General features: G+C 64.4%; 52 protein-coding genes, 2 tRNA genes and 1 pseudogene (1 of these 55 only partly in view). 29 read left to right on the plus strand and 26 right to left on the minus strand.

Annotation, left to right across the window (positions count from 1 at the left end; translation table 11 throughout):
• Together PEP31012_RS21980 and PEP31012_RS21985 are read right to left on the minus strand one after the other, a co-directional pair.
• Positions 1–240, minus strand: a pseudogene (locus tag PEP31012_RS21980) (hypothetical protein); the annotation flags it as partial.
• A gap of 133 nt (positions 241–373) precedes the next feature.
• Positions 374–1300, minus strand: a complete 927-nt coding sequence (locus PEP31012_RS21985; protein ID WP_150591394.1) for a LysR family transcriptional regulator — start codon at positions 1298–1300, stop codon at positions 374–376.
• Between the two features lie 301 nt (positions 1301–1601).
• Between PEP31012_RS21985 and tcuC the strand changes: the two genes are divergently transcribed.
• The 3 genes from tcuC (at position 1602) to PEP31012_RS22000 (ending at position 5545) form a co-directional block, all read left to right on the plus strand.
• Positions 1602–2921 carry an MFS transporter gene (gene tcuC / locus PEP31012_RS21990; RefSeq protein ID WP_150591395.1) on the plus strand — a complete coding sequence of 440 codons (1320 nt, stop codon included), beginning with the start codon at positions 1602–1604 and terminating at the stop codon, positions 2919–2921.
• A gap of 109 nt (positions 2922–3030) precedes the next feature.
• On the plus strand, positions 3031–3846 hold the full coding sequence (locus tag PEP31012_RS21995; protein ID WP_246171425.1) for a substrate-binding domain-containing protein: 816 nt from the start codon (positions 3031–3033) through the stop codon (positions 3844–3846).
• 151 nt (positions 3847–3997) lie between these two features.
• The gene (locus PEP31012_RS22000) at positions 3998–5545 is read left to right on the plus strand and encodes an amidase (protein WP_246171426.1); all 1548 of its coding nucleotides are present in this window, start codon (positions 3998–4000) and stop codon (positions 5543–5545) included.
• Positions 5546–5578: 33 nt separating this feature from the next.
• Here PEP31012_RS22000 and PEP31012_RS22005 read toward each other — a convergent pair whose 3' ends face one another.
• The gene (locus PEP31012_RS22005) at positions 5579–5821 is read right to left on the minus strand and encodes a DUF3820 family protein (RefSeq protein WP_150591396.1); all 243 of its coding nucleotides are present in this window, start codon (positions 5819–5821) and stop codon (positions 5579–5581) included.
• Positions 5822–5927: 106 nt separating this feature from the next.
• Here PEP31012_RS22005 and PEP31012_RS22010 point away from each other — a divergent pair, with 106 nt between their 5' ends.
• From PEP31012_RS22010 to PEP31012_RS22020, 3 genes are all read left to right on the plus strand, one after another.
• Positions 5928–6584: a cysteine dioxygenase family protein gene (locus PEP31012_RS22010; protein WP_150591397.1), complete on the plus strand. Its 657-nt coding sequence runs from the start codon at positions 5928–5930 to the stop codon at positions 6582–6584.
• Between the two features lie 255 nt (positions 6585–6839).
• Entirely contained in the window at positions 6840–8420 is a 1581-nt protein-coding gene (locus tag PEP31012_RS22015) for a rhodanese-related sulfurtransferase (protein ID WP_246171430.1), read from the plus strand.
• A 172-nt stretch (positions 8421–8592) separates the two neighbouring features.
• A complete protein-coding gene (locus tag PEP31012_RS22020; protein WP_150591398.1) occupies positions 8593–9717 on the plus strand; it encodes a glycosyltransferase family 9 protein in 1125 nt (374 codons plus the stop codon).
• A 200-nt stretch (positions 9718–9917) separates the two neighbouring features.
• On the opposite strand, the gene PEP31012_RS22025 is transcribed toward PEP31012_RS22020, so the two are convergent.
• A complete protein-coding gene (locus PEP31012_RS22025) occupies positions 9918–11078 on the minus strand; it encodes an iron-containing alcohol dehydrogenase (protein ID WP_150591399.1) in 1161 nt (386 codons plus the stop codon).
• A gap of 123 nt (positions 11079–11201) precedes the next feature.
• Positions 11202–12650: an NAD-dependent succinate-semialdehyde dehydrogenase gene (locus tag PEP31012_RS22030; RefSeq protein ID WP_150591400.1), complete on the minus strand. Its 1449-nt coding sequence runs from the start codon at positions 12648–12650 to the stop codon at positions 11202–11204.
• A 244-nt stretch (positions 12651–12894) separates the two neighbouring features.
• Between PEP31012_RS22030 and PEP31012_RS22035 the strand changes: the two genes are divergently transcribed.
• Positions 12895–13770: an IclR family transcriptional regulator gene (locus PEP31012_RS22035; protein WP_150591401.1), complete on the plus strand. Its 876-nt coding sequence runs from the start codon at positions 12895–12897 to the stop codon at positions 13768–13770.
• A 613-nt stretch (positions 13771–14383) separates the two neighbouring features.
• Entirely contained in the window at positions 14384–15046 is a 663-nt protein-coding gene (locus PEP31012_RS22040) for a flavodoxin family protein (RefSeq protein WP_150591402.1), read from the plus strand.
• A gap of 51 nt (positions 15047–15097) precedes the next feature.
• Here the strand turns inward: PEP31012_RS22040 and PEP31012_RS22045 are convergent, their stop codons facing one another.
• Entirely contained in the window at positions 15098–15805 is a 708-nt protein-coding gene (locus PEP31012_RS22045; protein WP_150591403.1) for a GntR family transcriptional regulator, read from the minus strand.
• Positions 15806–15989: 184 nt separating this feature from the next.
• Between PEP31012_RS22045 and PEP31012_RS22050 the strand changes: the two genes are divergently transcribed.
• The 6 genes from PEP31012_RS22050 (at position 15990) to PEP31012_RS22075 (ending at position 23687) form a co-directional block, all read left to right on the plus strand.
• Positions 15990–17210 carry a pyridoxal-phosphate-dependent aminotransferase family protein gene (locus PEP31012_RS22050; RefSeq protein ID WP_150591404.1) on the plus strand — a complete coding sequence of 407 codons (1221 nt, stop codon included), beginning with the start codon at positions 15990–15992 and terminating at the stop codon, positions 17208–17210.
• Positions 17211–17399: 189 nt separating this feature from the next.
• Positions 17400–18677: an MFS transporter gene (locus PEP31012_RS22055; RefSeq protein WP_150591405.1), complete on the plus strand. Its 1278-nt coding sequence runs from the start codon at positions 17400–17402 to the stop codon at positions 18675–18677.
• 292 nt (positions 18678–18969) lie between these two features.
• Positions 18970–21966, plus strand: coding sequence for an FAD-binding and (Fe-S)-binding domain-containing protein (locus PEP31012_RS22060; RefSeq protein WP_246171431.1), 2997 nt, complete (start codon positions 18970–18972; stop codon positions 21964–21966).
• A gap of 45 nt (positions 21967–22011) precedes the next feature.
• Positions 22012–23196, plus strand: a complete 1185-nt coding sequence (locus PEP31012_RS22065; RefSeq protein ID WP_150591407.1) for a DSD1 family PLP-dependent enzyme — start codon at positions 22012–22014, stop codon at positions 23194–23196.
• 323 nt (positions 23197–23519) lie between these two features.
• Positions 23520–23595: transfer RNA gene (locus PEP31012_RS22070), tRNA-Ala, on the plus strand.
• A gap of 16 nt (positions 23596–23611) precedes the next feature.
• Positions 23612–23687, plus strand: a tRNA-Glu gene (locus PEP31012_RS22075).
• A 214-nt stretch (positions 23688–23901) separates the two neighbouring features.
• Here PEP31012_RS22075 and PEP31012_RS22080 read toward each other — a convergent pair.
• The 4 genes from PEP31012_RS22080 to PEP31012_RS22095 all read right to left on the minus strand — a co-directional run bounded on the left by PEP31012_RS22080 (position 23902) and on the right by PEP31012_RS22095 (position 26241).
• Positions 23902–24198 carry a YciI-like protein gene (locus PEP31012_RS22080; protein WP_150591408.1) on the minus strand — a complete coding sequence of 99 codons (297 nt, stop codon included), beginning with the start codon at positions 24196–24198 and terminating at the stop codon, positions 23902–23904.
• 71 nt (positions 24199–24269) lie between these two features.
• Positions 24270–24587 (minus strand): VOC family protein, encoded by a 318-nt coding sequence (locus PEP31012_RS22085; RefSeq protein WP_150591409.1) that lies wholly within the window; start codon positions 24585–24587, stop codon positions 24270–24272.
• Between the two features lie 214 nt (positions 24588–24801).
• Positions 24802–25332 carry a hypothetical protein gene (locus tag PEP31012_RS22090; RefSeq protein WP_150591410.1) on the minus strand — a complete coding sequence of 177 codons (531 nt, stop codon included), beginning with the start codon at positions 25330–25332 and terminating at the stop codon, positions 24802–24804.
• A gap of 174 nt (positions 25333–25506) precedes the next feature.
• Entirely contained in the window at positions 25507–26241 is a 735-nt protein-coding gene (locus PEP31012_RS22095; protein ID WP_150591411.1) for a YoaK family protein, read from the minus strand.
• A 322-nt stretch (positions 26242–26563) separates the two neighbouring features.
• Between PEP31012_RS22095 and PEP31012_RS22100 the strand changes: the two genes are divergently transcribed.
• Positions 26564–27085 carry a DUF1993 domain-containing protein gene (locus PEP31012_RS22100; protein ID WP_150591412.1) on the plus strand — a complete coding sequence of 174 codons (522 nt, stop codon included), beginning with the start codon at positions 26564–26566 and terminating at the stop codon, positions 27083–27085.
• A 147-nt stretch (positions 27086–27232) separates the two neighbouring features.
• Here the strand turns inward: PEP31012_RS22100 and PEP31012_RS22105 are convergent, their stop codons facing one another.
• Positions 27233–27922, minus strand: a complete 690-nt coding sequence (locus tag PEP31012_RS22105; protein ID WP_150591413.1) for a type 1 glutamine amidotransferase domain-containing protein — start codon at positions 27920–27922, stop codon at positions 27233–27235.
• A gap of 290 nt (positions 27923–28212) precedes the next feature.
• Here PEP31012_RS22105 and PEP31012_RS22110 point away from each other — a divergent pair, with 290 nt between their 5' ends.
• Entirely contained in the window at positions 28213–28827 is a 615-nt protein-coding gene (locus tag PEP31012_RS22110) for a glutathione S-transferase family protein (RefSeq protein ID WP_150591414.1), read from the plus strand.
• 54 nt (positions 28828–28881) lie between these two features.
• Here the strand turns inward: PEP31012_RS22110 and PEP31012_RS22115 are convergent, their stop codons facing one another.
• The 4 genes from PEP31012_RS22115 to PEP31012_RS22130 all read right to left on the minus strand — a co-directional run bounded on the left by PEP31012_RS22115 (position 28882) and on the right by PEP31012_RS22130 (position 31639).
• On the minus strand, positions 28882–29643 hold the full coding sequence (locus tag PEP31012_RS22115) for an ABC transporter permease (protein WP_150591455.1): 762 nt from the start codon (positions 29641–29643) through the stop codon (positions 28882–28884).
• Positions 29644–29651: 8 nt separating this feature from the next.
• Positions 29652–30581 carry an ABC transporter ATP-binding protein gene (locus PEP31012_RS22120; RefSeq protein WP_150591415.1) on the minus strand — a complete coding sequence of 310 codons (930 nt, stop codon included), beginning with the start codon at positions 30579–30581 and terminating at the stop codon, positions 29652–29654.
• A gap of 154 nt (positions 30582–30735) precedes the next feature.
• Positions 30736–31164, minus strand: coding sequence for a VOC family protein (locus PEP31012_RS22125; protein WP_150591416.1), 429 nt, complete (start codon positions 31162–31164; stop codon positions 30736–30738).
• Positions 31165–31219: 55 nt separating this feature from the next.
• Positions 31220–31639, minus strand: a complete 420-nt coding sequence (locus tag PEP31012_RS22130; RefSeq protein ID WP_150591417.1) for a YybH family protein — start codon at positions 31637–31639, stop codon at positions 31220–31222.
• 176 nt (positions 31640–31815) lie between these two features.
• Here PEP31012_RS22130 and PEP31012_RS22135 point away from each other — a divergent pair, with 176 nt between their 5' ends.
• Positions 31816–32478, plus strand: coding sequence for a TetR/AcrR family transcriptional regulator (locus PEP31012_RS22135; RefSeq protein ID WP_150591418.1), 663 nt, complete (start codon positions 31816–31818; stop codon positions 32476–32478).
• Between the two features lie 168 nt (positions 32479–32646).
• Here the strand turns inward: PEP31012_RS22135 and PEP31012_RS22140 are convergent, their stop codons facing one another.
• Complete coding sequence (locus tag PEP31012_RS22140; protein ID WP_150591419.1) at positions 32647–33552, minus strand: LysR family transcriptional regulator; 906 nt, start codon at positions 33550–33552, stop codon at positions 32647–32649.
• 279 nt (positions 33553–33831) lie between these two features.
• Between PEP31012_RS22140 and PEP31012_RS22145 the strand changes: the two genes are divergently transcribed.
• Complete coding sequence (locus tag PEP31012_RS22145) at positions 33832–34590, plus strand: SDR family NAD(P)-dependent oxidoreductase (RefSeq protein ID WP_150591420.1); 759 nt, start codon at positions 33832–33834, stop codon at positions 34588–34590.
• Positions 34591–34650: 60 nt separating this feature from the next.
• On the opposite strand, the gene PEP31012_RS22150 is transcribed toward PEP31012_RS22145, so the two are convergent.
• Positions 34651–35607 carry a DMT family transporter gene (locus PEP31012_RS22150; RefSeq protein ID WP_150591421.1) on the minus strand — a complete coding sequence of 319 codons (957 nt, stop codon included), beginning with the start codon at positions 35605–35607 and terminating at the stop codon, positions 34651–34653.
• Positions 35600–36079 carry an Lrp/AsnC family transcriptional regulator gene (locus PEP31012_RS22155; RefSeq protein WP_150591422.1) on the minus strand — a complete coding sequence of 160 codons (480 nt, stop codon included), beginning with the start codon at positions 36077–36079 and terminating at the stop codon, positions 35600–35602. Before PEP31012_RS22155 ends, PEP31012_RS22150 begins: the two co-directional genes overlap by 8 nt.
• 343 nt (positions 36080–36422) lie before the next feature.
• On the opposite strand from PEP31012_RS22155, the gene PEP31012_RS22160 reads away from it, so the two are divergent.
• The 3 genes from PEP31012_RS22160 to PEP31012_RS22170 all read left to right on the plus strand — a co-directional run bounded on the left by PEP31012_RS22160 (position 36423) and on the right by PEP31012_RS22170 (position 40159).
• A complete protein-coding gene (locus PEP31012_RS22160) occupies positions 36423–38651 on the plus strand; it encodes a TonB-dependent siderophore receptor (protein ID WP_150591423.1) in 2229 nt (742 codons plus the stop codon).
• Between the two features lie 362 nt (positions 38652–39013).
• Positions 39014–39598, plus strand: a complete 585-nt coding sequence (locus PEP31012_RS22165; protein ID WP_246171427.1) for a TetR/AcrR family transcriptional regulator — start codon at positions 39014–39016, stop codon at positions 39596–39598.
• A gap of 135 nt (positions 39599–39733) precedes the next feature.
• Positions 39734–40159 carry an organic hydroperoxide resistance protein gene (locus PEP31012_RS22170; protein WP_150591425.1) on the plus strand — a complete coding sequence of 142 codons (426 nt, stop codon included), beginning with the start codon at positions 39734–39736 and terminating at the stop codon, positions 40157–40159.
• 118 nt (positions 40160–40277) lie between these two features.
• Here PEP31012_RS22170 and PEP31012_RS22175 read toward each other — a convergent pair whose 3' ends face one another.
• Positions 40278–40856, minus strand: coding sequence for a DUF1439 domain-containing protein (locus PEP31012_RS22175; protein WP_150591456.1), 579 nt, complete (start codon positions 40854–40856; stop codon positions 40278–40280).
• Positions 40857–41122: 266 nt separating this feature from the next.
• Positions 41123–41335 (minus strand): SlyX family protein, encoded by a 213-nt coding sequence (locus PEP31012_RS22180; protein ID WP_150591426.1) that lies wholly within the window; start codon positions 41333–41335, stop codon positions 41123–41125.
• 102 nt (positions 41336–41437) lie between these two features.
• On the opposite strand from PEP31012_RS22180, the gene PEP31012_RS22185 reads away from it, so the two are divergent.
• On the plus strand, positions 41438–41755 hold the full coding sequence (locus tag PEP31012_RS22185; protein WP_150591427.1) for a YnfA family protein: 318 nt from the start codon (positions 41438–41440) through the stop codon (positions 41753–41755).
• Between the two features lie 170 nt (positions 41756–41925).
• On the opposite strand, the gene PEP31012_RS22195 is transcribed toward PEP31012_RS22185, so the two are convergent.
• On the minus strand, positions 41926–43380 hold the full coding sequence (locus PEP31012_RS22195; RefSeq protein ID WP_150591457.1) for a sensor domain-containing diguanylate cyclase: 1455 nt from the start codon (positions 43378–43380) through the stop codon (positions 41926–41928).
• A 171-nt stretch (positions 43381–43551) separates the two neighbouring features.
• Positions 43552–44016, minus strand: coding sequence for an Lrp/AsnC family transcriptional regulator (locus PEP31012_RS22200; protein ID WP_150591428.1), 465 nt, complete (start codon positions 44014–44016; stop codon positions 43552–43554).
• Between the two features lie 267 nt (positions 44017–44283).
• On the opposite strand from PEP31012_RS22200, the gene PEP31012_RS22205 reads away from it, so the two are divergent.
• The 5 genes from PEP31012_RS22205 to PEP31012_RS22225 all read left to right on the plus strand — a co-directional run bounded on the left by PEP31012_RS22205 (position 44284) and on the right by PEP31012_RS22225 (position 49475).
• The gene (locus tag PEP31012_RS22205; RefSeq protein ID WP_150591429.1) at positions 44284–44913 is read left to right on the plus strand and encodes a LysE family translocator; all 630 of its coding nucleotides are present in this window, start codon (positions 44284–44286) and stop codon (positions 44911–44913) included.
• Between the two features lie 510 nt (positions 44914–45423).
• Positions 45424–46485 carry a ubiquinol oxidase subunit II gene (gene cyoA, locus PEP31012_RS22210; RefSeq protein ID WP_150591430.1) on the plus strand — a complete coding sequence of 354 codons (1062 nt, stop codon included), beginning with the start codon at positions 45424–45426 and terminating at the stop codon, positions 46483–46485.
• Positions 46486–46500: 15 nt separating this feature from the next.
• The gene (gene cyoB / locus PEP31012_RS22215; protein ID WP_150591458.1) at positions 46501–48480 is read left to right on the plus strand and encodes a cytochrome o ubiquinol oxidase subunit I; all 1980 of its coding nucleotides are present in this window, start codon (positions 46501–46503) and stop codon (positions 48478–48480) included.
• A gap of 2 nt (positions 48481–48482) precedes the next feature.
• On the plus strand, positions 48483–49109 hold the full coding sequence (locus tag PEP31012_RS22220) for a cytochrome o ubiquinol oxidase subunit III (protein ID WP_150591431.1): 627 nt from the start codon (positions 48483–48485) through the stop codon (positions 49107–49109).
• Positions 49110–49475 carry a cytochrome o ubiquinol oxidase subunit IV gene (locus PEP31012_RS22225; RefSeq protein WP_150591432.1) on the plus strand — a complete coding sequence of 122 codons (366 nt, stop codon included), beginning with the start codon at positions 49110–49112 and terminating at the stop codon, positions 49473–49475.
• A gap of 739 nt (positions 49476–50214) precedes the next feature.
• On the opposite strand, the gene PEP31012_RS22230 is transcribed toward PEP31012_RS22225, so the two are convergent.
• Entirely contained in the window at positions 50215–52002 is a 1788-nt protein-coding gene (locus PEP31012_RS22230; RefSeq protein ID WP_150591433.1) for a peptidoglycan D,D-transpeptidase FtsI family protein, read from the minus strand.
• A gap of 243 nt (positions 52003–52245) precedes the next feature.
• Complete coding sequence (locus tag PEP31012_RS22235; protein ID WP_246171428.1) at positions 52246–53097, minus strand: DUF3047 domain-containing protein; 852 nt, start codon at positions 53095–53097, stop codon at positions 52246–52248.
• Positions 53098–53248: 151 nt separating this feature from the next.
• Here PEP31012_RS22235 and PEP31012_RS22240 point away from each other — a divergent pair, with 151 nt between their 5' ends.
• Positions 53249–54607: a hypothetical protein gene (locus tag PEP31012_RS22240; protein WP_150591434.1), complete on the plus strand. Its 1359-nt coding sequence runs from the start codon at positions 53249–53251 to the stop codon at positions 54605–54607.
• Between the two features lie 27 nt (positions 54608–54634).
• On the opposite strand, the gene PEP31012_RS22245 is transcribed toward PEP31012_RS22240, so the two are convergent.
• Entirely contained in the window at positions 54635–55165 is a 531-nt protein-coding gene (locus PEP31012_RS22245; protein WP_150591435.1) for a chromate transporter, read from the minus strand.
• Entirely contained in the window at positions 55162–55764 is a 603-nt protein-coding gene (locus tag PEP31012_RS22250) for a chromate transporter (RefSeq protein WP_246171429.1), read from the minus strand. Before PEP31012_RS22250 ends, PEP31012_RS22245 begins: the two co-directional genes overlap by 4 nt.
• A 160-nt stretch (positions 55765–55924) precedes the next feature.
• On the opposite strand from PEP31012_RS22250, the gene PEP31012_RS22255 reads away from it, so the two are divergent.
• On the plus strand, positions 55925–56274 hold the 5' end (the start) of the coding sequence (locus PEP31012_RS22255; RefSeq protein WP_150591436.1) for a LysR family transcriptional regulator. The gene runs 574 nt beyond the window's last position; only the first 350 of its 924 coding nucleotides appear in the window; the start codon lies at positions 55925–55927; the stop codon falls past the right edge of the window.

Raw genomic sequence — 56274 nt, forward strand, 5'->3', positions numbered from 1 at the left:
GCCAATAATGGCGCCCGTGCGCTCGCGACGATTGGACGTCACTGCGCCACCGGCACCACCGCCAACGGCACCGCCAACCACGGCGCCCGTGCTGCCGCCAAGCGCGCCGCCAACGGCTGCGCCCGCGACGCCGCCCAGCGCACCGCCAAGGGCATTGTTCATATCACCGGCCGAAGCCGACACGGAAGTCGTTGCAGCCAGGGCGGCGATGGCCACCATTGGGAAAATTCGCTTGAGCATGAGTCTTGATTTCGATTCGGATTGACGCGTGGCAAGTATAAAGACACGACGCCATGCCGCCGACACGCCAATGTTTCGTGTCGCGTAAGACGGGTAACAAAATGTTTCCGAGCGTGCATTCCGAGCGATTTGGTTATCGCGCGTCGCCGCTCGCGCGACGCCGCGCCGGTACTTTCATCTCGGCCACATAGCGATACAACTGTGCCGCCGCCGGCGAGAGCGGTCGCGCTTTGCTTCGAATCATGCCCATGCGCCGCGTCACCACCGGGTCGACCAGCGGCACGCTCGTGAGCAACGGATGATCGCCGCCTGGCATCGCCATCGTCGGTACGGCCGCCACCCCGAGTCCCGCTTCGACCAGACCGAGCATCGTCGTGACGTGCTGCGTCTCGCAGATACTTGGCGGACGTTGGGGCAGCGAAGTGAGCGCCTGGTCGAGCAGCAGGCGATTGCCTGAGACGCGTCCGACACTGATGTGGTCGTACTCGTAAAGCTCGCGCCACGTCACTCGCTTCTTGCCCGCCAGCGGATGGTCGCGCCGGCAGGCCGCCACATAGCGCTCCTGCAACAGCAGCTTGAACTCGATGTTGGCCTCCTGACTGCCGATGAAATTCAGCCCGAAGTCCGCGTCACCGTTTGCCACCGACGCGAGCACCTCGTTGGCGCTCGCGTCGAGCACCGAGATGCGGATGCGCGGAAACGCCTGGTGGTAGCGCGAGATCACCTGCGGCATGAAGTAATACGCGGCGGACGGCACACAGGCGATGGTCACGTGCCCCAGGCTCGACGACGCCACATCGCGAATGCCCAGCAGCGCATTGTCCAGATCGTCGAGAATCCGTTGCGCGTCGCGGGCGAAGGCGCGCCCGACGGTCGTCAGCGACACGCGTCGCGTGCTGCGCTCGAAGAGCTTGACCCCGAGCGCGTCCTCGAGCTTTTCGATACGGCGCGAGAGCGCGGGCTGCGAGATGTGGATCGACTCGGCCGCGCGGCGGAAACTCGCCAGTTCCGCCACCGCGCGAAAAGCCTGCAAATCGTTCAGATCGAAATTGATCGCCATGGCGTTGGGGAGAGAGCGTCATGCAAACGACCCAGCGCCCCCGGGTATCAGGGAGCGCAGAGGATCACGGAAGCAAAGGGTGGCGTGTTACCGATCGGTAGGTGCATTAGCGTGTATGGATTGATAGCAAGTATGCATCAATCGTTTCAAAACTTGCAATTCACAGGAGAGGAAGTTTCGGCGCACCATTGGCGGCGTCTAAAAGCGTCCTGGGCAATTCGACATGTCCTTGGCAGAGACGCATTACGACGATTCATTGGCGGCCCGATCCCCCGGGCCGCCGGCAACACGGAGACAGCGCATGTCACAGCGCCCCAACGACGCGGTTTCGCGTCGCCCCTCGAAAGCTGGCGCGGTCGTGCGCGTCACCGCCGGCAACTTCCTCGAACAGTTCGATTTCTTCCTGTTCGGCTTTTACGCTACCCATATCTCGCACGTCTTCTTTCCGGCGACCAGCGAGTTCGCTTCGCTCATGATGACCTTCGCCGTCTTTGGCGCGGGCTTCCTGATGCGACCGCTTGGCGCGATCGTGCTGGGCGCGTATATCGATAACGTCGGCCGCCGCAAGGGTTTGGTCACCACACTGGCGATCATGGCGAGCGGTACGGTGCTCATCGCCTTCGTGCCGGGGTACGCCACCATTGGTCTCGCGGCACCGGTGCTCGTGCTGATCGGCCGCTTGCTGCAAGGTTTCTCGGCCGGTGCCGAGCTGGGCGGCGTATCCGTGTATCTGGCGGAAATCGCCACGCCGGGCCGCAAGGGCTTCTACACGAGCTGGCAGTCGGCGAGCCAGCAGGTCGCCATTGTCGTGTCGGCGGCGCTCGGCTTCACGCTTTCGCTCACGCTTACCGCGCAGCAGATCGCGGCATGGGGCTGGCGTCTGCCGTTCCTCGTGGGTTGCATGATCGTGCCGGTGATCTTTGCGTTGCGACGCTCGCTCCAGGAGAGCGACGAATTCAAGCAGCGCAAGCGTCATCCGTCCTTGGGCGAAGTATTTCGCTCGATGGTTGCCAACGCCGGCGCCGTGATCGGCGGTACGATGCTCGTGGCGCTCACCACGACGGCGTTCTACCTGATTACCGTCTACGCGCCGACCTTCGGCAAGAGCGTGCTGCACCTGTCGAGCGCCGATGCGCTACTCGTCACGCTGTGCGTGGGCGTGTCGAACTTCATCTGGCTGCCGATCGGCGGCACGCTGTCCGACCGCATTGGCCGTCGCCCGGTGTTGTTGATCTTCGCGGGGTTGACGCTGGTGTCCGCCTATCCGGTGCTCACGTTCCTCGTGCAGGCTCCGAACTTCACGCGCATGTTGATCTCGCTGCTGTGGCTGTCGTTCCTGTACGGCATGTACAACGGCGCCATGATTCCGGCGCTGACCGAAGTCATGCCGGCGGATGTGCGCGTGGCTGGCTTCTCGCTCGCGTATAGCCTCGCGACGGCGATCTTCGGTGGCTTCACGCCGGCGTTGTCGACGTATCTGATCCACGTCACGGGCGACAAGGCCGCGCCGGGCTACTGGATGAGTCTCGCCGCGCTGTGTGCGATTTGCGCGACGCTGGCCCTCTATCGACGCCGTCCCGGCGGGCAGGGCCGCCCCCGTACCGAACTCGCCGCTGGCTGAGCCATGCAGCAGGCGCGTCCCCGTTCGCGGGCGCGCCCGGCAACGCTTCCCCAAAACGGATGCCATACGCGCATCCCTCCTCAAAAGCAAAACTCAGAGAGACACTTTCATGAAAGCCATCGCCCTCCCGGCGCGCGTGCGCGCACCCCGACACCTGCTCGCCGCGCTCGGCGCAGGCATCGCCCTGACGACATTGCTCGGCGCTACGGCGGCCAGCGCGCAAGACCTGCACGTGATGAACTCCGGTGGTTTCACGGCCGCTTACAAATTGCTGCTGCCCAAGTTCGAGGCGTCGAGTGGCGACCATGTCGACACCGCCTGGGGGCCGTCGATGGGCAAGGCACCCGAGGCGATCCCCAACCGGCTGGCGCGCGGCGAGTCCGCCGATGCCGTCATCATGGTCGGCTATGCCCTCGACGACCTCATCAAGGCAGGCAAAGTGCGTGCGGATTCTCGCGTTGACCTGGCCGATTCGCGCATTGGCGTCGTCGTGAAAGCGGGGGACGTGGTGCCCGACGTCAGCACCCCCGACAAGCTCAAGGCCGCGCTGCTCGCCGCGAAGTCGGTCGCATATTCCGACAGCGCCAGCGGTGTGTACGTCGAGCGCGAACTCTTCAAGAAGCTGGGCATCGCCGACCAGATGCGGGGCAAGAGCGTGATGGTGCAGAAAACGCCTGTCGCGGAAAAGGTCGCAGCCGGCGAGTACGCGCTTGGGCTGCAACAGGTCAGCGAGCTGCTACCGGTCAAGGGGGCCGCGTTCGCGGGCAAGATTCCCGAGTCGCTGCAATCGGTCACGCGCTTCGCGGGTGGCGTGCCGGTGAATGCGCCGCATCCCGAAGCAGCGAAGAAACTGCTGACGTATATGGCCGCGCCGTCGGTCGCGAAGGCAGTCGAGTCCACTGGTCTCGATCCGCTGGCGCATTGATGACCCGGTGGTCATCACTGAAGATGTGAACTAACGGGTTGTCATCGCCGCGGGGGATAATTTTCCCTCGGCATCCTTGGCGGGTTTGACCGACAATGGCGTGTCAGACAACGGCGTCGCACAGCACGACGCCTCCGCCAAGGAGACACACATGGCCTCAGCGCCAGCCCACCCCGCTCAGCCGATTCAGGCCGCCGATTCGCGTGCCGCCGCCGACACCACGCCCCCCCATGCCCCGCTCTTGAACGACATCGTCGCGCTCGACGCGCTGGCGTTGTCCGACGCCATTCGCGCACGCCGCGTATCGTGCCGCGAGGTCATGCAGGCCTATCTCGCGCACATCGCGCAGGTCAACCCGGCGGTCAACGCCATCGTGTCGCTGCGCGACGCCGACGCGTTGCTCGCGCAGGCCGACGAGCGCGACCGTCAGTTGGCCGATGGCCAGTGGCTGGGCTGGATGCACGGCATGCCGCATGCCGTGAAGGATTTCGCCGCATGCGCAGGATTTCCCACGCGCAAGGGCTCACCGTTGACGTCGGCAGCGCCCGAAACGCAGGACAGCATCAGCGTCGCGCGCATCCGCGCGGCGGGCGCCATTTTCATCGGCAAGACCAACGTCTCCGAGTTCGGACTCGGCTCGCATAGCTACAACCCCGTCTTCGGCACCACCGGCAATGCCTACGACCCGACGCGCAGTGCGGGGGGCAGCAGCGGTGGCGCGGCCAGCGCGCTTGCGCTGCGCATGGTGCCGGTGGCGGACGGCAGCGACATGATGGGATCGCTGCGCAATCCGGCTGCGTTCGGCAACGTGTATGGCATGCGGCCGTCGCAGGGCCGGGTGCCCTATGGCCCGGCACCGGAGTTGTTCGTCCAGCAACTGAGTACCGAGGGGCCGATGGGGCGCACCGTCGCCGATGTCGCCCAACTGCTCGCCACGCAAGCGGGCTACGACGCGCGCAGTCCGCTTTCTCTCGTGCAGGATCATGGTGCGGTGCCGTTCGCGAGCGCGTTGCGACGTGACGTCAAGGGATTGAAGCTGGGCTGGCTGGGCGACTATGGCGGCCATTTGCCGATGGAAGACGGGGTGATGGCCCTGTGCGAGGCATCGTTGCGGGACTTCACGGCCATGGGGTGCGAAGTGCAGGCGTGCGCGCCCGACTTTGCGCCGGCGCGGCTGTGGCAGACGTGGCTCACATTGCGTCACTGGCTCGTGAACGGGTCGCTGGGCGAGCTGTATGCCGACCCTGCGCGTCGCGACAAGCTCAAGCCGGAGGCGCAGTGGGAGGTCGAGGGCGGGAATGCATTGCGGGCGGCCGACGTGTATCGCGCGAGCGTCGATCGCAGCGAGTGGTATCGCTCGCTCGCGCGTTTGTTCGAGCGTTACGACTTCCTGCTGCTGCCGTCGGCGCAGGTCTTTCCGTTTGATGCGCAAATGCATTGGCCGACATCGGTGGCCGGCACGCCGATGGACACCTATCACCGGTGGATGGAAGTCGTGATCGGGCCGACGCTGGCCGGGCTGCCGGCGATCAGCGTGCCGGTCGGGTTCGATGCGCGCGGGTTGCCGATGGGACTGCAAATCATCGGGCCGGCGCAGGCCGATCTCGCGGTGCTGCAACTCGCGCATGCGCACGAGCAGCAAACGCAGTGGGTGCGTCGTCATCTGCCGCCGATGCTGGCAGGGACCGCGCGGGCCTGAGCAGTGAAGCAGAGGCGTGGGCGGCCGTTCGGCTTACCGGGGACGGGTGGTTTGCGCCTGCGCGCGTAGCGGGCGCAGCAACTCACCCAGCGCGTTGTGATCGATCTCGTGCATGAGGGCGAGCAGGCGACCGATGTCGCCCGGCGGGAAACCCTCGCGAGCGAACCAGCTCAGGTAATTGCCTGGCAAATCGGCGATGCGCGTGCCCTTGTGTTTGCCGAACGGCATGGGCGTGGTGACGAGGCGCATCAGCGCATCGGCGTCGAAGTCGAGCATAAGGGACGGGCGCGGCAGGCGCGCGGGCACGAAGGGATGCAAAGCGTTACGCTATCACATGCGTCTCTCGGTTCGCCGGCGAGCGCGCCAAACTCAGGGAGCTTGTATGCACCAAGGATTGGAGAGTATCGCGGCCTCGGGCGATTTGCCCGATCTGGGCGACAAAGCGCTCGAACCGTTGCGCAGGTTCGTCGAGGGGCTCTCGCGACTGCTGGCGCAAGCGCCGGATGAGTCGACGTTGCTCGACGCCGGCGCGGGTCTGCTGGCGCAACTCGTCGCGCGTGACGACTGGCTGCCCGACGCGTTCGCGACGCCGCATCCCGAGCACTATCAGCAGTTCCTGCTGCATTGCGATCCGGCGCAGCGTTTCTGCGTCGTGAGTTTCGTCTGGGGGCCGGGGCAGGTCACGCCGATTCACGATCACACCGTGTGGGGCCTGATCGGCATGTTGCGCGGGGCCGAGCATTCACAACCCTATCGGCTCGACGCGCAGAGCGTGCCGGTCATGTCGGGCGAGTCGGTGTGTCTGTCGCCGGGCGATGTCGAGGCGCTCTCGCCGCGCCTGGGGGACATTCACCGCGTGAGCAATGCCTTCGCGGACCGGGTGTCGGTAAGCATTCACGTGTATGGCGCGAACATCGGTACGGTGCGTCGCAGCGTGTTCACCGAGTCGGGCGAGCGCAAAAGCTTCGTCTCCGGTTACGCCAATGCGCAAGGGCCGGAGTCTCGGGATAAGGCGCCGCACCGCACGTCAGGTACCTGAGGTGACTCAGGCCCGCGCGGCCCATGCCGAAGGACGGCGCAGTCGCCCGCCACGCCCGCCACGCCTGCGGGCGCGTTCTGCCACAATGGCGGTTCGGTTGCACGCAGGCGCGCGTATATAGGCGCGCCGCGCCGACATACCTATCGAATCGACGTTAGACGCATCCAAGGAACCGCCGTGTCCTCTTTCTCGACCGAAGCGCCGTCGCAGACGGCTACCCCGACGTCCGCCGCTGACGATGCCACCTTCCCCGAACTGAGCTTTGCCGACGTGCGCGCCGCGCTGCTTGCCCGCGAAGAGATGGCTCTGCTCGACGTACGCGAAGAAGACCCGTTTGCGCAGGCGCACCCGTTGTGGGCGGCGAACGTCCCGCTCTCACGCATCGAAATCGACGCCTGGGCGCGCATACCGCGACGCGACACGCGCATCGTCGTCTATGGCGAACATGGCGGCGAGGATCTGGCGCCGCGGGCTGCCCGCGTGCTGCGCAAGCTCGGTTATACCGACGTCAATGCCCTTGCGGGCGGCCTCGACGGGTGGATCGCGGCCGGTGGGGAAGTTTTTCGCGACGTCAACGTGCCGAGCAAGGCCTTCGGCGAATGGGTCGAAGGGCTGCGCCATACGCCGTCGCTCTCGGCGCAGGAAGTCCAGGCACTGCTCGATACGCGCGCCGACGTGGTCGTTGTCGACGCGCGCCGTTTCGACGAATACCAGACCATGAACATTCCCGGCTCGACCAGCGTACCCGGCGCGGAACTCGTGCTGCGCGTGCGCGAACTTGCCCCCGACCCGGCCACCCGAGTGATCGTCAATTGCGCCGGACGCACGCGCAGCATCATTGGCACGCAATCGCTCGTCAACGCCGGCCTGCCGAATCCGGTGGCGGCGCTGCGCAACGGCACCATCGGCTGGACGCTCGCTGGTCAGACCCTTGAGCGCGGGGCCGATCGCCGGCCTCCGGCCGTGGTGAGCGGCGCCACGCTGGCCGCAGCACGTGTGGGGGCCCGTGCCGTGGCCGATCGCGCGGGCGTGCGCCGTATCGCGCTGGACGACGTGCCCTCACTGAACGCGCCGGGGCGCACCGTCTACCGCTTCGATGTGCGCACGCCGGAAGACTACGTCGCCGGGCACTTGCCCGACTTTGCCAATGCGCCGGGCGGACAACTCGTGCAGGAGACCGACCATCAGGCGCCGGTGCGTGGCGCGTGGATCGTGCTCGCCGACGACGATGGCGTGCGGGCCGATATGACCGGCTCGTGGCTTGCCCAGATGGGCTGGACCGTCTACGTCGTCGAGCCGCATGGCGACGAGGCGCGCACTGCCCAGGGCGGCTGGCCGTTGCATACGCCGAGCGCGCCCGATGTCGCGACCGTCTCGCCGGCCGTGCTCGCGCGCTGGCTTGACGATTCCGAGCCTGGCCAGGTTGCGGTGCTCGACGTCACCTCGGGCGTCAACTACGTCAAGCGTCACATTCCGGGGGCATGGTTCGTCATTCGCGCGCGCTTGTCCGAGGCCTTGCGTGAGGTCGGTCCTGTGCAGCGTTACGTGCTCACCTGCGGCTCCAGCTTGCTCGCGCGCTTTGCGGCGGACGATTTGCGACGCCTGACCGATGCCGAGATCCTCGTGCTCGATGGGGGGACGCAGGCGTGGATCCATGCCGGACTGCCGCTCGAATCGGGCCCGACCCGACTGGCCAGCCCGCGCGACGATCGCTATCGTCGCCCGTACGAGGGCACCGACAATGCCGCCGAGGCGATGCAGGCGTATCTCGACTGGGAGTACGGGCTCGTCGACCAGTTGCGTCGCGACGGAACGCATCATTTTCAGGTGGTGTGAGCGAGTCCAGGGCGCGACCGTTGGGGCTGGCGGGGGAGCGCCACGTTGCCGTCAAGTGGGGGCAGACGTGGCATACTCCCCAGCTTCTGACGCCGCCGCCTGACGCCACAATGTGAACCCGGTTCACGTGCAAGTGGATCGGTGCCGCGCCCGACTTGCTTTCGAATCCATCATGCCACTGCAGCGCTTCATAGCCCGCCGACTGGGGGCTCTCACCGAACCGAGCACCCGCATTCCCTATGCCTGGGTGTACCACGAACCCGAGGTCTTCCTTCAACGGACGTCGTCGCTTAACGTCGCCAAGAAATACCTCCATCGCCGCTTGCGTCTTGCGTTGAGCGGGCAGTCTAGCCGCGAGGTGCGTCGGGTGTCGCCGGACGCGCGCGTGTTGTGGATTTATGGGGGCAAGGCATCGGTGGGGGATGCGGTGATGGACATGTCGGGCCGTGCGTTGCTGCGAGGGCGCGAGGGTCCGGTCGATCTGTTGATTACGCCGGGGTTGAAAGCCGTGTTCGAGGGCGACGACATCTTTCGTCATGTCTACGACGACCCGACCCGTGTGAAGCCGGGCGATTACGATGTCGTCGTATTGCAGGAGTTCAATTATCCGACGCTGCGACTGAAGCGGAAGTATTTCCCGACGCTGCCATTTGCGTGCCTGTTCCGATTTTTCCACGGGCCGGATCGCAACCAGACCCAATTCAGCCTGGCGGCGGTCAACGACATCTTTTCGCTGGGCCTGGCGAGCGACGATTTGTTTGCGCGCGCGAAGCCGTACTTGAGGCAGGAGTTAGCGTTGCCCGAATCGATGGCGGGGCGATTGTCGCCGGGGTCATTCCTGGTGTTGGCGATGGGGGGCGTCGAGCCGCGGCGCACGTATGCGCATTGGCGCGAATTCTTGCAGGCGTACGACATTGCGTACCAGCCGGGGATGCCTGATGGCGTGGTGCTGTTGGGGTCGAGCAACGGTGTCGAAGCGGCGAACGCGTTGATGCAGGCGAAGTTCGTGCATTTGAAGTTGCAGTCGTTCGTGGGGCAGCTGACGTTGCGCGATGCGAAGCGGGTGATTGGGAATGCGGCGTTGTTCGTGGGGGCCGATGGGGGGTTGATGCATGTGGCGCACACGACGCCGACGCCGAGCGTCACCTTGTTTGCCAAGGCCGAGCCGCCGTATCTTCGGCTCACGCCGGGTTGTCGGTCGACGCCGTTGCAGACTGATTCGGACGTGAGTGCGGTGGATGCCGCCGAGTTGGCGGAGACGGTGGTGGCGACGTTGGCGAGTGCGCCGACGAGGTGAGGGGCAGCGAGGGGGTTCGGGAATTCGGGAAAGAGACGGACCGGGGCCCCTTTCTGCAGCGAGTTGGGTCTATGTCTGAGAGGCGGAAAGGGGCCCCGGTCCGTCGTGGAAGCACTGTGGGGGTACCAAGCAGGTGGCCACATCAGCGATCTCAATCAGCGACCACAATCAGCGACCGGAAGCCTTGTGTCAGCCCCCGATCAAAACGCCGCGCTATAAATAGCAAAAGCATCGGCCTGCGTCACTTCGCGCGGGTTATTCACGAGAAGTCGGGTTTGCAGCATCGCGTCGCTGGCCATTCGTGCGAGGTCGGTTTGTTTCACGCCGACTTCGCGCAGCGTGCGGGGGATGGCCGTCTCGACGATCAATGATTCGATGTGTCGGATGAGGGCGTCGGTCTTGGCCTCATCGCTGCCCGCGGCCTGGGTGGGCAGAATCACATCGGCCAGTTCCGCGTAATGTTGGCTGGCGGCGGGGGCATTGAAGCGCATTACGTGAGAGAGCACGAGAGCGTTCGAGAGCCCGTGCGCGACATGAAAGATGCCGCCGATCGGGTAGGCCAGGGCATGTACGGCGGCGACCGGCGAATTGGCGAACGCCTGGCCGGCGAACATCGCGCCGACCAGCATGGCTTCGCGAGCGGCGCGATGGTTGCCGTCGTTACAGGCGCTCAGCAAATTGCGTGAGAGCAATTCCAGCGCTCTCACGGCGAGCGTATCCGAGATCGGATTCTTCAGATGGGCGGACGTATAGGCTTCGATCGCATGCACCATCGCGTCGATCCCTGTCGCGGCCGTCGCTGCGCGGGGCAGACCGAGCGTGAGTTCCGCGTCGAGAATCGCGAGATCAGCGAAGAGCTGCGGCGACACCACGCCCATCTTTGTCGTCTCTCCGGTCGTCACGATCGACACGGCCGTCACTTCCGAGCCTGTGCCGGCCGTCGTCGGCATCTGCACCAGCGGCAGGCGCGTGCCCGTCACCTTCTTGATGCCATACATCTCCTGGAGCGACTGCGAACCGGGCAGCAGCACCGCGAGCAGCTTCGCCACGTCCATCGACGAGCCGCCGCCCAACCCCAGCACGATCTGCGCATCGGCGGCACGCGCGCGTTGGGCCGCTTCCAGCACCACGTGCTCGGGCGGGTCGGCGATCACATCGTCGATCACCGACACCTGCCAGTCATGCCTGGCCAGATCTGCCAGCGCCGGGGCCAGCAAGCCGCTCTTGTGCAGAAAGCCGTCCGTCACCACGCACACACGCTGGCCCGTCGGGTACTGCTCACGCAATAGCGCGCCCAGTCGACGCGCCGCACCAAATTCCACCACGACGGTCGGAACCGTCTGGAAACGAAAAGCGTTCATGACCGACTTCCTCGTGAGTCCATCACCACCCCAAACGCGACATTCCGGCCGCGCTCGAAACGGCCAACACCGTCGAGCGCCCCGCCAGATCGAACGATGCGAGCGCGATAGCTCGCGTGACGATCACACTTGCAGACAGAGGTACTTCAACTCCAGGTATTCCTCGATGCCATAGTGCGACCCTTCGCGGCCCACCCCCGACTGCTTGATGCCGCCGAACGGCGCGACCTCATTCGAGATCAGGCCAGTGTTCAGGCCCACCATGCCGTACTCGAGCGCTTCCGCCGTGCGCCACGCCCGTGCGATATCGCGTGTGTACAGATAAGCGGCGAGTCCGAATTCCGTGTCGTTCGCGAAGGCGACAGCGTCCGCGTCGTGCGTGAAACGGAACAGCGGCGCGACCGGGCCGAAGATCTCCTCACGCGCCATGCGCATCTGCGACGTCGCGTCGGCAATCACCGTCGGCGTGTAATACGTGCCGCCCAGCGCGTGCGCCGTGCCGCCCACCAGCACGCGAGCGCCGTGCGTCTTCGCGTCGTCCACCAGCGCCACCACCTTCTCGACCGCCTTGCCTTCGATCAGCGGGCCGATGACCACACCGTCGTCCAGACCGTTACCCACCTTCAGCTCGGCGACACGCTTGGCGAATTTCTCGGCAAAGGCGTCGTAAATGCCGTCCTGAATATAGAAGCGGTTCGCGCACACACACGTCTGCCCGCCATTGCGATACTTCGCCGCGAGTGCGCCTTCGACGGCGGCATCGACATCGGCATCGTCGAACACGATGAACGGCGCATTGCCGCCCAGCTCCAGCGACATACGCTTGACCGTCGGTGCGCATTGCGCCATCAGCAGACGGCCTACCGCCGTGGATCCCGTGAACGACAGCTTGCGCACCACGGGATGCGACGTCAGCACACCGCCCACCGCGCGTGCCTCGCCCGTCACCACCTGGAACACGCCACCCGGAATCCCGGCGCGGTGGGCCAACTCGGCCAACGCAAAGGCGGAGAGCGGCGTCAGTTCCGATGGCTTCACCACGATCGCGCAGCCCGCCGCCAGCGCCGGGGCCACCTTCCGCGTAATCATCGCTGCCGGGAAATTCCACGGCGTGATCGCCGCGCACACGCCGACCGGTTGCTTGAGCGTGACCAGACGCTTGTCCGACGCCGGCGTGGCGAGCACATCGCCATCCACACGCTTGGCTTCTTCCGCAAACCACTCGATAAAGCTGGCCGCATACGCGATCTCGCCGCGTGCCTCTGCCAGCGGCTTGCCTTGCTCGCGCGTCATCAGATACGCCAGGTCGTCGGCGTTGGCGAGCATCAGATCGAACCAGCGACGCAGAATCCCGGCACGTTCCTTACCCGTGCGCGCCGCCCACGGCTTTTGTGCCACTTCGGCGGCCGCCACGGCGCGCGTCGTTTCGTCCGCGCCGAGGTCCGGCACTTTGGCCAGCACGTCACCGGTAGCCGGGTCCCGCACATCGAGCGTCTTGCCGCTGTCCGCGGCGATCCATTGGCCATCGACCCAGGCGAGTGTCTTGAAGAGAGAGGTGTCTTTAAGTTGCATGGCAGTTGGCCGGGCTCGCCGGCATTTCCGGTTGGGGGAACCACAAGCGGTGTTGCCTTGATTTACCGCTTGTCGTTCCATCTATTGAACGATATTCTATGTATTGAACCTCATTCTACGTATCGAATGTTGCCGGTGCAACTCAGGGTTTTCCGAAGATGGAATTTCCATGACTTGCCCTTGCCGACGGCCGGCGCAGTTCGCCCCGATCCATCGCCACCATTCTGAAGCCGATTTCCGATTCATGCCCAAGCGCAAACTCGACCTCCCCGTCAACGCCAACCACGCCGCCACCGACGCCCGTGACGCCCGTTACGCCCGTTACGCCCGTGACGCCCGCCACGGTGAACCGCTCAAGACCACCGCCCCGGCCGTGGTGCGCGCCGTGCACATCCTCGATGTGATCGCGGCGGCTTCCGAGCCCATCGCATTGGCCGATCTGGCGCGAGAGACGGGCGTGCCCAAGAGCACGTTGCACGGCCTGTGCGACACGCTGGTCAAGCTCCGTCTCGTCAAGCGCCACGCCAATGGCGGCATGACGATGGGCTCGTATGTGATGGGCTGGGCGAATGCGTTCCTGTCGCAGACCCATATCACCGAAGAATTTCGGTCGGTCTGGGAGGCATCGTCCGCGTTCGCGCAAGAAACGGTGACGCTTTCCGTGCTCGATGGCACCGACGTGATCTATCTTGCCTGCCACAACGGCAATCGGCCGCTCGGCGTGACCTTCCGCATCGGCATGCGCCTGCCCGCGCCTTTTACGGCGACCGGCAAGGCCATGCTCTCGACGCTGCCGGGGGATGAGGCCGCAGATCTGCTCGCCGATGCGTGGCCCGCGCCGCTCACGCGCGCCAGTGTGCCGACGTATGCGGCGTTGGCCGAAGAGATGGCGCAGGCGCGTCGTGATGGCTACTCGATCGACAACGGGCAAATGCGCGAAGGCATGATCTGTTTTGGCGCACCAGTGTTCGACGCGAGCGGCGAGCGTGCCGTCGCGGGACTTGCCGTCAGTTTCGTCACGAATGACATCGACCTGGCAACGGGCCAGCGCCTCGGGCGTCAGATTCGCGAACTGGCCGATCAGTTGTCGGTGCGGCTGGGCGCATCGGTGCGACGCTGAGCGGTCGAGCGCGTGGGGCTGAGAGTTGTCGGTGCGGCTGGGCGCATCGGCGCGACGCTGAGAGGTCGAGCGCGTGGAGCTGAGAGTTGTCGGTGCGGCTCGGCGCATCGGCGCGACGCTGAAACGTCGAGCGGGTAGGGCCGAAGCATTCGCCGTCCCGCCGGGTCGTGCGCGGATCGGCTGCAGACCGATTCCGGATGAACTTCCTGCAACTGCGTATCCATCGGTTCGTTTTGCCTTCGGAGTTTTCCCAAATCCGAGGGTAACGACGGCGAGGGTTTGCATGCGGCCCTCGCCGATTCGGGGGCGCGGAGAGCCCGCGCGAGGCGATGCGTCGGTGGCCCGGCTCGATCCGGGAGCCCTATGGCCTGGCCCGCCGTCAGCGGCGTGCCAGCGTCCTGTCAGGTGCGCGATGACTGGCTGACAGCGTGGCGTCGCCGTCCGATTGTTATCGTTGGCGGAACAGTCATGTTCGATTCTGCCGGCTATTCCCTTAGGGTTTTCACTGGCATCATCTGGCCTTGACCGATGTCCAGACAAGCCAGCGGAAGCGTAGGGAAGCGCGATCCAGGCGGTGCCATGGGGCGGACATCCATTCGGGAAGCACTAGACCATGTCCAATATCGCAATCGTCTATTACTCGCAAGGCGGCGCGACCGCCATGATTGCGCATTCCGTCGCCCAGGGAGTCAACGACGCCGGCGCGCACGCGCAATTGCTCAGCATCGAGCCGCATCAATTCATCGATGGACAGTGGCACGACGACGCCCTGCTGATGCGCCTGGCTGCGGCCGACGCCATCATCTTTGGGGCGCCCGCTTTCCAGGGGGGGATCGCCGCGCCGTTCAAGGCGTTTGCAGACGCAACGACCGGTAGGTGGCGCACGCACGACTGGCGCAACAAAGTGGCGGGCGGCTTTTCGTTCAGCTACCGTTCGGAAGACGACAAGCGCGATACGCTCGACTTCTTTGCGGCGCTTGCCGCCCAGCACGGCATGCCGTGGGCCGATGCCGACGAGGCAGACATTGCGCCACGCGCAAGCGGCACCCAACGTGGCCAACGTGGTATTCAACGTCATCCCGGTCATTTTCCGGCCGTCACCGCGCCGGGGGCCGATGTCGATGCCGCCTACGCGCTCGACCCGGCGGACGTGATTGCCGGCAAGCAGTACGGCCGCCATGTCGCGGCACTCGTCGCACGTCTGGCAGGCGAAGTGCTGGAATCGCCGGCGGTGTTGGCGCGTCGCGCCCGCGAAGCGGCCGAGCGCCGACTGTAATCGACGGCGGCGCCTGCGCGCGGACGGTGAGCGGCAGGCCGCCGCGCGACCTCAGTTGCGGGGCGCGCCGTCCGCCGGTTCGGCGTGGATTTGCAGTACGGCATCGCGCTTGGCCAGCAAATGCTTGCGCAGGATCTCGCCGAGGCGTTTGCCGTCATGCTTTTCGAGGGCATCGATCATTTGCTCGTGCTCGTCGATCGCGCGATCCCACTTGTCCGCATGGAAGTTCGAGCGAAAGCGCAGTGCCATGAGCCGACGGTTGATCGCGACGTACGTCTGGCGCAACGCCCCGTTGCGCGCGGCTTCATTGATGCGATCGTGAATCGCCTGATTGCGCGCGTAATAGCCCGGCAGATCCTGCTGCGCGCGGCACGCGAGCATCGCATAGTGCAGCGCCTTGATTTCGGCCAGCTCGACCGGCGTCATCCGCTCGGCGGCCAACTCCCCTGAAAACGCTTCGAGCGCACTCATCAGTTCGAACGTCTCCCGGATTTCCTTCTCCGTCATGCGGGCAACACTGGCCCCGCGATTCGGCGCGATCTCGATCAGCCCCTCGGCGGCCAGCACTTTGAAGGCCTCGCGCAGCGGCGTGCGTGAGATGCCCAGCGTTTCGCACAACTCGCGCTCGTTGAGTTTTACGCCGGGCGAGAGTACCCCCTCAATGATGAGCTTGCGCAGATGCTCGACAACCGTGTCGTGCAAACGCAGGCGCTCCACACGCGGGATGTCTGGCGTGGCAATCGTCGACGTGTTTTCCATTTTTGCATTCAAAATCCGTAAAACCCTATCAGTGCGATTGTAACGCATGGCGAGGCATGCTCGTGACTCTAGGGTAAACGACTGTATTGAAAGTACTTCCCACCTCTTGCGAAACTTTCCTGCTCTGCTAAAGTATTTTGCATGCAAAATTCAAAAACGAATTTTCAAGAGGAGAACGACGTTCATGTTGAAGCTTGATTTCCATCCCTCGGGCCGCCACTTCCTGCAAATTCCGGGACCCAGCCCGGTGCCCGACCGCATTTTGCGCGCCATGAGCTACCCGACGATCGATCACCGCGGCCCGGAGTTCGGCGCGCTCGGTCGCAAGGTGCTGGCCGACATCAAGAAAATCTTCAAGACCGAACAGCCAGTGGTGATCTACCCGGCGTCGGGCACCGGCGCGTGGGAGGCCGCGCTGTCGAACACACTCTCGCCGGGCGACGCGGTGCTGATGTTCGAGACGGGGCATTTCTCCACGCTCTGGAAAAAGATGGCCGAGAGCCTTGGCCTGAAGCCGGAGTTCATCGGTCTGCCGGGCACCGAGGGCTGGCGTCGCGGCGTACAGCCGGACATGATCGAAGCGCGCCTGCGTGCCGACGCCGCGCATGGCATCAAGGCCGTGTGCGTGGTGCATAACGAAACCTCGACGGGCGTCACGTCGGATATCGCGGCCGTGCGTCGTGCCATCGACGCGGCCGGGCATCCTGCGCTGTTGCTTGTCGACACGATCTCGGGCCTGGCCTCGGCCGATTACCGTCACGATGAATGGGGCGTGGACGTCACCGTCTCGGGCTCGCAGAAGGGACTGATGCTGCCGCCGGGCATCAGCTTCAACGCGGTCTCGGCCAAGGCGCTCGAGGCCAGTCGCCACGCGAAGCTGCCGCGCGCCTTCTGGGGCTGGCAGGAAATCATCGAAGCGAACAAGCACGGCTACTGGCCGTACACGCCGAACACGAACCTGTTGTATGGCCTGTCCGAAGCGCTCGACATGATTTTCGAGGAAGGGTTGGACAACGTGTTCGCGCGCCACCAACGTCTGGCCGAGGCCACGCGTCGCGCGGTACGCGCGTGGGGCCTCGAGATTCAGTGCCAGGATCCGGCGGTGTACAGCCCGGTGCTCACCGGCGTGGTCATGCCGCAAGGCGTCGACGCCGATGCGGTGCGCAAGCGCATTTACGAACGCTTCGACATGTCGCTGGGGCAGGCGCTCGGCAAGATTCGCGGCACGATGTTCCGCATTGGCCATCTGGGCGACTGCAACGACCTCACGCTCATGGCCACGCTCTCGGGCTGCGAAATGGGACTGCAGATTTCCGGCGTGAAACTCGCCGGATCGGGGGTGGTGGCCGCCATGGATTACCTCGCGCGGGCGCAGGACACCCCATCGCTCAAGGTTGCCGCCTGACGCCCCGTCGTCGGTCCCCGAGAGCAAAAGGGGCGTCGCCGGCGCTTGGCGGCCCCCTTGCAGTGAACGCTTGACTTGTCATTCAGACGGCACAGGGCCACACCAGAGAAGGGCCTTGGCCGCCGCAACACCTTATGCGCTGCCGGCATGTTGCGGGCGCGCTTCACAGGCTGTTTCAGGAGACATGCAATGAAGCTTTTCAGAGCGACCAGGGTCGTGCTGGTGATGCTATGCGTCATGTATTTCATCACCTATCTCGATCGCGTCAACGTCAGTACGGCTGCGGCCGGCTTCGGCAAGGAATTCAACCTCAACAAGACCGAGATCGGTCTGGTCTTCTCGGCATTTGCCTACCCCTACCTGGTGTTTCAGATCATCGGCGGCTGGGTGAGCGATCGCTTTGGCGCGAAACGCACGCTGCTCGTGTGCGGTGCCTTGTGGGCCGTCGCCACAATCCTCACCGGCATGGCGGGCGGTCTCGTCACGCTGCTGCTGGCGCGTCTGCTGCTCGGTCTTGGCGAGGGCGCCACGTTCCCGGCCGCCACGTCGGCCATGTCGCGCTGGGTCGCCAAGGAAAAGCGCGGCTTCGCGCAGGGCATCACGCACGCGGCGTCACGCATCGGCAACGCGGTGGCGCCGGCCGTTGTCGTGTTCATCATGGCGACACACGGCTGGCGTGAGTCGTTCTATCTGTGCGGGATCGTGAGCCTGGTCTGGGTGGCGGTGTGGGGACTGACGTTTACCGAGCGCCCGCAGGACCATCCGCGCATCACGACGGAAGAACTGGCCGTGTTGCCCGCCGTGAAAACCAAGCGTGCGTCGGTGCCGTGGGGCCCGCTCTTCAAGCGCATGATGCCGGTCACGATTGTGTATTTCTGCTATGGGTGGACGCTGTGGCTCTTCCTGTCGTGGATTCCGCAATACTTTCTGCACAGCTACGACCTCAATCTCAAGAAGTCTGCGCTGTTTGCGTCGAGCGTGTTTTTCGCCGGGGTGATCGGCGATACGCTGGGCGGTATCGTCACCGACAAACTTTACGAGCGCACCGGCAGCCTGAAGCGCGCCCGTAGCTGGATGGTGTCGATTTGCATGTTGCTCACGCTGCTCTCGCTCGTGCCGATGTTGTTCACGCACCATCTCTATGTGTCGATGGCATGCCTGGCGTTTGGCTTCTTCTTCGCCGAAATGACGATCGGGCCGATGTGGTCGATTCCGATGGATATCGCACCGGAACACGCGGGCACAGCCAGCGGCATGATGAATACCGGGTCCGCATTGGCCGCGATCCTCTCGCCGGTGCTCTCGGGGTATCTCATCGATCGCACGGGCAATTGGGAATTGCCGTTCCTCGGCAGCATGATTCTCATGGCTGTCGGTGTCGTGCTGGCGTTCCGCATGCAGCCCGAGAGCAAGTTCGCACTCGACGGCGACGCCGCCGCCGCGAGCAATACCCGTCAGCCCGCCTGACGTGCGCCGGGTGCCGCCAGTCGGATCGTCGTCACGCTTGCCGTTTGCAACAAGGCGGGCGACACCGACAACGCGGGCGGCATCCCGCGAGAACCACTGGCCGGGCACGCGTCACACGTGCCCGGCGGGTTCGCTGCCGCTTGATTGATGCCTCACTCGTGCCGGATCTGTCTCCGACTCGTACCCGATTTGTACCTGCTCCGGCCAGCCCAACGCCTGCAATGTCATGAACGCCCAATCGAACACCCGCGCGAATGCGCCTACGAACCTCATCAGCCAGCCGGTGCCCCTCATGCCGATGCAGCGCGGCGGCGTCGCCATCACGCCGTTGCAGGACCGTCTGCGTCGCGAGTTGCGCGGTGACGTGCACTTCGATCGCGCGAGCCGTGGCCGCTATGCGACCGATGCGTCGATCTACCAGATCTTCCCGATCGGCGTGGTGGTGCCGCGCGATCAGGACGACCTGATCCGTGCGCTCGACATCGCGCGCGACCAACACGTGCCGGTGCTCGCGCGCGGCGCGGGCACGAGTCAATGCGGCCAGACCATCGGCGAGGCGCTTGTCATCGACAACAGCAAGTGGCTCAATCGTGTCGTGGCGTTCGATGCCGAAGCGCGCACGGTCACCGTCGAGCCGGGCATTGTGCTCGATCACCTGAACGCGTGGCTCAAGCCGCACGGCTTGTGGTTTCCGGTGGATGTGTCGACGGCAGCGCAATGCACCCTCGGGGGCATGACGGGTAACAACTCTTGCGGCTCGCGCTCGCTCGAATACGGCAATATGGTGCACAACGTGCTGGCCATCGATGCGGTGCTGCCCGACGGCGCGCAACTGCACTTCGGCGCGCTGCACACGCCGCCCGCCGACACTCGCACGCAGGCGATTCTCGCGGGCGTGCACGCCATTGCCATGCGTGAGCGAGACGAACTGCGCGAACGTGTGCCGCGCGTGCTGCGGCGGGTCGCGGGTTACAACCTCGATCTGTTCGACTGCCTCAATCCGCGCGCCTATACGGACGACGGGGTGGCCAATCTGTCGCATTTGCTGGTCGGCTCGGAAGGCACGCTGGCGTACAGCCGCCAGATCACGCTCAAGCTCGTGCCGCTGCCGGTGCACAAGACGTTGGGCGTGGTCAACTTCCCGACGTTCTATCAGGCGATGGATCTCACGCAGCACATCGTCAAGCTGGGGCCGGTGGCGGTGGAACTGGTCGACCGCACGATGATCGATCTGGCGATGGACAACCGGGCGTTCCGTCCCGTGATCGAGACGGCGCTCGTCGGCGATCCGCAAGCCATTCTGCTGGTGGAATTCGCGGGAGACGACGCCGGCGCGCTGCGCGCCAGGCTTGACGATCTCGCCACGCTCATGGCGGACCTCGGGTTGCCGGGCGTCGTGGTGAAGATGCCCGACGCGGGGCCGCAGAAAGCGCTCTGGGAAGTGCGCAAGGCGGGCCTGAACATCATGATGAGCATGAAGGGCGACGGCAAGCCGGTGTCGTTCATCGAAGATTGCGCGGTGCCGCTCGAACACCTTGCCGAGTACACGCGGCGCTTGACCGAAGTGTTCCATCGCAATGGAACCGAGGGCACGTGGTATGCGCACGCGAGCGTGGGCACGCTGCACGTGCGGCCGATACTGGACATGCGTCGCGACGGCGCGTTGAAGATGCGCGCCATCGCCGACGAGGCGGCGGCGCTCGTGCGCGAATACAAGGGCGCCTATTCGGGCGAGCACGGCGACGGGCTGTGCCGCGGCGAGTGGGTGGCGTGGCAATACGGTCCGCGTTTGAATGCCGCGTTCGGCGAGATCAAGCAACTGTTCGATCCGGAGAATCGCTTCAACCCGGACAAGATGGTTCGTCCACCGAAGATGGACACGCGCGAGTTGTTTCGCTTCGCGCCGGGCTATGCGGCCCAACCGATCGTCCCCGCGCTCGACTGGACGGCGTGGAACGTGCAGCGCAACGCGCTGACCGGCGAGCAGACGGCGCCCGACACCGGCACCGACGCCACGCACGGACTCGCGTCGGCCGTCGAGATGTGCAACAACAACGGGCACTGCCGCAAGTTCGATGCGGGCACGATGTGTCCGAGCTATCGCGTCACGCGCGACGAGCAGCACGTCACGCGTGGGCGTGCGAACACGTTGCGTCTGGCTGTCTCCGGACAACTGGGCGAGGCGGGGCTCGCGAGCGACGACGTCAAGGCCGCGCTCGACCTGTGTGTGTCATGCAAGGGCTGCAAGCGCGATTGCCCAACGGGCATCGACATGGCGCGCTTCAAGATCGAGGCGCGTCACGCGCGGGCCAAGCGCCATGGTGTGTCGCTCAGAGACAAGCTGATCGCCTATCTGCCGCGCTATGCCCCGTGGGCCAGCCGGGTGGGCGGCCTGCTCGACGCGGCGCAGCGTTTGCCGGGCAGCAATGTGGCGAAGCGCTGGCTCGGCCTGGCGCAGGCGCGCTCGCTGCCGGCACTCAAGGCCTCGTTCCTGGAACGGCAGGCGCCGCTGGCAGACGCCCCCGCGCCGGATTCGGCCGGGCACCGCCAGGTGCTGCTGTTCATCGATACGTTCAACAACTACATGGAGCCGGAGAATGCGCTTGCTGCGAAGCGCGTGCTCGAAGTCGCCGGGTACACCGTTCACGTGAATCGGCGCCCGGGCGAGCGGCCGTTGTGTTGCGGCCGCACGTTTCTCGCGGCGGGGCTTGTGGATGAGGCGAAGGCGGAGGCGCAGCGTTTGCTCGACGCGTTGATGCCGTTTGTCGAGCAAGGGGTGCCGATCGTGGGGTTGGAGCCCTCGTGCCTGCTGTCGCTGCGCGACGAAGTGCTGGGCTACGGCTTTGGCGATGCCGCTCGCCGGTTGGCCGACAACGCGTATTTGTTTGAGGAATTTCTGGTTCGCGAGCAAGCGGCAGGGCGCTTCGAAGTGGCCTGGCGCGCGCTGCCCGACGGCGTGGGCGAAGCCCTGGTACATGGGCACTGCCATCAGAAGGCGTTCGACGCATTGTCTCCTGTCACGACCGTGCTTGGTTGGGTGCCGGGGCTGAAGGTATCATCGATCGAATCGTCATGCTGCGGCATGGCGGGCAGTTTCGGTTACGAGGCCGAGCACTACGACACGTCGCGCGCGATGTCCGAGTTGACGCTGTTGCCGGCCGTCAGGCAGCGCGGTGCAAACGCCATTGTGGTCGCCGACGGCACCAGTTGCCGGCACCAGATCCACGATGGGGCGAACACGCAGGCGCTGCATGTGGCGCGCGTGCTGGAGCGGGCGCTGCCTGCGTGAGTGCCGATTTTCTGCAATGCCGTTCAACGCCTTCAAAGGATTGTGATGCCCGATTCGGATAATACGGTTTCGACATCTTCGAACGCTGCCTCCGGGCGTCTTGCGGTGCCGCCGGTTGCGTGTCCGGGCGACTCGCTCGCGCAGGTGGCAACGCCTTCCCTGGTGCTCGATCTCGACGCTTTCGACGCGAACGTCATGCGCATGGCGAGCGCGGCGGCCGCGCGCGGGGTGGCGGTGCGCCCGCACGCCAAGGCACACAAGTGCGTCACGATTGCCCGGGCGCAGATGGCCGCAGGCGCCGTGGGCATCTGCTGCCAGAAGCTCACCGAGGCGATCCCGTTCGTCAACGCGGGCATCGGCAGCATTCACATCAGCAACGAGTTCGTTGGCGAGGCACGTGTGGCGCTGGCCGTGGCGATGGCGTCGCGTGTCTCGCTGTCGGTGTGTGTCGATGACGTGCGTCAGGTGGCGCCGCTCGGCAAGGCGGCGCAGCGCGCTGGCGTGCGTATCGCGGTGCTGCCCGAGGTCGACGTGGGGCAGGGGCGTTGCGGCGTCGATTCGACGGACGCGGTCGGCGAACTGATCGACGCAATCGATCATTACGAAGGGCTGCGCTTCGGTGGGTTGCAGGCGTATCACGGCAGCGCGCAGCACGTCGACGGCTGGGACGCGCGCCGTGACACGGCACGGCTCGCGGCCGATCGCGCGGCGGCCTATGTGCGCTTTCTGGCGGCGCGCGGCATCGCGTGCCCGGTGGTGACCGGCGGCGGCACCGGCACGGCCGAGTTCGACATCGAGAGCGGTGTCTATACGGAAATTCAGCCCGGCTCGTATGTGTTTCTCGACGGTCATTACGGCTCCCTCGAATGGCGCGACGACTGGCGCTTTCGCCACGGCCTGTTTCTCGCATCGACCGTCATGAGCACGGCGCGGGCGGGCCTCATCGTGTGCGATGCCGGACTCAAGAGCGTGGCGACCGATTCCGGGCTGCCGCGCTTCTGGTCGTCGCAACAGGCGGGCCAGCCGTATTACCGCACGGCGTCGGACGAGCACGGCGTGCTCGAACTGGCCTCGCCCGACGAGGACGGCGCCCCCTGGCTGGGTGAGCCGATCCTGCTGGTGCCGGGGCATTGCGATCCGACGGTCAATCTTTACGACCGATACGTTGCTGTGCGGCACGGGCGGGTCGAGGCGCTGTGGCCCATCGAGGCGCGTGGGCTGAGTCAGTGAGTGCGAGCCGGGAAGCAGAGGGGTGCAGAGGGGGGCAGAGGGATGCAGAGGGATGCAGAGGGATGCAGAGGGATGCAGAGGGATGCAGAGGGATGCCGGGATGCAGGGTAGCAGGTAGCAGGTAGCAGGTAGCAGGTAGCAGGTAGCAGGTAGCAGGTAGCAGGGAGCAGGGAGCAGGGAGCAGGGAGCAGGGAGCAGGGAGCAGGGAGCAGGGATTGGCCGATCGGGATGGACGCCGATACGTCCCGTGCGCGCAAAATATTTTGAGGCGGGGGCTTCCCAACTTTCAAAAACCGCGCTATAGTCTCACTTCTTCGCCGTACGGGGGTATAGCTCAGCTGGGAGAGCGCTTGCATGGCATGCAAGAGGTCAGCGGTTCGATCCCGCTTACCTCCACCAAAACGGAAGACTTTAGGTCCCCTTCGTCTAGAGGCCTAGGACATCACCCTTTCACGGTGAGTACAGGGGTTCGAATCCCCTAGGGGACGCCAGATTTACCGGCGTGATTCTCGGAGCTTTCCGAAAGCACGACGTTCAATCGGTTGTCGACAAACGCGCTTGGCTTCATCGCCAAGCGCGTTTTGTTTTTCTGCGACGGAGGGTTCGTCCGTCTGCCGCATCCGCTGCACGCGATGCAGCACCCGCACCTGTACCCGTACCCGCAGGTGCACATGCACACGCGGATCCACGCCGCGGCCGTTGCGCTCAACGCACCGGCGAGCTCGCCATCGTCCCCACCACCGTTCGCCACGGCCGCACGCGCCATGCCTTCACCAGACCCTGGATCACGTAGGGATCGGCGTTGGCAAAGGCTTCCGCCGCGGCCGGCGAGTCGCCTTCGAAGAGCAGGGCGGCCGTGTCGACAGGTGACTCCAGCGCGCCTGCCAACACGAGTTCACCGCGCTCGGCCGCTTGCCACGCGAGCGCCAGATGCGCGTCGCGGTACTGGCCGCGCCGTTCGAGATAATCGTCGACGAGGTCGTAAGTGAGCAGGTAATGCATGGTCTTGCCTCCTTGGCGTTCGCTACCGTACCGCGTCATTATCCGCAAAACGCCGACGGCAGGGCAGAGGACTACGCGTGACGCACCGCTACCCCGTAAGTGCTCACTATGCGTTCGTCCTGCTCTTTCGCGGAAAAGGCTTCCCACATCAGACCGTTGCAATCGGTGCTGCTTGAGTACTCGGGGGCGGCGTCGTCTTCGAAGCCGACGTGTCGCAACTCCCCGGCGCGTGAGGCCGATGGATTGATCGAGAAGTTCAGCAGATCGGTACGCCACATGGCGTACGCGCCCGGCACGACAGCCGTTGGCGGCTGACCGAGCCGGGCCGAATAGTCCTGGATGGATTCGTCGAGATCGCGCACGGCGAGTGCGATGTGGAAGCGTTTCATAAGGTCTCCTGACGGTGAGCTTCACGATGCCTCGACGCAGCGCAGTGTGAGTGCCCGCTCGCGAAGTGAGCGTTGCGTCGGCGAAGCCCATCATAGGGAGCGCGGGAAGGCTTAGCCAGACGGGTCGTTATCCCGGTATCCCACGTAATGGGATATCGCACGTCTGTCCAATCGCCAACCCGGTGAGAATAACGAGTCCCGCGCGAGCGAGCGCTTACTGGGGGCGTTCGAAGTCGTTCTCCACCCAGGCGCGGGCGCTGTGACGCGAGAGCTTGAACGTGGGCGGCACCTTGACCGACGCGAGCGTTTCGCCGAAACGGTCGATGGCGCTCAGCATGGCATACGGGTCGTAGTCGTCGGGCACGATGTCGAGTGTGATGTCGATATCGCCGTCCGGGCCATCGACGCTCACCCGCTTGTGCAATTGGGCGCGCAACTGCTGCTCGTGACGACGCAGCACTTCGGCAGCTGTTTTCACGAGTGTGTGGAACGCGCCTACATCGAGCGGCTTCGGATTCTTCTTGTCGCGCCCCATGGTCCAGGGACCGACAAGCGCCGGTTCCGATTCGCCGTCCTTGTACATGGCGACGGCCCAGCCGTCGTCTTCCTCGTTCTTGACGACCTTGGCCGTCCACCCGTCGTCGCGCCACAGCCGGGCATCGTGGATGGCATCGTCGCTATCGGTGGCATCGTCGCTATCGGTGGCGTTGTCGGTCGGATGAAGGTCGGCGGGGGTGGCAGTCACTGGCGGAGATCGGGGCTTGGGGAGGAACGGGCGGTGGTGCGACGCCCGTCGAAACGCATGGGCGAAAGGTGCGATTTTACCGCGTCCGGCCGGAACGCGGATACGCCCACTGTGCTGCGTAGTCGAGGGCGGCGTCGAGGGCGCCGTCGAGCGCGTCGCGCCGACGTCATCCGGTCACTCGTTGGCGAGTGCCAGCGCGACGAGCAGCACCACCGGCAGCAGCACACACCAGAAGCCCGCGCCGTGATACGCGAAGCCGCCGAACACGGCCCCGACGGCAAACGCCGCCAGTGCGGGGATCATTTTGCGCAGACGCGTTCGGGCGGCGTTGTCGTCGCTGCAATGGCCGCTCGCCAACTCGACGATGTCGATCACGATCTGCGTGGTATTGCCGGTCATGATCGTGGTCGGGGCCAGGTCGGCAAGGACGAGACGCCCCACGGCATTCTGGATGGCGAGGGCGGCTACGCCGAACATGCCCGACAGAATCGCCAGCGGTGCATCGGCCGAGACGATGGGTTGGGCGGCCAGGCCGACGATCATGAAGCCGAGCAGAAGTAACGTTTGCACGGTGAGCAACAGCCGAAGCGGCCGCCGCTCGGTGCGCGAGAAGGTCTGCACCACGAGTTTCACGAGTGCGACGACAATGACGAACACGGGCAGGGCCAGCAGTTTCGCCAGTACACCGACATGGGTGCTGGCGACCAACTGCACGCCGATCATCACGAAGTTGCCGGTCACGTGCGCGGTGAACAGTCCGAACAGCGCGATGAAGCCCACGACATCGATATAGCCGGCCACGAAGGCGAGCGTCATGCCGATGGCGGTCGGTTTGGCAAAGTGGCTCACCCACGCGCGTGCGACAGTGGCGGCCTCGGTCGGCGTGGGGATGTGGCGGGGGGTACCCATGGCAGCTCCTCTGACGACTCGCGTGGCTGGGGTTGCGCATCCGGTGCGGCGTGCGCGGGGCACAGCGTGTGGGGCAAGCATATCACCGCCGTAGGGGCGCCCGCCGTGTGGCAACATCGCGCAGCATCGACCCTTCCTACGATCTACCTCCCCGTCCTGACCTCGTTACCGTCCCCTTTCCCGCCGCCTTTCAGCCCGCCTTTCAGCCCGCCTTCCAGTGCGACGTCGGTGTGCACGGCGAGGTTGTATCAGGACTGATAGCATGTGTTGTCGCACGCTGTGAGTGCGCTCGCCGACATGTCAATCTTCGAGGAGCTTTCCGATGTCGATCTCTCTCTATCGCGCCACCGTTCCTGTCTATCTTCGCGGTCTGACCGTCATGGCCGACTACCTCCAGAAGGCGCGCGCCCATTGCGAAGCGAATTCGCTCGATCCGGCCGCGATTCTCAAGGCGAAGCTCGCCCCCGATATGCTCGACTTCGTGGCGCAAGTGCAGCGCGTGAGTGACACGGCGAAGTTTGCCGTCGCGCGGATCAGCGGCGTGGAGTCGCCGAAGTTCGAGGACAACGAGACGACGTTCGAGCAACTGCGCGATCGCATCGCCAACACCGAGGCGTTCATCGCGGGCGTTCCCGAAGATCGTTTCGTCGGGGCCGAGTCACGGCAGATCACGCTGAAGTTCAAGGACCATCAGACGACGATGGACGCGCTCGACTATCTGCTGAAGTTCGCGTTGCCGAACTTCTATTTCCATGTGACGACCACGCACGATATTCTGCGCGCCCAAGGGGTTGCCGTGGGCAAGGCAGACTATCTCGGTCCGTACGAGATGGAGAAAATCTGACCGGTACTTGCCGGCCGGTAGTCGTGACAAGACACGCGCTGACGCGGGCCCCGAAGGCCCACGCGTCAGCCCGTGCCCCGTGCCCCGTGCCCCGTGCCCCACGAGCCACGAGCCACGAGCCACGCGCCGCGTCGCGCCCCTCGCCCGTCAGCGCTGGCGCGGTTCCATCATGGCAAGCACCGTGCGCGCAGCCTCGTCCGACGAGGCTGGATTCTGGCCCGTGACCAGTCGGCCGTCACCGACCACATGCGATTGCCAGTTGCCGCCCTTCTCGTACAGCCCTCCCAGACGCTTGAGTTCGTCTTCGACCAGGAACGGCACCACGTCGGTAAGACCGACCGCGGCCTCTTCCTCATTGGTGAAGCCGGTGACATGGCGTCCCCGCACCAGCGGCTCGCCTTGCGCGTTGCGTACCTGACGCAGCACGCCCGGCGCATGGCACACAAAGCCGATCGGTTTGCCCGCGCGCTCGAACGCTTCGATCAGACGGATGGAGTTCGGGTCTTGCGCCAGATCCCACAGCGGGCCATGGCCACCGGGATAGAAGACGGCGTCGTAGTCGGCGGCGTCGATGTCGGCCAGCCGGAGGGTGTTCGCCAGCGCGCGCTGCGCGACGGCGTCTTCACGGAAGCGTCGCGTTGCGTCGGTTTGCGCGTCGGGTTCGTCACTCTTCGGATCGAGCGGCGGCTGGCCGCCTGCCGGGGAAGCCAGCGTGATCGCCAGTCCCTCGTCGATGAACACGTAGTACGGTGAGGCGAATTCTTCGAGCCAGAAGCCGGTCTTCTTGCCCGTGTCGCCGAGGCGGTCGTGCGAGGTCAGCACCATCAGGATGTTCATGAAACGTCTCCTTGTCGAGTCGGCCATGCAGCCAATTCTACCCGTCACGCGGCGCGCTCGCAGCCGACGGGTCACCGCGTACCGGGTCGCCACCGACGCCAGTTGTGGCACGCCTCTTGTGAGCGGGATTCACACAAACCCATCACCGAATTCGATTTGCGGGGCGTCGGGCGTCCGCTATGCTTGTGCGAATGCGGGCACCGCCCGATGCCATGCCATTCACGCACGACGACCCCACGAACTTACGACCTCACAACCCCGGCGGCGATGGCCGCCCTCAGGAGCAAGACATGCAATTGATCGGAATGCTGGATTCCCCCTACGTGCGTCGCACGGCGATTTGCCTGAAGTTGCTGGGGCTGCCGTACGAACACCGCGCGCTGTCCGTGTTTCGAACGTTTGACGAGTTCGCCGAGATCAACCCTGTCGTAAAGGCGCCGACGCTCGTGACCGACGACGGCACGGTACTCATGGACTCCACGCTCATCCTGCAATATCTCGAGACGCTGGTCGATCCGGCACAGCGGCTCGTGCCGGGCGATCCGGCCGAGCGTCTGCGTGCATTGCGCCTCACGGGACTGGCCATGGCGGCATGTGAAAAGTCGGTGCAACTGGTGTATGAGCGTGAATTGCGGCCGAGCGAGAAGCGGCATGCACCGTGGACAGATCGCGTGCGCAAACAGCTGCATGCGGCATTTCACGCGCTGGAGGTCGAGTTGGCGCAAGTGCCCGTCGTGGCGACGCCAGACCGCATCGGCGAGCATGGCGTGACGATTGCCGTGGCATGGCGGTTCCATCACCTGCTGGTGCCGGAACTGGACTTCACCGCCGAGTTTCCGGAAGTCGCCAGCTTTTCCGCGCAGGCCGAAGCGCTCCCGGCGTTTCTCGAGACGCCGCCGATCTGACGCGACGACGGTGCACACCAAGTGCCGGACGGTGCCGCCGTCCGGCAGGCGGGGTCAGTTCTTGAGCCGATAACCGGTCTTGAACATCCAGGCGACGATGCTCAGGAAGACGGCGAGGAATACGAGCGTCATGCCCAGACTCACGCCGACGCTCACGTCCGCCAGCCCATAGAAGCTCCAGCGAAAACCGCTGATGAGGTACACGACTGGATTGAACAGGGTGACCGTGCGCCAGAACGGCGGCAGGATGTGCGTCGAGTAGAAGCTGCCGCCGAGAAACGTGAGCGGCGTGATGATGAGCAGCGGCACGAGTTGCAGCTTCTCGAAGCCGTCGGCCCAGATGCCGATGATGAAACCGAGCAAGCTGAACGTCACGGCGGTGAGCACCAGGAACAGCACCATCCAGATCGGATGCTCGATGCGCAGTGGCACGAACAGCGCGGCCGTGCCGAGCATGATTACGCCGAGAATGATCGACTTGGTGGCCGCCGCCCCCACGTAGGCGACCACGATCTCCATGTACGACACGGGCGCGGAGAGGATTTCGTAGATCGTGCCGGTGAAGCGCGGGAAATAGATGCCGAACGACGCATTCGTCACGCTTTGCGTGAGCAGCGAGAGCATGATGAGGCCCGGCACGATGAACGCGCCATACGGCACGCCCTCGATTTCTGGAATTCGCGAACCGATGGCCGCGCCGAACACCACGAAGTACAGCGAGGTCGAAATGACCGGCGAGATGATGCTCTGCATCAGCGTGCGACGCGTGCGGGCCATCTCGAAGTTGTAGATCGCCCTGACGGCGTAGAAATTCATGGCGCGGCTCATCCTTCTTTCCTGTGCACGAGCGAGACGAAGATGTCTTCGAGCGAGCTTTGCGTCGTATGCAGATCCTTCACCGAGATGCCGGCGCGCTCCATGTCGCGCAACAGGGCGGCGATGGACGTTTGCTCGATGTTGGCGTCGTAGGTGAAGATGAGTTCGGTGCCATTGTTCTCGAGCGCGAGGCCATAGGTGGCGAGCGCATCGGGAACGGCGGACAGCGGCTCGGCCAGTTGCAGCGCGAGCTGCTTGCTGCCCATGTGCCGCATCAGTTCGGTCTTCTCCTGCACGAGGGTGATCTGACCGCCAGTGATGATGCCCACCCGGTCGGCCATCTCCTCGGCCTCTTCGATGTAGTGGGTAGTGAGAATCACGGTCACGCCGGTTTCGCGCAACGAATTCACGAGACGCCACATGTCGCGGCGCAACTCGACATCGACGCCGGCGGTCGGCTCGTCGAGGAACAGCACGCGCGGCTCGTGCGAGAGCGCCTTGGCGATCAGCACGCGTCGCTTCATGCCGCCCGAGAGCTGCATGAGGCGGCTATCCTTCTTCTCCCACAGCGAGAGCGAGCGCAGCACCTTCTCGATGTACGCCGGGTTCGCCGGCTTGCCGAACAGGCCTCGCGAGAACGAGACGGTCGCCCACACCGACTCGAAGGCGTCCGTGGTCAGCTCCTGGGGAACCAGGCCGATGGCCTCGCGCGCGGCACGGTAGTCCGTGACGATATCGTGACCGTCGACGGTGACCGTGCCCGAGGTCGGGCGCACGATGCCGCAAATGGTGCTGATGAGGGTCGTTTTGCCGGCGCCGTTCGGGCCGAGCAGGGCGAAGATCTCGCCGCGCTGGATTTCCAGATTGATGTTCTTGAGCGCCTGGAAACCCGTTGCGTACGTCTTCGACAGATTCTGGATTGAGATCACGGATGGCATGGCGGCGACGATAGCACAGGCGTGAGGAACTTGTTGGGCACGCCGCGCGGGCACAAAAAAGCGGGCACCGGCGCGTTGTCGGCGCCCATGCCCGCCCGCAGCAGCGATGCGCGTGGCCGGGCGAGCGCCCGGCGCGCGCCGATGCCTGAGCCTCTCAGCCGCGCGGCATCTCCTTCGGCACGATCACCATCCAGTTCATGCCGAAGCGATCCTTGACCATGCCGAACGTCTTCGCGAAGAAGGTCTCGCCGAGCGGCATATTCACCTCACCGCCGTCGGCCAGTGCATGGAAGGCCTTCTCGGCCGATGCGACCTCGGCGAAGTCGACCGACAGCGAGAAGCCGTCGAACTTGGGCTTGCCGCTCACCATGCCATCCGAGGCCATCACCATCGAGTCGCCGATGGTGAATTCGCCATGCATGATCTTGTCATCGCTGCCGGGCGGCAACATCCCCTCCGGACAGCGCTCCGGGCTCTCGCCGTAACGCATGAGCATGCCGCGCTTCGCGCCCAGCACTTTCTCGTAGAACGCGATGGCTTCTTCACAACGACCTTCGAAAAACAAATAGGAATGGACTTGCATGGAACGCTCCTCTTGATGCTGAAAAAGGGACATGGCGACGCCCCGACAGGAAGCCTTACGGCGCGAACGTCATGGGCACCGACGCGTGTTCGTGCACCACGCGCCAGCGACCTTGCGACTTGCGATAGCCCACGGTAGCCCGCACGGTGGCGCCGTGCGTCTGGCCGTCCGGGCCGGTGTTGCGAACCACGTTCACACTGTGGCTGAACGCCAGATCCCCGGCGTGCACGAGATGCCACTGCGTGACTTCGAAATGGATCGGCCCGACCGTGTGGCCAAACCAACCCTCGAGCAAACGGCGGTATGCCGCGGTGCCGCGATGCTCGGTGGGCGGCATCACATCGAACACGACGACGTCGGGGTCGTAGTGCTCCAGCAGTGTGCCGACCGTCTTGTTGCGCACGGCGTCAAGCCATGCCGAGTGGATTGCACGAATGGCGGCTTCGTCGCCGTGTGCGGGATACGTCTCAACCATAGTGCCTCCGGATGCAAAGCGAGTGACTTCTGGTGGGGCGCGGCAACAGCGACGACTGGCCCATGCCGCCAGGCACATCGACGAACGATGCAGCAATGATGCGCCGCAACTTGTCTTTGTGGACAGTGTACACAAACAATAGCAGACATAATGGACGCTGTCCACAAGGAGCGGTAATGACGGAACGGGTAACAACGACGGGGCCGGCGCGCGCGACATATCGACATGGCGACCTGCGCCGGGCGTTGCTGGAAGCAGGAATCTCGCTGGCACGCGAGGGGGGGCCGGATGCGGTCGTGTTGCGCGAGGCGACGCGTTGCGCCGGGGTGGTACCCAACGCGGCGTATCGGCACTTCGCAAACCGGCAGGATTTGCTGGACGCCGTGCGCTCGGCGGCATTGGCCGAACTGGCGGTAGCGATCGAACATGAGGTGGCGGCGCTGGAACTCCTCGCTCACAATGCCATCGAGCATGCCCGAGCCGGACTGCGTGCGGTCGGCATCGGGTATTTGCACTTCGCCCGTGCGCAGCCGGGGCTGTTCCGCACGGCTTTTGCTCCATCGGAGAATGTGCGCTCGGTGGCCGATCCCGCCAAGGCGGGGGCGAGCGGTCTGAATCCGTTCGAGCTGCTGGGGGCGTCGCTCGACGGGATGGTCGCGGCCGGCATCATCGATGCGGCGCAGCGACCTGGCGCGGAGTATCTCGCCTGGGCCGCCGTGCACGGATTGTCGGTGCTGGTCATCGATGGCCCACTGCGCGATTTACCCGACGATCAGGTCGACGGGCTGGGGCAGCGGCTTGTCGCGATGGTGGAGCAGGGCCTGTCGCGAGCGCGCTAGCGTCGGTGGGGTACCTGCACCGACATCGATAACGACATCGATACCGACACTGGCACTGGCACTGGCACAGGCACTGGCACTGGCGACGGGAGACGGGAGACGGGAGACGGGAGACGGGAGACGGTCGCCTTGCGAGGCGTTGGCCGGCCGTCTTCGCCCCATCGCCACTTACTGCGTCGTCAGACGCGGCGCCAGCAAATCGGCCAACCAGTTCATGAAGGCTTGGGCGCGCCGGGGCAGGTGACGCCGGTTCGCGTACAGCAACGTGACGGCCAGCGGCGCCGCTTGATACGCCGGCAGCACGGCTTGCAGCGAACCGTCGGCCAACAGCGCGCGCACGCCGGTCTCTGGCGCCTGAATCAGTCCGAGTCCGGCGAGGCAAGCCGCTTGATAGGCATCGGCATTGTTCACCGTCAGCACGCCCTCCATCGGCCACTGCGTATAGCGTTCGCCATCGAAGTATTCCCATCCCACCGGGCGAGCGCCCAGCGTCGTCGTGTAATGGATCAGTCGGTGCGCGCGCAAATCGTCAAGCGAGCCCGGCACACCGTAGCGCGCGAGGTACGCCGGGCTCGCAACGTTGACCTGCGGCATGTGGCCGAGCGGTCGCGCGATCAACGTCGAATCGGCGACGGCACCCACCCGCAGTACGCAGTCGAATCCCTCGCGCACGAGATCCACACGCCGGTCGGTGCTCGAGAGTTCCACGCGCAGGTCCGGATGTTGCGCCAGAAAGCCGGGCAATTGCGGAATGACCGTCGTACGCGCGAGTGTCGCGGGCAAATCGATGCGCAGTCGGCCCGTGAGCGCCTCGTCGCGCGCCACGAACATCGTCTCCCACTCTTCCATGTCGGCGAGCAAATCCTGGCATCGCTCCAGGCACGCCTGGCCGTCCTGCGTAAGTTGCACCCGTCGTGTGGTTCGATGCAGCAGGCGCGTCCCCAACTTGGCCTCCAGTTGCTTGATGGCGTTCGACACGCTGGCGCGAGGCAAGCCAAGACTGTCGGCGGCCTGCGTGAAGCTTCCGGTCTGCGTAACGCGCACGAAGATGCGCATGGCGTCGAGCTGATGCATGGCGGGAGAGGATCGATCCGAAGATCAATTGTTATGGAAATTTGATCAGTGTAATCAGATAAGGCGGGTTTATTGGTGAAATTCGTTGCAATAAGCTGTTGAACATACCGCAGCACTACCGCAGCAGCTTAAGCGCTCCGTCCGGTTCAGTCGGTCACCGATGCTCACCGGCACCAGCGAGCGCTGGCCGCGGCGGGCCAAGGCGACCGGCGCGGTCGTCGACTCGGTTCAACGGGGACTTGCCAACCGGCAAGGCCCAACGCCTTCAGGAGAAGCACCATGACACGCAAGATCGTTCTTATCACCGGTGGCAGCCGCGGCCTGGGCCGCGCGTCGGCGCTCGCGGCCGCACGTCGCGGCATCGATGTCATCCTCACCTATCGCAGCCAGCACGCGGAAGCGGACGCGGTCGTGTCCGAAATCGGCAAGCTGGGCGCCAACGCCGTTGCCTTGCCGCTCGACGTGTCGCAGGCGTCGCAGTTCGGCCCGTTCGCCGCGCAGATCACGCGCGTGCTCCGTGACGTCTGGCAGCGCGACACGTTCGACTTCCTCGTCAACAACGCTGGAACAGGCTTGCATGCACCCTTCGCCGAGACGACCGAAGCGCAGTTCGACGAACTCGTTCGCCTGCATTTAAAGGGGCCGTATTTCCTGACACAGACCTTGCTGCCGCTGATCGCCGACGGCGGGCGCATCCTGAACGTCTCGAGCGGTCTGGCGCGCTTCTCGCTGCCGGGGGCGTCAGCCTACGCGATGATGAAGGGCGGTATCGAGGTGTTCTCGCGCTATCTGGCGAAGGAGTTGGGCGCGCGCGGCATTCGGGCCAATACGGTAGCGCCGGGCGCCATCGCGACGGACTTCAACGGCGGCACGGTGCGCGACAACCAGGGCGTCAATCAGATGATCGCGGCGAACACCGCACTGGGCCGCGTGGGCGAGGCCGACGACATTGGCGGTATGGTGGCGGCGCTGCTGGCCGACGAGACGGGCTGGATCAATGCGCAGCGCATCGAGGCGTCGGGCGGCATGTTCGTCTGACCGTCTCAGCGCCGCCTCAGTGCCGGCTCAGTTCCGCCTCAGCGAGGCCTGCGCGCAGCCTCAGTGAGCGGGGCGGCGTGAGCGCATCGCACCGGACCACGCCACGGCGCCGACGATGCACACGCCGCCCACGGTCATCTTGAGCGTGGGCGACATGCCGAACAGCGCCCATGCGAAGGCGATGGCGTAGACGGGTTCGAGGGCGATGACCACCGCCGCCCGACTGGCCTTGACCGTGCGCAGCGCGTGGATGAACAGCGTATAGGCGAGGGCGGTGCACACCACGCCGAGGCACGCCAGCCATCCCCATTGCGCGGCCGGGAGCGACAGCGCCTCGCGCCAGGCGAACGGGCCGAGCACGAGCAGGATGCCGAAGCATTGCCACCAACTGGCCTGCAGTGGCAACGCCCGCGCGCCCAGCACGCGATTGGACAAGGCGATGACGGCATAGATGGCCCCGGAGAGCACCCCCCACGCCAGGCCGATGGTCGCCCCGGCGTGCCAGTCGAACGCCGGGGTGACGAGCGCCAGTCCGACGCACACGAGCGCGATGACGCCCGCGTCGCCCAGGGTGGGCCGCTCGCGGCGCAACGGCCATTCGAGCAGGATCACGAACGCCGGGAAGCAGGCGAAGCCGAGCGTGCCGACGGCAACGCCGCCCGCCTTGATCGCGAGGAAGAACGCCAGCCAGTGCACGGCGAGGAGTACGCCCGCCAGGATCAGCCGCAGCGCCGCAGTGGGCGAGAGTCCGCGCCACGGCGCACCGCCTGACACCCGCGCGGCGCCGCGCAGGCCCGTCAGGCCCGCGAGGGCAATGACGCTCAGCGCCAGCCACGAGAAGAGGCCGCGACCGAAGACGATCATGGTGCTGCTCGCGGCGATGTGCTCGCCGAACAGCGCCGAGGCGCCAAACAGCATGGCCGCGACATGCAGCGCGATCTGCGGGCCGGCCCCACCGCGCGGCGGCTGGGCGACGGTAGATGCCGTGGGTGTGCCGGTGGTGGTGGCCTCAGGCATCGCTGGTGCGCTCGGGCACCGGGACGGCCGTGGTGTACAGGACCTGCTTGAGCGCGAAGCTCGAGCGGATGTTGCGAATGCCCGGAATGCGCGACAGCCGATCGGTAATGAGCGTTTCGTAGGCGCTCATGTCGCTGACCATCACGCGCAGCAGATAATCGGCGTCGCCCGACATCAGGTAGCACTCCATGACGTTCGGCAACGCGGTGACGGCCGCCTCGAAGGCGTCCAGGCCGTCGCGATTCTGGTTTTCGAGCGTGACGTGAATGAACACGTTGATGTGCAACCCGAGCCGGGACGGATCGAGCAGCGTGACGCGCTGGCGAATGTAACCCGCCGCTTCGAGCGCCTTCACGCGTGCCAGACACGGCGACGGCGAGAGGTTCACGCGCGAGGCGAGTTCTACGTTGGTGAGGCGGGCGTCGGCTTGCAGCTCCCGCAGAATCTTCAGATCAATGGCGTCGAGGTCCATACCACATTGCACGCGCGCCCCGGATGAGGGTCGGCGTTCCAGTCGATTAGCCGCTCGGTCGGCGACAGTGCCGCAATACTAGCCTATTTGACACGGTTTCCGATGCGCCGGTCAGGCCACCGCCCCGAAACCATCGTCGCGGCAACGGTCCGGCGGTGTCGTTCGCCAACATTCCTTTCATGTAAGGGATGGAAATGTTGTATTTCCGTGTTGTCCCGCGACGCCGATCTTCAACACTTGTTGACGATACGTGAACGTTTGTTAATATTCCAATCTTTGAATGAGAATGTTAACGATTCTCATTAATTATAAATATTTCAAATCGTCACTCGGGAATTCCAGCATGACTTTCGCTTACCACCACTGCGCCTCGGGGGAGGCGGGCCGCACCGCTACGGGCAACGTCGTCGTTCCCCGTAGCCGTCTGGCGCCGCTCGCGCTGGCCGCACTCCTTGCCTTTGCCGCCGCACCGGCCATTGCCCAATCGATGGCGGCCACGTCCGCGGATGGCACGACAACCGACACCGCTGCACAAGCCACGCTCCAGGCCACGACGGTGACCGGCTCGGCGCTGCGAGAAACGCCGCAGAACCTCAAGCAGTCGGTGCAATCCGGCGCATTGGGCTCGCGCAGCCAGCTCGATACGCCGTTCTCGACGACGGTGGTCAGTCAGGAGCAGCTCGAACAACGCCAACCCGCCAAACTCGGGGACGTGTTCTCGACCGATGCTGCCGTGACCGACGGCAGCAACGCTTTCGACGCCTGGGCCGGCTATATCTACGTGCGCGGCATGCCGATCGACTGGCAATCCGGCTTCAAGCTCGATGGCATGCCCGTGATGACCTACGGCGTGACGATGCCTTACGAGCAGTTCGACCGCGTGGAACTGCTCAAGGGGTTGTCCGGTTTCATGTACGGCTTCGTGGCACCGGGCGGCGTGGTGAACTACGTGACGAAGAAGCCGACGGACGAGCGCATCGCCAGCGTCGACGTGGGCTTTCATTCCGAGGGCATCTGGCGCGAGCACGTCGATCTGGGCGGCCGTGCCGGGCCGAACGACATGTTCGGTGCGCGCCTGAACTACACGCATGAGGAGGGGCGCACCTATTCGGACGGCAATCTGAACCGCGATACGGTGTCGCTCGCGCTCGACGCCCGCCTCACCCCCGACCTTACGTGGAATTTCGGCGCCATGTATCAGGACCGTCGGGCGACGGGCACAACGCCTTCGCTCTCGACGGCCGCCTTCCAGGGCCATCAGTTGCCGGGGCCGATCAACGTGTCGAGCGCGAATCTTCAGACGCAGGCCACGCATCTGAACACCATCACGCAGTTCTACACGACCGGTTTGCAGTATCAGGTGAATCCGGACTGGAAGGTTTCGGCCAACTTCGCCTACAACAAGTCGACGCGCGACCGTAACGAAGCCACGCTTTACTTGCTCAACGGCGCGGGCGACTTCCGAGGCCTGAACGATCTGGGCGACGAGATCAACACCTTCCACGCGTGGCAGGTGACGGCTGAGGGCAAGGTTCGCACTGGGCCACTGGCCCATCAACTGACGTTCGGCTACGCCTCGCAGTATCAGACGAACGACTACGCGTATCTGTACAGCCCGGTCACCGCCAACGCGTACGTTCCGTTCTCGACGTACTCGGGCAATCTGTACCAGGGCGCGTCGTATCAGTTCTTCGGCGACGGCTCGACGCTCCAGGCCCAACGCTCCAGCGCCATCGAGCAACGCTCGGTCTTCGCGTCGGACACCGTGCAGATCACGGACCGTCTGTCGGTGCTCGGCGGCGTGCGTTTCACGAACTACGACCAGACGAACGCGCAGGGGATCTCGACCTACTCGACGAACGGCGTGTTCACCCCGACGCTCGCCGTCATGTACAAGCTTGCGGCGAACACGACGGCGTACGCGAGCTATGTGGAAGCGCTCGAGGCTGGCGAAGTGGTGGGGACGACCTACGCCAACGCGGGCGCGGTGCTCAATCCGTTCAAGAGCCGTCAGTACGAGGTTGGCGTGAAGACGGAGCAGGCCACCTGGAGCACGACGGCGGCGCTCTTCCGTATCGAGCGTGGTGCCGTATATACGAACAGCGCCAACGCGCGCGTGTCGGACGGCCAGTCGATCTACCAGGGGATGGAGCTGGCGGGCTCGGTGAAGCTCGGGCCGAGGTGGACGCTCGGTGCCAGTGCCATGGCGCTCGATAGCTGGTATGCGCGAACCAATGGCTTCGATGGCAATCGGGTGGGCGGCGCACCGCGCTTCGTGCTCTCGGGCAACATCGAGTACAAGGTGCCATACGTGCCGGGACTGTCGGTCGGGGGCGACATCCGCTACAACGGCCGCACGGCGCTCAATCCGCAGAACTCGCTGAGCGTCTCGGGCTACACGTTGATCAACCTTGGTGCGACCTACCGCACGCGCGTCGCCGGCAAGGATGTGACGCTGCGCGCGGCCGTGAGCAACCTGACCAACCGCAAGTACTGGGAATATCAGTACGACAACTACATCAAGCCGGCCGACCCGCGCATGATCAGCCTGAACGCGAAGATCGACTTCTGAGCGACGTCCGGCGTCAGGCGGCACGCGTCCGGCACCGGGCACCGGGCATCTGGCCTCAGGCATCGGGCATCGGGCATCGGGCCTCAGGCATCAGGCATCAGGCATCAGGCATCAGGCATCAGGCATCAGGCATCGGGCATCGGGCATCGGGCATCGGGCATCAGGCATCGGGCATCAGGCATCAGGCGATATCCGGCACGTCACGGAAACAGCGGCTCGCGAGATCCGCTGTTTTTTGTCTGGGCGTCACGCGCGGCAGGGGGGGAGGCGATGCGCCAGCTATGATCCTCATTGAAAGAATCCATCGAGCGATCCGACGAAATGCCTTGACTATCTATCTACTGATAGATAAGATTCGGTCCATGAATCGCACAAAGACCTCGCCAACGACACCGACCGTCAAGGAACAACTGCTCGACCATGCGCAGCGGTTTTTGATGACGCGAGGGTATAACGGTTTCAGCTATCGGGATCTGGCCGAGCAGGTCGGGGTCAAGACGTCGAGCATTCACTATTACTTCCCGGCCAAGGAAGATCTCGTGCTCGAAGCGATCAAGGCCTACGACGCGTTGATCAAGGAAGGGCTCGCCGGTATCGACGAGGCGCTGCCGGCTGCGCAGAAACTGGCGCTGTATGCGCGAGGGTTCGGGCGCATTGCGGCCGATGGGCATCGGATATGTCTGTGCGGCATGTTGGCGGCCGATATCGAGACGCTGCCGGAGACGGTTCGCGTAGCGGTCCAGCGGTTTTTCGCCTACCACGAAGGGTGGCTGGCACGTGTGTTGGTGCAGGGCGTGACGGAAGGTTCGCTAACGGTGACGTCTTCGCCCGACGCCACGGCCCGTGCGCTGTTTGCGGGGTTTCAGGGGAGCGTGATGGCTTCTCGATTGTTCCAGGCACCGACACGCCTGGAAGAGGTGGTGGCGTCGGTTTGCGGCGTCGCTTGAGTGGGTGCTGACGCATATGCGCCAGCATACGAATGTCAGAAGGATCGTCCTGCGGGAAGGCAACACTGTGAGGGTGTGCCGAGCCGGGGCGATCGAAGTTCGCAAGTGAAATTCTCTACTTACCAGGAGTTCGTCATGTCGATTGAAAAAGTGCTGTACACCGCCCATGCCACCGCCACCGGAGGCCGTGATGGCCGTGCCGTGTCGTCCGACGGGGTGCTCGACGTCAAGCTGGTGGTTCCCAAGGAAATGGGCGGCCCCGGCGTTGGCGGCACGAATCCGGAACAACTGTTTGCGGCCGGTTACTCGGCTTGCTTCCTGGGAGCGCTGAAGTTCGTCGCGGGCAAGGAAAAGATTGCGCTGCCCGCCGACACGAAGATCGACGGTAGCGTCGGCATCGGTCAGATCCCGACGGGCTTCGGCATTCAGGCCGAACTGAAGATCAGCGTGCCGGGCGTGGATCGCGCCACTGTCGAAGCGCTGGTGCAGAAGGCGCACATCGTGTGCCCGTACTCGAACGCCACGCGCGGCAACATCGACGTGACGCTGACGGTGGTCTGAGGGCGTCGACCTCCCGGCCGCACGGGGGGAGAACCGTGAGATAGCACCGCGCAGGATAAGACAAGGGCAGCCCTCGGGCTGCCCTTGCTGTTTTGCGACGCGCCGCACGCGTTGCCCGTCACTTCGTCTTGATTTCGACCTTGATGCCGTCGGGCAGCACGGTGATCGCGCCGGGTTCGACATCGCGTCCGCCGTAGCGCAACTGCTCGGGCTTGAATGTGTAGATCGGATACTGATTGAGCACCTGCTGGGCAAGCGAGCCGCCAATGGCCGTCAACTGCTGACTGTATGCCGGGGGCATGCCGTTGAGCTCCACATGCTCGACGCTCGGGTTGTCGAGCAGCACGGCCCGTTTGATCGGGTCGTATTTCAGTCCGCTCGACAGGCTCAGTACGCCGGCGAGTGGCTGGCCTTGCAACAGGACGTTCTGCAATTGCGCGTCGATCTGCGTCATGACGCGATTGGCCTGCGGATTGAAGCCGATTTTCGGATGCGTCAGCTCGACGGACAGCAGTTGGCCGTAGTTGAGCGTCGTCGGGAAGCGCTTGCCGACGGCGGCTTCGATATCCTGACGTGTCATCGTGTATTCGCCCGTCCAGATGTTGTACGCGGCGTGGGCCGGGCGCATGAACGGGGCGAGCGTCAGGCCGAGCACGCCAGCCGCCGCCAGACGCAAGGTGTCGCGGCGGGAGGTCACGAAAGCGGCCGGGGGATCGGCGAGATCGGTGCGTTCTGTGTGATGGGACGGGCGATGCGCGTTCATGTTACGGAGATCCGAGGGACGGGCACGGTGTCGCCATGCCTGAATCGTCGATGGTGATGTGACCCGGACGACGCAGAATCGTTCTGTGTACGAGGCAGGCCCCTGTGGGCCGCGTCAACAAGGGCTAGCGCGCGTTCGCTGTCGTACCGCGGTGGCGCAGGCTCGCCGGTTCGCTCTGGTTCAATTCGGTTCGATCCAGATCAATAATGCGGCGGGATTTCGTGACGCGGGTTGCCATCATTCCCCCCTTGGCCGTGCGACTGCATCTGCTGGTACAGCGCCTTGATCTGTTTTTGCAGCAAATCGAGTTGCTGCTCCTGACGCGTGACAATGTCGTTGAGGGTTTCGAGCAGATCCTCCTGAAACGCCGCCTTGACTTCGAGTTCGACGACGCGTGCTTCCAACGATTCCATGAGCTTCTCCGGTAGACGCGGCATTGTAGGCTACCCGGCGATTCGCCAGAAGACACCGCCTGCGACATGACGCATCCGAGGTGCGACGGGCATAATCGCACGATGAAAACCTTCCTGCTGTATGTCGCCACGGCGGTGGCGGAAATCGTCGGCTGCTATTTACCCTGGTTATGGCTCAAGCACGGTCGCAGTGCATGGCTGCTCGTGCCGGGGGCGATGTCGCTCGCGCTTTTCGCGTGGTTGCTCACGCTGCATCCGTCGGCGGCCGGCCGCGTGTATGCGGCCTACGGCGGCGTTTATATCAGCGTGGCGATCGTATGGCTGTGGCTCGTGGACGGGATGCGTCCGACGCCATGGGACATCGCCGGCGTGGTCGTCGCGCTCGCGGGCATGAGCCTCATTGCCTTCCAGCCGCGCTAGCGGATCGGGTCAGTTCAGCCGCTCCGGTCGCGCGAGTTGTCGCAGTCGCCCTCGCGACGACTGTCGGCTCAGTCGGCTCAGTCAGCTCAGTCAGCTCAGTCAGCTCAGTCAGCTCAGTCAGCTCAGTCGCGCGACTGGCACCCGTCGACCTGGTCGCGATTACCGGCGGTTCAAATCTCGCCCGCGCCGGACGGCAATCCGTCGAGCGTACGTCGTTCGTTCATCGTGCCGGCGTAGTGATTGCGCTTCTCTTCGTACATCAGCAAATCGGCGCGCTGGGTCGTGGCTTCCAGCCGCTCGCCGGCCTCGCATGTCGCCATCCCCATCGAGAACGAGAGCGGTGTGCCGGGGTAGAACGAGTTGTTCAACTCCACGAGCTGGCGAATGCTCTCGATCAGCGCCGCGCCACTCGTGGCATCGGTGGAGGGCAGCAGCAAGGCGAATTCGTCACCGCCGATGCGCGCTGCGATCTGCGGGGCGGTGACCGCCTTACTCAACACCTCGCCCGCGCGGCGCAGCAGTGCGTCGCCGGCGGCGTGGCCGAGCTGATCGTTGACCGTCTTCAGCCCATTGAGGTCGGCGACGATCACCGTCACCGGATAGGGTCCCTTGCGCTCGAGCCGGTTGAGTTCGTCGACATAGAACGAGCGGTTGCGCAGCTTGGTCAGCACGTCGTGCTTGCCCAGGAATTCGAGATACGACTCGGCCTTCTTGCGCGCAGTGATGTCGGTGAGCGCCACGAGCACCAGGTCCCAGCGTGCCTCGTGGCCGGGCAGCACTGCAAATTGCAGGTGGACGTTGATCTCGTTGCCATCGAGCGCGTAGTTGATGACTTCGCGCTGCTGGAACAGCTTGTTCTCCCACAGATCGATCAACTGTTCGCGGAAATTGTGCCGCATGTCGTCGCGAAACACTTCGGGCAGTCGGGCAAACAGCGTGGCCTTGTCGGGCGCAACGAACATGGCCAGCGTGTGGCGATTCACGTCGAGCACGTGGATCTCGGTCATGCAGCGCTCGACGAATTCGGGGTGGACGTCGGTGAAGGTGCGGAAGTCCGTGATGCCGCGCGCGCGGGCGTCGTCGAGCAACAACTTGATGGCGCTGAAGTCTTCGACCCATAGCGAGACCGGCGAGTATTCGAACAGCCCGCGCGCGTACTGCTCGCCCATCGTCACGCGCTCGCGGGCGTGTTCGAGTTCTGTCACGTCTTCAAGCGAAATCAGCACGCGCTCCAGCGTGGCCTCGTGCCCGGGCAGGACCGAGCCGTTCAGGAGCACATCGAGACGCCGGCCGTCGAGCGTGTAGTTGACCGTCTTGCTCGTGAAGTGCGTGCGGCCGTCCCACAACTGGCAAAGCTCTTCAATATGCGTCTTGAGCATGTCGTCGCGGAAGATGCGGGGCAGGCCTGCCACGAGCGCGTCGAGCGACGCGGCGTTGAACATCGACAACGTTCGCCGATTGACCTTGACGACGCGAATGCGGCGCGAGCAAGCGGCGACGTGTGCCGGGTCGGACTTGAAGTGCGCGCGCAGGTCGGTGATCCCCTGCGAGCGCCAGTCGTCGAACAACTGCTTCACACCGCTGAAGTCTTCGAGCCAGAGCGAAACGGGCGCGAGGTCGAACATCAGGGCGTCATCGTTGGCGGCGCTGGCCCCGCGCGCGTCGGGATGCGGCGAGGCGGGCGGCTGGGAGGGTACGACGGGCGTGGCGTCCGGCATGAGGTACCTGGGGGTCGGCGAAGTCGAGTCAGCCCGCCATTTTACGGGCAAACGGATGCCACGCCACGGTGAGTCGGATTACAGCAACGGTGCGCCGGTATCGCGTTTGACTTCGCGCAGCGACAGCATCGATTCGATCGACGAGACACCAGGCAGGGCACGCAGCACGTCGCGCGTGAACATGCCGTAATCGTCGAGATCCGTGGCCACCACCTCCAGCAGGTAATCGGCGCTGCCGGAAATGTTGTGGCACGAGACGATGCGGTCGATGGCCTGGACTTCGCGCTCGAACTGTTCGGACAGCGCACGGTCATGGACCGCGAAGCGCACGTGGACGAATGCCGTCACGCCAAGCCCCAGCGCGCGGTGCGAGAGCTCCGCCCGATAGCCGGTAATGTAGCCTTCGGCTTCGAGCCGTTTCAGGCGTCGCGCACAAGGCGTTTCGGACAGCGACACACGTTCGGCCAGCCGGGCGTTGGAGATGCGGCCATCGCGTTGGACGATGGAGAGAATCGCCCGATCGATGGCGTCGAGTTCGTTCATTGTGAGTATCCCGCTACGAAAGCTGCTTCAAAGATGGCATTCCACCACGATCCGCCGTTTCCGAAAAGTGTTGCCCTCGTCTTTTTGGATTAAGGGGAATGTCGCGGGAACGACGACAGAGGCTAGGGGATTGCGATGTTGAATGTATCTTTTTGGTGAAATCATCCAAATTTATCCGCTATAAGGAGCGAAAAACGCCATGTATCGCTCGTGAAATAGCGAGATCATGAGGCTCGTTTCGATCCATCTGTTCGTCAGGAGAAAATCATGGTTTCGCCGCAGTTGCTCACCGTCTTTGTCGGCGCGCTGATCGTCGTCTACGCGTTGCCGGGGCCGGACATGGCGCTCGTCATGCAGACGAGCATGACGCGAGGGGTGCGACACGGTTTGGCAACGGCGCTCGGATTGGCGTTGGCGCGCGCCGGGCACGTGACGCTGTCGGCCTGCGGTGTGGCGGCGCTGCTGCGCGCGGCGCCGTGGCTCTTCGAGACAGTGCGCATCGCGGGCGCGATTTATCTGGCTTGGGTGGCGATCCAGATCTGGCGCTCTCCCGCGTTCGGCATCGCGACGGCGGCGGCGTCCACCGACGTCGCACCGCCGCTGTCGCATGCCGTGCGACGCGGTGTGCTCTCGAGCGTGCTCAATCCGAAGGCGCTGCTGTTCTGTTCGGTGCTGCTGCCGCAGTTCGTGCGCGCCGAGGCGGGGCCAGTGTGGTCGCAGGTGCTCGAACTGGGGGTGCTGCTGCTGGTCGTGGGCGCAATTTTCGACGTGACGCTCGCCTTCGGGGCGGCTCGTATTGCGGGTTGGCTGCGCAGCCGTCCGCTGGCCCAAAAAGTCCAACGCTGGTCCTTCGCCGCGGCGCTCATGGCCTTTGCCGTGCGCCTGTCGCTGGATTGAATATTCCGCCGGCATCCTCGCGCCGACCTCTCTTCCTCCAATTGCACCGATTCGGTGCAATTCGCTGCGACACGGCAAATCGAGGTGCGACACAACGTCGCACCTCTTGAAATCTAAGAACCTTCCCGAATTGCTGCATTGCACAGCGTTTGCCGCCAAACAGGTGTCGATCTGCTTGGAAAACGTCGCGCGCGTACGCGTGAAGGCGGCGCGACACATTGTCGCGCCGGTGCGTGCGCGATGTCCCGCCTAATTAAACTTCGGCATAATGCCGCACCGTGATGGAAGTAAAAGACAAGAAGTCGGACAGTGACTTGAGGTCTGCGGGGCGGCAATCTGCCCCGGTTGCCGTCTTTTCGATGACACAGTCGTCGTAGTTCAGCCGGTGCAATATCGGCGCGACGACTGCTCCCGTCTCACCTTAACCCTTGCCAACCTCCTGCGACCCTGCATCAGGCCGGTAAGCCCGTGTTGCGCCGTTCGCTGGCCAACTCAACCCTGTCGTGTGACATGAAGAAACACAGAAACCCGCGATTGCTTAGGCTCCTCGCCCTGTGCTCGCCGCTGCTTTTGGCTGGCTGCGACATGGCCGTTCTCAACCCCAAGGGGCAGATCGGAGAAGAGACCAAATCCCTGATTCTCACGGCCACCTGGCTGATGCTGATCGTTGTGATTCCGGTCATCCTGATGACGCTGTGGTTTGCGTGGAAGTATCGCGCGAGCAACAAGGCGGCCCGCTATGAACCGAACTGGTCGCACTCCACGGCCATCGAGGTTGTGGTCTGGCTTGTGCCGATCATCATCATTGCGATCCTCGCGCGCATCACCTGGGTCAGCACCCACGAACTCGATCCTTACAAGCCGTTGCAAAGCGATGTGAAGCCGATCACGGTCGAAGTGGTGTCGATGAACTACAAGTGGTTGTTCATCTACCCGGAGCAAGGGATTGCGTCGATCAACGAGTTGGCCGTTCCGGTCGATACGCCCGTGAATTTCAAGATCACGTCGGAATCGATCATGAACTCGTTCTTCATTCCGCAATTGGGTAGCCAGGTCTACTCGATGGCCGGTATGCAGACAAAGCTGCACCTGATCGCGAACCACGTCGGCGCGTACGACGGCATTTCGGCGAACTACAGCGGCGGCGGCTTCTCGGGCATGCGTTTCAAGACACTGGCGATGACCGACAACGACTTCGAGCAATGGGTGACGAAGGTGCGCGAGTCGAAGAAGGTGCTCGACCGCGACGCCTACGCATCGCTCGTGCCGATGAGTGAGAACACGCCTGTCACGTACTACAGCTCGGTCGACGCGAACCTGTTCCAGTCGATCGTGCACGCCCCGATGGCGTCCGGCATGGCCCAGCAGCAGGAAGGCCACGAGAGCCATGAGAACCACGGCGCGATGGACATGAAGGGCATGGACATGAAGGGCATGGACATGAAGATGGACATGAAGGGTGCGGCCAACGACACCGCGACGGCACCGGCCGGCGCGATGACCATGGCCATGGACAATGCCGGCGCGCATGCGATGCACGCCGGTGCGTCTGCGCACGCGCACAAGGAGTAAACAACAATGTCAACGCTGTTTGGCAAACTGACTCTCGAAGCCATCCCGTACCACGAGCCGATCATCGTCGGCGCGGTCGGCATGATGGTGCTGGGGGGGCTGGGCATCATTGGGCTGCTCACCTACTTCGGCAAATGGAAGTACCTGTGGAACGAATGGATCACGTCGGTCGATCACAAGAAGATCGGCGTCATGTACGTGCTCGTCGCCCTCGTCATGCTGCTGCGCGGCTTTGCCGACGCCATGATGATGCGTACGCAACTGGCACTCGCGCACAACTCGGGCGGCATTCTCCCGCCGGAGCACTACGACCAGATCTTCACTGCCCACGGCGTGATCATGATCTTCTTCGTGGCGATGCCGTTCATGACGGGGCTGGTCAACCTCGTGGTGCCGCTGCAGATCGGCGCGCGCGACGTGGCGTTCCCGTTCCTGAACACGCTGTCGTTCTGGCTGTTCGTGGCGGGCATGGCGCTGGTGAACCTGTCGCTGGGCGTGGGTGAGTTCGCGCGCACTGGCTGGCTGGCGTACCCGCCGCTCTCGGGCATTCAATACAGTCCGGGCGTGGGGGTGGATTACTACATCTGGGCCTTGCAGATCTCGGGTCTGGGGACGTTGCTCACGGGTGTGAACTTCGTCGTCACGATTCTGAAGATGCGTGCGCCGGGCATGAACCTGATGAAGATGCCGGTGTTCACGTGGACCTCGCTGTGCACCATGGTGCTGGTGTGCGCGGCGTTCCCGGTGCTGACGGTGACGCTGGGGCTGCTCTCGCTCGACCGCTATCTCGACTTCCATTTCTTTACGAATGAGTTGGGCGGCAACCCGATGATGTACATCAACCTGATCTGGATCTGGGGTCACCCGGAGGTGTACATCCTGATCTTGCCGGCGTTCGGTATCTTCTCAGAGATCATCTCGACGTTCTCGGGCAAGAAGCTGTTCGGCTACAAGTCGATGGTGTACGCCACGGCCGCGATCATGGTGATGTCGTTCCTCGTGTGGGCGCACCACTTCTTCACGATGGGCTCGGGTGCCAGCGTGAACGCGTTCTTCGGTATCGCGACGATGATCATCTCGATTCCGACTGGCGTGAAGATCTTCAACTGGTTGTTCACGATGTACCGTGGTCGCGTGCAAATGACCGTGCCGGTGCTGTGGACGCTGGGCTTCATCGTCACGTTCGTGATCGGTGGCATGACGGGCGTGCTGCTGGCCGTGCCGGGCGCGGACTTTGTGCTGCACAACTCGCTGTTCCTGATTGCGCACTTCCACAACGTGATCATCGGTGGCGTGCTGTTCGGTTACATCGCCGGGATGAACTACTGGTTCCCGAAGGCCTTCGGCTTCAAGCTCGACGAGCGTCTGGGCAAGGCCAGCTTCTGGTGCTGGCTGATCGGTTTCTACCTTGCGTTCATGCCGCTGTACGTGCTGGGCCTGATGGGCATGACCCGTCGCCTGAACCACTACAGCAATCCGGATTGGCAGCCGTGGCTGATCGCCGCGCTGGTCGGTGCGCTGTTCATCGCCGCTGGTATCGGTTTCCAGGTGCTGCAACTGGTCGTCTCGATCAAGAACCGCAAGGCGTTGGCCGACACGACGGGCGATCCCTGGAACGGCCGTACGCTGGAGTGGATGACGTCGTCGCCGCCGCAGTTCTACAACTTTGCTGAAGAGCCGCGCGTGCATGACATCGACGAGCTGGCCTATCGCAAGGCGCATGGCATCAAGGGCGATCTGAAGACGAGCTACGCACCGATCCACATGCCGAAAAATACCGGCGCCGGTTTCATCATCAGTGCGTTCTCGCTGGTGTTCGGTTTCGCGGCCATCTGGCACATCTGGTGGCTGGCCATCGTCGGCTTCGTCGGCATGATCGTAACGTTCATCTGCCGCAGCAACGACGATTCGATCGACTACTACGTGCAGTCGCCGGAAGTGGTGGCCATTGAAACGGCTCACCACCAGGCACTGGCCGCAGCAGCAAAGGCTTAATCATGACGAGCGAAGTTCTCAAACACTCTGGCGCGCATGCCGATGCGCATGCGCACGACCACGCACACCACGACACCGGGGGCAACACGATCTTCGGTTTCTGGGTGTACCTGATGACCGACCTGGTGCTGTTCGCCGGCTTGTTCGCCACCTTCGCGGTGTTGCGTGACTCGTCGGCGGGCGGCCCAACGGGCAAGGAACTGTTCGACCTGAAGTTCGTGCTGGTCGAAACGTTCATCCTGCTGTTCTCGTCGATCACCTATGGCTTTGCCATGGTCGGTCTGCACAACGGCAAGAAGGGGACCGTGCTGGGCTGGCTGGCGATTACCTGGCTGCTGGGTGCCGGGTTTATCGCGATGGAACTGTATGAGTTCCACCACCTGATTCTGGAAGGTGCGGGCCCGAACCGTAGCGGTTTCCTGTCGTCATTCTTTGCCCTGGTGGGCACCCACGGTCTGCACGTGGCGTCGGGCCTGCTGTGGATGGCCGTTCTGATGTTCCAGATCGGCAAGAAGGGTCTGAACTCGACCACCACCACGCGTTTGCAGTGCCTGTCGTTGTTCTGGCACTTCTTGGACGTGGTCTGGATCGGCGTGTTCACGGTCGTCTACCTGATGGGAGCGATGTAAATGAGCAATACCAAATCGGTGCAAGCGCACGGCCACGACGCTGGCCACAATGCGGCCGGTGGTAGCCACGGCAGCGTGAAGTCGTACCTGATCGGCTTTGTGCTCGCGGTGATCCTGACGGTCGTGCCCTTCAAGTTGGTGATGGATGGCACGATGCCGCCGTCGACGGTGCTGCCGTTGATTCTTGGCGCGGCCCTCGTGCAGATCGTCGTCCACCTGATCTACTTCCTGCACATGGACCGCTCGTCGGAACAGCGCTGGAACGTGATGGCCTTTGCGTTCACGATCCTGATCGTGTCGATCGTGCTGGTCGGCTCGCTGTGGATCATGCACAACGCCAACACGCTGATGATGCCGGCGATGTAAGGCGTCTTCAGGACTTGCCTGCGCGTCTTGGGGCAAGTGGGAGAAAGGCGGTGCCGGGTTCCGGGCCGCCTTTTTCTTTTTTGCGGGGACGTTTTCGGGGCGGCGTTTCAGTCGATTTCCGAGCTGACGTTCAAGCCGATGTTCAAGCCGATGTTCAAGCCTACGCCCAAGTCGACGCCCAAGCCGACTTTGGTGATCGTTTCAGCGCGTTGACGGGGCACACGCGCTTGTACGGGCCGTTTGGCGCCGCAGTACGCAAAAAGGGCAGTTCGAGTCATCGAACCGCCCTTTTTGCTCACACCTTCCCGATCCGTCGACACCGCCCGCTCATCCACCCCCAACGCCCCCGCATTCCCCCATACCCGCGAGGCTTGCCGGTACCCTGTCTGCGCTCCACTTGAAAGTCGCTTAGCCAGGGCACCGGCAAGCCTCGCTCACGCATCCTGTCATTCCAGCCGCCCGAGTCGTCCCCTCGGTGTCGTCGCATCGATTTCGCTGATGGATCGGGTTGGGGGCCGCCCGCGGTGCGACTTAACAGGCAATGGAGTGCCGCGGGCGGCCCCCAATCCGATTTGCGGCTGACGTTGGAAGCGGGCGGGCGCATCAAGGCGTACCGAGCGCAAGACGGAGCTACGGGGAGCGAGCAGAAGCTAGAGGGTGCTAACAAGCGCAACGAAACGCGACGAAACGCCGCGAAGCGGCACCGAGCGACACCAAGCGCTATCAAGCACCCGAAGCCCTATCCGTGCGACGCCGCCTTGTCATCCGGCGGCGTATCCGACGTCGGCGCGGCAAGGATCACCCCGGGCCGCACCGGCAGATCCGGACGAATCCCCAGCAGCGGCAACGCCTGCGATGCAATCTCCGCAAACGCCGGCCCCGCCGCCTGGCCGCCAAAGTGCTGCGAAGCCTTGGGCTCATCCACCGATACCGCAATCACCAGACGCGGGGCAGACAACGGCGCGATCCCCACGAACGATGCCCGATACTTCGAGTGATCGTATCCATGCGCGCCTGCCTTGTACGCCGTCCCCGTCTTGCCGCCAATACTGTAGCCGGCCACCTGCGCCGTGGTGGCCGTGCCTCCCGTATCGACCACGCCCGCCAGCATCTGGCGCATCTCCGCCGCCGTGTGCGGGTCTATCACCCGCACCCCTTCCGGCTGCACCGGCGTATCCGGCTTGATGATGGAGATGGGCACGAGCACCCCATCATTGGCAAAGATCGTGTACGCACGCGCCAACTGGAACAGCGACGCGGAGATCCCGTAGCCGTAAGCCATCGTCGCCTGCTCGATCCGCCGCCACGATTTGTACGGACGCAAACGCCCCGACACCGCCCCCGGGAACCCCAGCTTCGGCTGCTGGCCCAGTCCGATCTCGGTGAACATGTCCCACATTTCCTCGGCCCGCAACATCGTCGACACCTTGGTCATGCCGATGTTGCTCGACTTCTGAATCACCCCCGCCGCCGTCAACACGCCATTCGCGCTGTCGTCGCTGATGGTCGCGCCTTCAAAGACGTAACGCCCCGGGCCTGTGTCGATGAGCGTGGTCGGCGTGAGGCGATGCAGGTCCAACGCCAGCGCCATGGTGAACGGCTTGAGAATCGAGCCCGGCTCGAAGACGTCGGTGAACACACGGTTGCGCAATTGCTCGCCGGTCAAATGCGCGCGGTCGTTCGGGTTGTACGTGGGCAAGCTGGCCAACGCCAGTACCTGGCCAGACTTGGCATCGATGACGACCGCCATCGCGGCTTTCGCCCCCGTGCGCTCCAGCGCATTCTTCAAGGCCTCGTAAGCGATGTACTGCACACGCGTATCCAACGTCAGACGGATGTCCTTGCCATCTCGCGGCGGACTGGAATCGTCCAGGTCCTGAATGGTCCGGCCAATGCGGTCCTTGATGACGCGCCGCACCCCCGCCTTGCCCTCGAGCAAGGAATCCTCGCCCAGCTCCATGCCTTCCTGACCCTTGTCTTCGACGTTGGTGAAGCCCACCACGTGCGCCGCGACTTCGCCCTCAGGGTAGAAACGCTTGTATTCGCTGCTTTCGTAGACGCCCGGTATGCCCAAAGCTTCGACCTGCTTACCGATCTCCGGCGAGACCTGACGCTTCACATAGACGAATTTTTTCTCGCCGATGAGCTTGGTGCGCAGTTCCTTCACGGGAATGTCGAGCAGTTTGCTGGCCTTCTGCACGGCGCTGTCGGACAGGTCGTCCGGCACTTCGGCCGGCACGGCCCAGATGGTGCGCATCGGCAGACTGGTCGCCAGCACGCGGCCATCGCGATCCTCGATCTTGCCGCGCACCCCCGGCATGACGATGGCATGCTCGTATCGCTTTTCGCCCTGCGCGATGTAGAAGCTGTTGCCCGGGCCGGCAATCCAGAACGCGCGCGCCACCAATCCCATGAACGCGAGGGTGATCGTGATGACGAGGAGCTTGGAGCGCCAGATCGACATGCGCGACTGCAATACCGGACTGGAAGCAAACGTGACGTCCTTGGGCTGGCGATTCTTTTGCATGGCGCTCGCGGGGCGATGAGAGGCGTGAACAGCAATGAGCCCGTCGACAAACAATGGCTCAGATTCTAGGCGAGATAGCGTAGCATGCAAGCGACTGTTGTAATAGCGCAAACGCCCCGTCAGACGGGGCTTTCAGGGATTTTTTCGATGACTTCGGCACCGCTTTGCAAATCGGTGTCGTCAGATAAAACGCAGCACGATTGTCTCGACGGCATGCATCCCGCCATGGCGTGCCGCCCAGCGCTACTTTCCCGCACTGAAACGAACGTCGCCGTACCATGCGTGCGCGCTGCTATGCGTATTGTCGCTGTCAGTAAAGACACCATAGCCGAGCAGCTTGCCCGGCGTCTCGTGGAAGATGCGCTCGTAATCGGCCGCGACGTTGCGCGAGAAGGTTTGCCACTTGCCGAGCGACGCGTCACCGCCCGCCACCACAAGCATCTGCACGCGGTCAGTGTGCGGGTTCTGGATGACGCCGCCCGGCGCCGCATCGTTGGACCAGATGTACATCAGCGTGGCATAGGGCAAGTCGTCGCCCCCGGCCTTGGCCAGTGCCATGGCCGCCCGATCGCCGAACGGCAGCGCGGAGGCATTGCCGTCGAAGAAGAACACCAGCCGCGCCGGTGAATCTTCCTTGTCGCTCACCCGGTTGTCAGCGCCAGGGATCGCGTGGTCGACTCGCCAGCGCCATGACACGATGGGCGTCACACTCAGGTCGACGCCGTCGCTCTTGGTCATGAGCGCCGAGGCGGCATCGACCGACCGGGCCTCGATGACGTTGCGCCCTCCATCGGCGACGACGGTGTAGGTCGTGAGCTTCTTGCCGCTTACGACCGGCAAGTTTTGCCAGCCGGACGGTAGCGCATTGCCGGGCGCGGACTTCGAGAACAGGAGGGCCGCCGGCCCGGGTTCGGCCGCCCATGCCATCGCCGCGCTCAGGCCGGCGGCGACGACCGCCAGCCGGCTTATCAACGCAAGCGTCCCCACGCGCTGGGGGCCGTCACGTCGACACCTCGGGATCCACGAGAGTGCAAGTCGCCCAGGCCGCCCAAGCCAAGGGAAGCGGGATGCGGCCAACTCGGTGACGATCGACATGGAGCCTCCAGCGAATTCGGCGGCGACGCAATGCCGCCATCATCCCAGATTCGGCGTGAGGCTGTCCGACAGGGGGACGGGCGATTCCTGAAGCGGCTTGCGCACGGGCGCAGCACGATGCTCGCCTTACCGACATCAAGGAGGCGGCGACATGCCATTCGTGTCCCATGCAGCATCCCACCCCGTGAACCCATTCCTGCGCCTGGCCAACGAGGCGGTGAACTGTCTCCACAACGGGTTCCGCGGAGACTTTGCAGGTGCGGCCTCGTGTTGGCACGACAGCGCTCTGCACCACCTGTTCAACGACGCATGGCAGAGCGCGAGCCTGAGGTATCAACAACACGGCGCGGGACTCCCCGGGGCCGCTGACGTGATGTTTGCCTGTACGCTGAGCGCCGTAACGGTGGGCGCCACGTACCGATATCTGTGGCCCGAGCTGCAAGCGCTGGAGCGTGCCTGCGCCGCGGGCGAGGACGCACTGCGTGAGTGGGCGCTCGACACCGATGCACAACTGCGGCGTCGTACCGTGGAGGAAGTCACCGCCATGCGACAGTGTCTGGCGGCGTTCGACGCCACGCAGACCTCCGCCCATCCGCCCTCGCCCATGGCAGTTTCCCAACGCGCCAGCGCAACGATGCGCCGCAAGTTCGCGGAACTGCGCATCGCGGAGTCGCTGATCCTGCACGTCGCCGACGCCCCGCAAGCGACCTTGGCGCAAAGCGACCGCGTTGTCGGGCTTTGCCAGCTACTGGCCCATGGCCTGGGTTTCCGTTTGTCCGGCGCTGTCCGGCAGGCACTCAACGTGAGCGACGACCGTCCCTCGCTGATCCGCGACGATGCCGCCTTCGCGTTGCTGCGCGAACGCCTCGAACCCGACTGGCGAAACGATGTCGAGCACTCGCCGACGTTCAGCGTCCATCCGGTCGACGTTCAACTTTTCGATCCCGCGCAGACGACAGACGATCTGTCGGACGACACGCGAGACGCGCGCGAGCTGCTGACGCATCCGGAGGCCCTGCGCCGCGTTCGGTCGCGCGTCGTCGCGCTCATCGCCGCCAGCGTGCGTGAGGACTGCGGCGGCGACGGCGACTGGCGAAACCTCGCCGTGCGCGCGCTGAATACGGCCGCCGAGCGCGGGATGCCCTGCGAGCGTGTCCTCGACGCCATTGGCGTCGCGACACGCGCGAGTATCAGCGCGCGCTTCGCATGGCTTTGGACCGACGAACCCGTACCGCAGGCAGGGGATGTCGTGGTACCGACGATTCCGAGGGACGTTGCACCATGGATTGCCCGAGTGATGCTGGTGGCCGGAAGCTCCAGAAGGTCCGGAAGGGCCGGGCGGTGCACCCCATGTCCGCCGCGTCTCGCCGCGTTGGCACGCGGGGATACCCCCGCGTCACTGGTGATCGGATCCACTGACTGGATGCATCTGGTCGACGGGATCGGCGCGCTGGGCCGTGACCACTGGCACGCGACCTACGCGCAAGTGCGCGAGGCGGGCAGGGGGTGACACAGGCAGCGGGAGCGGACGCTGCCGCTATAGGTATGCCCCGCCGAGCAACCCCGCGACGCTGCCCGCGGCCAGCCACCACAAGGGATGCACGCGCGTGCGGATGGCCAGCACGGCCACGGCCGCGGTGATGCCTGCGAGCAGCCACGAGGTCGCCGACGCTTCGACGATCAGCGCCGCGCTCGCGGCGACGAGCCCCGCCGTCATCGGCACCAGGCCGGCCTGTACGAGCCGACGCCACGGCCGATCCTTGAAGCGCTCCCACAGGTGCAACGCGCCGACGGTGATGAGCGAGGACGGCCCGAACTTCGCGAGCGACGTGACGAGCATGCCCTGCCAACCGGCCACGTGCCAGCCGACGAGCGTGACGATCATGAGGTTCGGGCCGGGTGCCGCCTGCCCCAGGGCAAACAGGGCACTGAATTCCTCCGACGTCATCCAGCGATGCAGATCGACGACCTGCCGCTCCATTTCCGGCAGGATTGTGTTGCCGCCGCCGAAGGCCAGCACCGACAACTGCGAGAAGATGAGCGCGAGCGAGACGAGCGTGCCGGTCATGGCGACACCCGCGACGTGGCGTACAGGGAGATCGGCGTCATCACCAGCATGGTGAGCACGAGCGGCAGGCGCAGCACCGCGATGGCGATGAAGCACGCCGCCGCCACACACGCAAGCACCAGCGACTTGCGCAGCGGCCACGACACTTTCCACGCCATCTGGATCAACAGCCCGGCCGCGGCCGCCGCGAGCCCGGCGAAAAGGTGCCGCACGTGCGGGTCATGCTGAAAATGCTGATAGATCGTGCCCAGCGCGATGACCACCGCCGACGGCACGGCGATCAGGCCGAGGATCGACGCAAGCGCGCCGCGCCACCCGTGAAAGCGCATGCCGAGCGCGACCGACAGATTGATGATGTTCCCGCCAGGCAGAAATTGGCACAGCCCCAGCAGATCGGTGAATTCGGCGGACGTGATCCATCGATGCTTCTCGACAATCATGCGGCGCGCCAACGGCAACGCCCCGCCGAACGCCGTCATGCCCAGACCGAGGAAGCCCAGGAACAGGGCGCGAATGCTTGGGGTGTCGGCAACCGGCGGCGCCGGCGTCGTGGCGGGAGCGCCGGCGTTGGCGGGCGCGGAAGGGGCCGGAAGGCTCATGGCGGGTTCGTTCTGACATCTGGACTACGGTGGGGGGCCGCCGGACAAGCGGTGCCATCGAAGGACGGAGACACCGATGCCGCGCGGAACCCCTTGAGCGTAGGCCGATTGCGCTATATTGTCCAATATATGGAAGCGACTCGAATCATATCGAATAAATATGGCAAATATTGACGTCCGTCTGTTGCGCTATTTCATTGCGGTGGCTGAAACGGGACACATGACTCGGGCGGCCGAGCGTCTGGGCATCGGACAACCGCCGCTCTCGCAACAGATCCGGTTATTGGAAACCCAACTGGGCGTGACGCTCTTCGAGCGCTTGCCGCGGGGCATGGCGCTCACCGACGCCGGTCAGGCATTTCTGGGCGACGCGTACGAGGTCGTGCGCAAACTCGATCAGGCGGTCGATGACGTGCGCCGTGTCGCGGCGGGCATCAAGGGCCGGCTGTCGGTGGGCCTGACCAGTTCGGCGGCGCTGCACCCGTTCGTGCCGACGGTGATTCGGACCTT

This window comes from Pandoraea eparura, assembly GCF_902459725.1.
Taxonomy (GTDB): domain Bacteria; phylum Pseudomonadota; class Gammaproteobacteria; order Burkholderiales; family Burkholderiaceae; genus Pandoraea; species Pandoraea eparura.

Bases quoted from the DNA above. Each gene is read 5' to 3' on its own strand.
- PEP31012_RS21985 (WP_150591394.1), bottom strand. From the start codon at position 1,300: ATGGCGATCAATTTCGATCTGAACGATTTGCAGGCTTTTCGCGCGGTG.
- tcuC (WP_150591395.1), top strand. From the start codon at position 1,602: ATGTCACAGCGCCCCAACGACGCGGTTTCGCGTCGCCCCTCGAAAGCT.
- PEP31012_RS21995 (WP_246171425.1), top strand. From the start codon at position 3,031: ATGAAAGCCATCGCCCTCCCGGCGCGCGTGCGCGCACCCCGACACCTG.
- PEP31012_RS22000 (WP_246171426.1), top strand. From the start codon at position 3,998: ATGGCCTCAGCGCCAGCCCACCCCGCTCAGCCGATTCAGGCCGCCGAT.
- PEP31012_RS22005 (WP_150591396.1), bottom strand. From the start codon at position 5,821: ATGCTCGACTTCGACGCCGATGCGCTGATGCGCCTCGTCACCACGCCC.
- PEP31012_RS22010 (WP_150591397.1), top strand. From the start codon at position 5,928: ATGCACCAAGGATTGGAGAGTATCGCGGCCTCGGGCGATTTGCCCGAT.
- PEP31012_RS22020 (WP_150591398.1), top strand. From the start codon at position 8,593: ATGCCACTGCAGCGCTTCATAGCCCGCCGACTGGGGGCTCTCACCGAA.
- PEP31012_RS22025 (WP_150591399.1), bottom strand. From the start codon at position 11,078: ATGAACGCTTTTCGTTTCCAGACGGTTCCGACCGTCGTGGTGGAATTT.
- PEP31012_RS22030 (WP_150591400.1), bottom strand. From the start codon at position 12,650: ATGCAACTTAAAGACACCTCTCTCTTCAAGACACTCGCCTGGGTCGAT.
- PEP31012_RS22035 (WP_150591401.1), top strand. From the start codon at position 12,895: ATGCCCAAGCGCAAACTCGACCTCCCCGTCAACGCCAACCACGCCGCC.
- PEP31012_RS22040 (WP_150591402.1), top strand. From the start codon at position 14,384: ATGTCCAATATCGCAATCGTCTATTACTCGCAAGGCGGCGCGACCGCC.
- PEP31012_RS22045 (WP_150591403.1), bottom strand. From the start codon at position 15,805: ATGGAAAACACGTCGACGATTGCCACGCCAGACATCCCGCGTGTGGAG.
- PEP31012_RS22050 (WP_150591404.1), top strand. From the start codon at position 15,990: ATGTTGAAGCTTGATTTCCATCCCTCGGGCCGCCACTTCCTGCAAATT.
- PEP31012_RS22055 (WP_150591405.1), top strand. From the start codon at position 17,400: ATGAAGCTTTTCAGAGCGACCAGGGTCGTGCTGGTGATGCTATGCGTC.
- PEP31012_RS22060 (WP_246171431.1), top strand. From the start codon at position 18,970: ATGCCGATGCAGCGCGGCGGCGTCGCCATCACGCCGTTGCAGGACCGT.
- PEP31012_RS22065 (WP_150591407.1), top strand. From the start codon at position 22,012: ATGCCCGATTCGGATAATACGGTTTCGACATCTTCGAACGCTGCCTCC.
- PEP31012_RS22080 (WP_150591408.1), bottom strand. From the start codon at position 24,198: ATGCATTACCTGCTCACTTACGACCTCGTCGACGATTATCTCGAACGG.
- PEP31012_RS22085 (WP_150591409.1), bottom strand. From the start codon at position 24,587: ATGAAACGCTTCCACATCGCACTCGCCGTGCGCGATCTCGACGAATCC.
- PEP31012_RS22095 (WP_150591411.1), bottom strand. From the start codon at position 26,241: ATGGGTACCCCCCGCCACATCCCCACGCCGACCGAGGCCGCCACTGTC.
- PEP31012_RS22100 (WP_150591412.1), top strand. From the start codon at position 26,564: ATGTCGATCTCTCTCTATCGCGCCACCGTTCCTGTCTATCTTCGCGGT.
- PEP31012_RS22105 (WP_150591413.1), bottom strand. From the start codon at position 27,922: ATGAACATCCTGATGGTGCTGACCTCGCACGACCGCCTCGGCGACACG.
- PEP31012_RS22110 (WP_150591414.1), top strand. From the start codon at position 28,213: ATGCAATTGATCGGAATGCTGGATTCCCCCTACGTGCGTCGCACGGCG.
- PEP31012_RS22115 (WP_150591455.1), bottom strand. From the start codon at position 29,643: ATGAATTTCTACGCCGTCAGGGCGATCTACAACTTCGAGATGGCCCGC.
- PEP31012_RS22120 (WP_150591415.1), bottom strand. From the start codon at position 30,581: ATGCCATCCGTGATCTCAATCCAGAATCTGTCGAAGACGTACGCAACG.
- PEP31012_RS22125 (WP_150591416.1), bottom strand. From the start codon at position 31,164: ATGCAAGTCCATTCCTATTTGTTTTTCGAAGGTCGTTGTGAAGAAGCC.
- PEP31012_RS22130 (WP_150591417.1), bottom strand. From the start codon at position 31,639: ATGGTTGAGACGTATCCCGCACACGGCGACGAAGCCGCCATTCGTGCA.
- PEP31012_RS22135 (WP_150591418.1), top strand. From the start codon at position 31,816: ATGACGGAACGGGTAACAACGACGGGGCCGGCGCGCGCGACATATCGA.
- PEP31012_RS22140 (WP_150591419.1), bottom strand. From the start codon at position 33,552: ATGCATCAGCTCGACGCCATGCGCATCTTCGTGCGCGTTACGCAGACC.
- PEP31012_RS22145 (WP_150591420.1), top strand. From the start codon at position 33,832: ATGACACGCAAGATCGTTCTTATCACCGGTGGCAGCCGCGGCCTGGGC.
- PEP31012_RS22150 (WP_150591421.1), bottom strand. From the start codon at position 35,607: ATGCCTGAGGCCACCACCACCGGCACACCCACGGCATCTACCGTCGCC.
- PEP31012_RS22155 (WP_150591422.1), bottom strand. From the start codon at position 36,079: ATGGACCTCGACGCCATTGATCTGAAGATTCTGCGGGAGCTGCAAGCC.
- PEP31012_RS22160 (WP_150591423.1), top strand. From the start codon at position 36,423: ATGACTTTCGCTTACCACCACTGCGCCTCGGGGGAGGCGGGCCGCACC.
- PEP31012_RS22165 (WP_246171427.1), top strand. From the start codon at position 39,014: ATGAATCGCACAAAGACCTCGCCAACGACACCGACCGTCAAGGAACAA.
- PEP31012_RS22170 (WP_150591425.1), top strand. From the start codon at position 39,734: ATGTCGATTGAAAAAGTGCTGTACACCGCCCATGCCACCGCCACCGGA.
- PEP31012_RS22180 (WP_150591426.1), bottom strand. From the start codon at position 41,335: ATGGAATCGTTGGAAGCACGCGTCGTCGAACTCGAAGTCAAGGCGGCG.
- PEP31012_RS22185 (WP_150591427.1), top strand. From the start codon at position 41,438: ATGAAAACCTTCCTGCTGTATGTCGCCACGGCGGTGGCGGAAATCGTC.
- PEP31012_RS22195 (WP_150591457.1), bottom strand. From the start codon at position 43,380: ATGTTCGACCTCGCGCCCGTTTCGCTCTGGCTCGAAGACTTCAGCGGT.
- PEP31012_RS22200 (WP_150591428.1), bottom strand. From the start codon at position 44,016: ATGAACGAACTCGACGCCATCGATCGGGCGATTCTCTCCATCGTCCAA.
- PEP31012_RS22205 (WP_150591429.1), top strand. From the start codon at position 44,284: ATGGTTTCGCCGCAGTTGCTCACCGTCTTTGTCGGCGCGCTGATCGTC.
- cyoA (WP_150591430.1), top strand. From the start codon at position 45,424: ATGAAGAAACACAGAAACCCGCGATTGCTTAGGCTCCTCGCCCTGTGC.
- PEP31012_RS22220 (WP_150591431.1), top strand. From the start codon at position 48,483: ATGACGAGCGAAGTTCTCAAACACTCTGGCGCGCATGCCGATGCGCAT.
- PEP31012_RS22225 (WP_150591432.1), top strand. From the start codon at position 49,110: ATGAGCAATACCAAATCGGTGCAAGCGCACGGCCACGACGCTGGCCAC.
- PEP31012_RS22230 (WP_150591433.1), bottom strand. From the start codon at position 52,002: ATGCAAAAGAATCGCCAGCCCAAGGACGTCACGTTTGCTTCCAGTCCG.
- PEP31012_RS22235 (WP_246171428.1), bottom strand. From the start codon at position 53,097: ATGTCGATCGTCACCGAGTTGGCCGCATCCCGCTTCCCTTGGCTTGGG.
- PEP31012_RS22240 (WP_150591434.1), top strand. From the start codon at position 53,249: ATGCCATTCGTGTCCCATGCAGCATCCCACCCCGTGAACCCATTCCTG.
- PEP31012_RS22245 (WP_150591435.1), bottom strand. From the start codon at position 55,165: ATGACCGGCACGCTCGTCTCGCTCGCGCTCATCTTCTCGCAGTTGTCG.
- PEP31012_RS22250 (WP_246171429.1), bottom strand. From the start codon at position 55,764: ATGAGCCTTCCGGCCCCTTCCGCGCCCGCCAACGCCGGCGCTCCCGCC.